Source organism: Haladaptatus sp. W1 (assembly GCF_001723155.1).
In the GTDB taxonomy this organism is placed as follows: Archaea; Halobacteriota; Halobacteria; order Halobacteriales; family Haladaptataceae; genus Haladaptatus; species Haladaptatus paucihalophilus.
On record NZ_MEIH01000311.1, the window covers coordinates 1 to 57,552 of the forward strand.

Consider the following 57,552-nt stretch of genomic DNA (forward strand, 5'->3'; position numbering starts at 1 on the left):
GCTGCAGACCGACAACCCACTCGCCTATTGCACGCGCACAGAGGCACAAGACGATCAGTACGCACCCTGCCAGCTCTGTCAGCGCCTTCGTCAGAAACGGGAGGCCGAGCAATGACCGATCAGCAGACGGTCCTCGCCCTGGAGTGTACGGACCCGATCCAGATCTACACCCAGAAACGCACGCTCACAGGCGTCATCTATCAGTGTGAGCACCACGAACCCACGCTTTCCTGTCGTGGCCCAGAGCCCGGCGAGCACGTCCTGTATGTCGCCACACCCTCCAACGACCTGTACCGGCTGCAGTACCGCTACTACGACGAGATCGAACACACTGAGGCACAGTTAGACCACTACGGTCGCACCCCGAACGGTCGATACGCCTGGCTGCGCACCGGCGCGCACATCGAGTGCATCACCAGCCCCAAGGGAGGTGAGCCGGCATGACTGCCGACCGTCGCTCGGTCATTCCAAAGCCACTGAATCCGCGCGATGCCGACGCACTCGTTCAGCACCTCTCGCCAAATGATTGCGTTCGCATCACCACGACGGAGTTGCCACGGACGATTTGCACGGTCAAAGCAACGAACGCACCGACACGCTGTGGACCGCATCTCGTCCTAGCAGCACCGCCGATCACCACGACTGCACAGGACGAACTGCAGCAAGCCACCTACCACTGCCTCAGTCAGTCCGATTCTGCCATGACGGTTCTCGAGTACACCCACACCCCCAGTGACACGACCGCTCGTTGTATCGGCACGCTCACAACCATTGCCCACCTCCCGCGACTCTCCACACCAGCAGAGGACACCGGAGTTCCAGTGGAGGTGCGGGCGGATGAGTGACACCACTCCTTCCGGAGTAACCGATAATCTCGGTGCCGATATCTCAATTGAGGACCTCGCCGAGCACGTTCAGATGCTCGCTAACTCAATCACTGAACTCAAAGCGGAAGTCGCCAAGAAAGACGAGCGAATCGACGACCTCGAGCAGCGAGTGAATGAACTCGAAGCCGAACAAGCCACACACGAAAAACGGATGGACGCCCTTGGAATGGGGATTGAGAGTGCCAACGACGACATCGCTGATCTCGAAGACAACATCGACGTCACCAGCGACTGCACTGACGAACAGAGTACACCAGCAGACGACTGGACGCCACTCGAACGGCTCTCGGTGATTGGAGAAGATGCACTCGATGATCACGTCTCTGCCAGCGACAGACGCGCTGTAACAGTCTTCGAACACTGGGAGGAGTGGTCAACCAAGACACCGAAAGGGAACCTCCTCAAGACGAGTGACAACCTCAAGTCGCTTCTCTCCACAGCAACCGACGAACATCTCGCTTGGAAGCAGGTGTACCGCGCTTGCCGTCGTATCGAACAGCTATCGCAAGGACGGCTCACGTTCTTCCAGCACGACAAACACGGCTGGATGCTCAAGCAACATAGGCCGTTCCCGTCCATGCAGACCACGAACGCTGGAGTGACAGCGTCGTCAGTGACCACATAAGTATCCCCGTCAGGACACCCATCCCGAGAGGGACACCAATCTAACACGAATCAAAACACCACGACACGAACCACTGTAAGCAACTATCGATTACTGTGAAGTACGTCTTGTTTTGCGGTTGATTTGCGGTTGGAGAGAGGACGGTGGTGCGTAAAGTGGGTCTGACGACGGTGTAAGTACGGATCTCTCCAATCGGATGGAGACGACTTCGAATCATGCTCAGTGAATATCACAGTACTATTGTGTAACATCGATGACCACAAGCACTCCACGAACGGTGAAATCCATCGGACGACAGCGACCCAATAGATTTGGGTGAGTGGATGTCTTCCGTGTCATTCGAACAACGCGACATTAGAAATCGACGTCATATTTCAGTTTTGTAGAGCAGATCATCATGATGATCACTATCGAATTTCGTAATACAGATCAATTCTGATTCAGAGCCGCTTAGCGAAAATGATTCTATTTCTTATCGAATAGTTGAAGTATTCTCAGAACACGCTCTTGTTGATTCAGCGGTATGGACTGTGGTCCCTTGGAAACACCAACGTGCATACTAGGCAGGATTTGAATCGTACAGAACAATCGTACTGCTTGAAACGAATGTGAATCGTCCCCTCAAGACGAGGAATATGCAGCCAGAACAAAATTCACCGAAGAGCAATGACAATTCTACAGAACACCGTCAATCTTCTTCGACTCGGAGACAGTTTCTTGGAGCCGTCAGTGGGGCCGTTTCGTTAGCATCCCTCAGTGGTATGGCGAGCGCTCGCTCGCTCAACCAAAATTCACCACCAACCGCTGCTTCGGCCTGGTATGGGGAATGGGCAGGATCCGCACTAGTCAAAACATACCAGGTTGCCAGTCCACCCGGAGAAAACACGATCAGGAGCTACACCCCCGTCGGAACGTACCAGTTTAACAACGCACTGGGAACATTCCGACTCCCGCTCACATCCCAGCTGGGGAACGAGAGAAATCCGCTCAACTTCTACATCAGTGGAGGTCCACCAGGGGAAAATGGAGATTTCACTCTTACGTCAGCTGTGATTTTGAATCCAACGCAGGCTCATCCACAGACATCCATCGCCCAAACCTGGCAGCTCAATCTGTCGGGCAATACGCTATCCGGGTACATGATTGATGACCCTTCTCTGCACAGTATTGATGGGTACAATAGAATAAATGAAACTGATGCAACGTCAAGATCGGTTGGTGTTGGAGTGCCGCTTCCCTATCCGCTCATCCCACGTTCCCAAATGCAAGCCCGACTGGCAGGGAACGAGATACAGTTCACATTTGTTCCACCGCAAGTCGGTCAACACATAGACTCGACTATTAGTGCGTACACTGGCGTTATACAAATTCGATTCACTCGACGATGATTGCAGATTTTTGATCACCTCCTTGTGCTGAAGTACGAAGGTCCCGCCTATGGTTGAAGGCTGAACCGGCATCTTACAGTTTTATTGAATCTACGGTTCTGGTGAATCGCCATACGGCGCGTGATTTTACTGTGTCACCGTCCGCTTGATGTTATAAACAACACATTTCAGAACAAGCTCACGAAATTCTCGGTACCAGGTTCGAGCACGCACGGCGACGCCGTGCGTGCGTTTGATTGCCGAGAAGACGGTCTCACACATCGATCGCTGGCGGTAGCGAGGCCCATCGACCCGCGCGTTATGCGCGTGGTCGATGGGTCGGAAGATGCGATGCTTAATCAGCGGTCTCACGCCTTCTTCTCTGAGTTTCTCGCGTAATTGCATCCAGTCGTAGCCTTTGTCGGCAGCGAGGCTGTGCAGGTCGCCTGCGTTGCGGCAGGCGACCTGCCAGCCGAGCTGTGTGTCGTGCGGTTTCTCGGTCGTACAGTGAACGTCAAGGATCGCTTGTGTTTCTGTGTCGACGAGAGCGGTCGCTTTCAGTGTTTGAACGCGATCATTCGTCCGGCGGCAGTAGTGCTTGCTGGCGTTCTCGCGGTCAAAAAACGTGGCGTCAATGGCGGCGTGACCCGAGAGGTCATGCAGCTGCGCCGACAGGCGCAGCAGCACTCGCCAGACCTTCATTTCGAACCTATCAAACGCCTTCACTAACGTCGAGTGGTCAGGGAGATTGCCCTCTTCAAGGCCAATCTCCCCGAGAATATGCGGCATCTCGCTCAGCAGGTCGAGTGCGTTGCGGTACGATTCATCGAGGTAAACCCGCAGACAGTGCAGCGACACGAGAGCGTAGTCGGCGAAGCCGCCACCCCCTTCGGGGGCGGCGACTTCGCCTCGACCACCAACAGCGTTTTTAGCTAACGTGACCGCTTTGCTCGTGAAGCGGGAGATTTTCGACATGGATCATCGACGATTTCCCGCTTCATCTTCCAAATTCTAACGGTCGAAACCGATGCCGTCTAGTGATTCACCAGAGCCGCCCGTAGCTTTCGTAGGTTGATTCACCCGCCAGTTGTTGCCACCCCGGACGTCGCCCAAGCTGGAACTCGACGTCGAGCCGATCGGCCTGCTGAAAGAGAACGGGAATGAGGGCACTGGTGTTCAGGAAGAGAACGTCGGGGTCAACCGACTCAACACGAGCTGACAATGCCGTTAACACGTCCGCCGCACTCCCAGTCACCGTCTCATCGTCAATTGTGAGTTCGGTAACCCTCTCACTCGCGAGTTCCGTCTCCGACACAGCAATCTGCATCTGTGAGAGTTCGTAGTTCGGCAAGGGGTCGATTCCTTCTTCGAGACAGTAGCGGAACTCCCGTGAGAAGTCGACGTTGTAGCAGCGATACTCACCAGGCGAGCCCCACTTGCTCACCACTCGCGCCACCGAATTCACCGCGTTGAGGTCGACCACATCTACTTGGAGTACTTGCTCGGGGTCGTGCCGGAAGCTCACGCGTTCTTCGACGACAGCAACCCGAACAACGGCAGGATGGTCACGAAGTGCAGCACGTGCCATCGAAAGCTCGCCGTCATCGTGCGCCGACACGTAGATCGTCGGCGTATACGATTCATCGACCTCGCAACTCACCCCCGTCTCAGTTACCGACCATCTGAGCACGTCGTCATCGACGTAGTCGATTTTGTACACCATCGTCTCATCCCCGATCGTTCAAATCATCCTCGACGTGATCGAGTCGATCTTCTAAATCCTCAATTTGCTTTTGCTGTTCGATGAGCATCGACATCAGCGCTGGAATCTCGACGAACTGGTGGTTCTGGAGCCCACTCGCGTCCGCATGTGCGCGGGCATATTCGAAGAGCCGATCAAAGACAGCCTGGTCAGCGTGTCGGAGTGCACGCCGATATTCCTGCCACCGCGACTCCATTGCCCGCAGTAAATCACGATACGTCGTGTTAGTACGCCCCATTCGCACTCACCTCCGGTGAAACATCAGCATCAACCATCGCTGGATGCCGATTAGCGAGAATACGCTTCCAATACGCGAGCGTCGTTTGCACCAGCCCATTCTCCAACGGGTAGACTAACGTCTCGTACTCCTCACCTGCGAACCGTGGTCCGAACTGGGTCTGTTCACACCGAACCGTCTGATCAGCAATGTCGTGAATCGGTGCTGTCAGCGTATCGTCCGTCTGCAACGTCAGAAGCACTGGAATCTCAAATCGTTCGGCAAGCTCGTCGATCCGCTTAGCCACAGTCGAGAGCATGCGCTCATCATCACCACGCGGAAGGTCCTCCGACCGGTAGAACCAGTCCACTGCGGGAAGGACCGCAATCGTCGTCTCGTCCGAAATCTCTCCGGTAAGGTCCTGTACGAGACTTTGGTGTTGCCATGGGGTGAACGCCCGAGCGATGTGAATCCGGTTGAGGACACGCATCGAGGGCGTAATTCGCGTCAGCGGATGCGTTGTTCCATGTCCGTGAGCATCGATCCAAACGGCAGAGCCCTGCTCGAGAAGTAGTTGATCGAGCACGAGCGACTGGAACGAGCCAGTCATGCGCTCGTCGGTTTCGAGCAGTGTAATGCCGGGGTCAAGCGAGGGAAGTTCGGGTGAGGTCTGGTGCATTATCACGGATGATATTTCACCGGGGTATCAGAAAGGCACGCCAGGGTCGATTCCGAATGTTCCAATACAGGAACGACCGACGTCAACCAGTGTGAGTTCTCGCCGTGCTGGACGCCACAGCAACGCGAGAACATACCCTCTGCAAATGGTGGAGTATTCACTCACTAATACGGGGTTCCAATGGGTTATTGAGCGCTAAAGTCCTCCTGAGCTGATGCAGTTATAGACGAATCAACGACCGTCAATCGCAGCCAAAGATGCATGGCAGCGCCAGTAGAGTTCGGCAGGTTCCATCGGTTTCCAATTCGGATTTCCGAAACCCTACTTCTTGGTAGAGATGATACTGAACAACAAACCGTATTCAGCCCGTCGGGAAGGATGGGTAGGGGGAAAGCCAACTCTCACAACCAGGCACGACGACACTGTCGGGTGATGGCGCCAGACGATGGCGTCGTACTGATCACGTGAGAGCGTATCTCCACCAATGATCCGAAGGATAAAATAAGTTCGTCAGACATAGCTTGATTTTATTATATTACTCAATCAGATAACCGGAATATGTGTATCGAACTCAATTTCTAGACCATCTTTCTTTCAACCCAGTGAATTCTACGGTAAGCGGCCGTTACTCAAGTTTCTGGAGGACCAATAGAAAATATGAACAGTGACACAGAAAGAACCCAAGCGATCGGTTGGTTCGGGTCCACGACAGAGCACTCCGGCCCGAGTTCACCACCGCAATATGCACTGGTCGCCTCTGAGACGATTGATTTCGACTCATCGACTTCAGAGCTTGTTGCTGGTGTCGTTGAAGCACTCATTGATGTGATCGAGCCGACAGGTGGCCAGACCACGCTCTCGCTGTACGAATACGTGGACCCAGATGCGCTCGAAGACATCATCAAAGCAAGTGCATCGAAAAAGAGCGACGTTGAGGTGCGATTCACCGTTGAGGACTATCTCGTGACTGTTCGGAGCGACAATACCGTCCTCATCTATGAACCGATTGGAGCACATAGTGATGCTAGCGAGAAATTCCGACACAAGTAGTCGGCCAGAGAGGAATAGCGAGTCGAACAGCAGTAGGTTAGTATACTATACTAACCTCAGCCATGCCGCCCACGTGGTAAAGAGATATACGTGAACTAAGAAAACGGCCGCTCGCAATCGGTGCTATCCCCCTAGCTTATTACCCATGGAACCCGAATTACCGACTATGAGGACGAAGGGTCAACTACAGCGATTCGAAAACAAAGCGCAGTTATTGCGCCACATCGCTGAAGAGACGGGAAGAGACCTAGATTCGCTGTGGGAAGAGTACGACGAGAAGGTTGAATAACTCCGTTTTATCTGATTTTTACCCGTGTGTAGTGGCGCCGATATCGAAATTTCATTCGCGATTGATGCAGACACAGTTTCACTAAGACCAATCGGTGACTACAGAGTTGAAGACATCGAAGGCCCGACAGTGTTTGTGGGTGGTGCGATGTATCGGTCGCCTCCCTTGAGTGAAATGGACGTCGATGAAGTCAGAGACGCACTCCAGCAACTCACCAACAATTCAGACTTCCAATCGATCATCGACAACTGTCCCACCAATACGCCACTTGTTTACGACGACATCGACTACCTCACCCGGCACCTCCCAACAAGTGCCCTCGAAAAGTGCCAGACACTAAGTGAAGAGACGCCCTTTGAGAACGAATTGCTGTTACTCGTTGCGTACGTCGAGCGCCAGAATGCGCTCATCGGACATTCCGATAATGTGCTCGAGTATTATCTTGAGCAACGAGACGAAGTAAAAGAGCAGCTTCAAGCAGGAAGCGACCTCAACGGACAGCTCGAACGGTCGTTTTTCTCCTATCTGTTGCTTGCGTCTGCGCTCATCGAAGAACTGACGACCGAAACAGTCCTGAACGAATTGTTCCGAGAAGAAGTTCGTCTCAACAGTATTTCCGAGTTCGTCCAAAGCGTTGGGCACGCAAAGCGATTGGAGATTCTTTCTGATATTCAGATCTTGGAGTCGGGCAGATACGGTGAATTAGTCGAGGTGAAAGACCGACGTAACAGTCTCGTCCATGACGCCCAACAACGAGCAGGCCTCGGAGATCTCGGCTCTCGGCGGGAGATAGCACGAATCCTCGAAAAGACAGACCGGTGTGCAGACATCCTCCTCACAGTATCAGGAAAGAATATCGAGTCGATAATCGCCAAGCGAGGATGTGACGAGTACATCAATCATGCACAGGGTGAGGCAATTGCTGATACGAGAGCAACGTGGGAACGAGAAAATCCAGAAAAGTTAGCTACGCTCGAAGACTGCGAACGTGCTGCAATCGAAGACTTCCGATGGGATGTCAAAGAAAGCACGGCCGAATCATTCGATATAACAGAGGGATTCGAATTCTCTGGATTCGACGATGAGGGGCTGTATGCGATTTTAATGGCGTTCATGCGAGATGCGTCCACTGCGTTTATCGATCGTATTGACGCCGATGCAAACGAGAGCAATCTTGATAGGTTCGATTTCGCAGTGCTATTGCTCCTATGTGCTGGCCACGAGTACACTGAAATCGCTCGGTGGGTCAAAACGGACGAGAAGTACATCCAGCGCAAAGAAAATGTGATCGCATGGCGGGCGTCAGCATTCGAAAAAGAGCTGGTTGACGAGATCCCAGAACCGGACAATCCAGTCTGGCCTCACTGACGAGGGCGCCTTCGCTATTCAGATCCGTAATCAGTCAGTCGGAGCTTCCCTTCGACTTCGTACAGATGGCCCCGCATGTAGAGTCGTTCGATGATATCCTCGGCAGCAGGCTGCTGCAAATCTTCTTCCTGTGCCAAGACTTCGTAGGCATGTTCGTAGGTGAGTTCACCATCGTTTGGAACGGCACTCGCCAGTGCATCGAGTGCGTCTTGCGCAAGTGGAGTGAGTGGCGATCTCCGATTCGAGATCATAGATATAATCAGATACACGCACTGGTAACCTAAATCCTCGGGACAGAATACACGCTCGTCGTTGTGTTGAGTATGATGCAAGGGGAGCAAACGACGTGGGTGGATGGGCTGGGAACGAGATCCACGTCGTCTACTGGGTTACGCTAACTGCAATTGTCCGTTGGAAAACCAGGGATAAAATATTCACCGAATTACGACAAAATCGAAGGTCAGTAGGTTAGTATAGCATGCTAACGTAAGACTACCCAACAACGGTCCGCGATCAAGCCGGCTACGCAGACCCGTCGCGAAAGCGCTCAATCGGCACTGAGGAGACCTCATCATAATCGTCATCCCCACCAACAAGGAGCATTGCGTCGAGATGAGTTGCGGTCGCAAGTGCGAACGAATCGCCCAGAGCAGGATTGTACTCGAGAATATAGTCGGAAGCATCCATCCACACCTGATCGACATTGACTGGTTCGATGCCAAGGTCGTCAAGCCACTCTAGATATTCGTCAGCAGTCGCTCGGTCGTACTTCCGGGCGAGTGTATACCGAACTTCGGTGAGATTCACACAACTGGCGTATCCAGCAGTATTCTCGGCAGCAACGGCATTGAGATACTGTTCAACGGTTTTGCTTCCCGGTTCATCGTCTGCATGAGCGATCAACGGCTCGGCATCGAAAACAACGCGGTCAGGTACCATCACTCGTCCTCAGATGAAAACTGGGCTTCGCGCTCGTCTCGGTCTTGTTCGCGTTTCTCACGGAGAATGTCCGTTGCCGGTGTGTCGGTGGTCGCATCCTTTCGAGCGGCGAAGCCACGCATTTCACTGGGTGAGCGAACGTGCTCGACGATAACGGTACCATCGTCAGTTTCACGGAAGAGTACCTTTCCCGGTGCGTCAATTCCAAGCTTGTCGCGGAATCGCTTTGGAATGGTTGCTTGGCCATGTTTCGATACAGCGACAACCTCCTTTTCAGATTCATTTGGTTGTTCAGACTTACTCATCATTCATAGTCTTAGCTCCATTCATAGGTAAGCCTTTCTAGTGTGGTACTCATTCAGAGAGGATAATCGACACGGCAAGCCCGATCATCAAGCAGAACAAAACACGCTCATACCTTCCAAATTCAGCGATATCGGGGAAGTCATCCGGTTTTTCTGACTGATGTCTGACGTAGAACTAAGTCCCATGCAGAACACGGATAATATAGGACACAGGTACTACCCGTATTACCCGTGTCACACGGACAATACACATGACACTTGCAATCTCAATTGCGATGCAAAAAGGCGGCGTCGGGAAGACAACAACTGCACTCAATCTCTCAGGAGCTCTCGCCGATCGAGGGAGAGACGTACTACTAGTGGACGCCGACCCTCAGGGCTACGCGACAAAATCCCTCGGTCTCGGAGATCAATACCTGGTCGATGACATTACCATGTATGATGTCTTCCTCGATGCGAACAATTTCGACGAGGTCAACGAACTGGTTGTCGAGTACGATGAATTCGATGTCCTGCCCTCGCATCTCAGAATGTTCAAACTTGAAAAAGAGCTTCATTTTGAGCGACGAGCCGAGAAGCGGCTGTCGATGATGCTTGATGAACTCGACAAAGAGTATGATTACATCATCATGGACTCACCGCCGAATCTCGGTCCACTCACCGACAATGCAATCATCGCATCGGAACACGTGTTGTTCCCGGCACAAGCCCACGAAGCTAGCAAAGACGCACTTGAAATGCTATTTGACGAGATAGAATCGATCGAGAGCGAGTTTGGGATTGATATTGTGACGATGGGAGCGGTCGTCAACATGACCACCCGTGATAATATTAACAAAGGGATGATCGACTGGTTCAACACCGCGTTTGGTGAAGAACACGTCTTCGAAATCCCAGATCGAGCTGCTCTTCGACGAGCATGGCAGCAAGGGAGATCGATTTTTGGGTATGAAGGTGAGCGACACGAAGAGAAAACGATCGAGGATCTGCAAAGTAGGTATAATGATCTGGCCGATCACGTGGAGGGTTACCAATGACTGAACAAGTAGACAAAAACGAGGAGCTGAGCGACCGATTCAGCACGCGAAGCAAACCGAAGAATAACACGGATAGTACGGAAGATACGAAGGATACAGGTGATGAAGGTGACGCAGGTGAGGTGAAGGACCCGAGTGACACAGATGGCACAGGTGGTATAGATAATACGGGTCACACGGGTGAGACAGATGACCAGGGGAGTACGGATGACCAAAGCACAGTAAAGGAAGTACAAGATACAGGTGATACGGGTCACACGGAGGATGCAGACGATACGGAGAATGCGGGCCACACGGGTGACACGGGCCACACAAAGAACACGGATAGCACACGAAATCGAACGCAATACGTGATGTACCTACCAGATGATCTCCAGGAAGAGCTCAACAATCTCTACGATCAATACAACGGTCAAAGCTTGATCAACGGAAATGGAGGGATTGAGAAGCACAAAGACTTCCTCGAGGGGTTAGTTCGAGCTGGGCTTGAAAACGACGATCTAGACGAGTATATCGGTGTGAAAGGCCAGTCGAAGTGAAATCCCGAGACTCACGACTCAAAGAGATCTGAAACACGGGCGTTACTTTGCTGCAAAGCATTTTCGACGATCTCCTGCCGTATATCCAGGCTATACAGGTAGTAGCTACCGCCGTGAATACCATCATTCCGTTCATCATGTTGGATGAACCCCTTCAGTCGAAGCTGACTGATACGGTCATGAATCGTTCGGTCAGAAACGATATCCGAGTCGATAAGATCTGCAACGAGTTGATACCGTTCGTAAATGTCCGACCGTTTGCATGGTGTTTTGCCTTCGCTCTCAAGTTGGAGCAAACTGAACAACGTCAACTGACTTTGTGTCGGTAAGGATTCGAGCTCATCCTGCACTTTTCCTTTCTCGATCAAATCTCGGGCCTCTCGAACGTCGCTTTCGCCGACCTCCGAATCGTCCCGTGTACGCGCCAGATCCCCCGCTTTATACAACAATTTTAGTGCCTGTCGTGCACTCCCCGATTCTTGAGCTGAAAACGCCGAACACAATGGAATCGTATCACCGTCCAAAACCCCATCACGGAACGCGTTTGTCGCACGCTGTTTGAGGATATTTCGAAGTTGGTTTGCATCATATGGTGGGAAGTGGATCTCCTCGTCACAGAGGCTGTCTTTCACGCGTGCGCTCAGATTATCACGGAATGTGAAGTCATTCGAGATCCCGATAACGCCGACTAGTGTATCATCAACACTCTCGTTGTCGTTCGCTCGTGGCAGTTCATAGAGGATGTCATCGTCATTGCCAATCGAATCGATCTCGTCCAGAACAACGAGCAAGTGAGTTGCATCTAAGTCGTTGATATGATTCCATAGCATCTGGTAAACTTGGCTGGACGCATACCCCGTAGACGGAATTTTCTCAGTCGTATCTCGGAATTGGTTCACGAGATCAACTGATACCTGATAGCTGCTAGACGCAGATTTGCAGTTCAGGTTTACAACTTCGATATTGAGATCGTCGTAGTTCTCTTGGTCGGATAGTAACTGGTTCAATACGAGCCGTGTCGCGAGGGTCTTCCCGACACCAGTCTGACCATATAAAAAGATGTTTTTCGGCGGAGCAGCGTTAATGACGGGGCGGAGTGCTTCCTGGTACTCGGATAATTCAGCGTCACGCTCTACTAGTTCTTCCGGACGGTAGTTATCACGGAGAACGGCTTCATTGACGAAGATTGGGTCATCCCGAGTGAATTCCTTCAACCCCATTGTTTCTGATATGAGACCATGATAGTATAGTATATAAAACCCAGCGTTCACGAGCATCATGAGCTTCACCAGCTTCACGAGCCATGGTTCTATTTAAATACAGTCCCTCTCCGATTTTCACGAGAAGACTTCCACGAACTACTGGGGTGCTGCTACAGGGATCAGTCACCCCCGTCTATTGGTTGGAGACGATTCGATGAGTAGCCATAGTAACCGCCTTGGGAAAGAGAAAGATTTAACTATCTAATTGTTATATTAGTCCGTAGTGGATCTAGACTAGCGGGATGTGGACTAACGAACCAAGCGTTTTCACCGGCGTCGGACATTCTCAAGAGAGAGCTCGTGAAAAGTGGTGTGTGGGTGTCTCAATTCACCATGCGACTTAGTAGCATGGGCTCGTGAAAATCGGAGTGTCAGACGTACCGCCATCTGCCAAATTCGATTACAAGTGTTAGTATCTCTCTGGGTTAGTACTTCATACTAACATCGTTGTATTGCTCAATCTTGTTGCGCTCGTCACGTATACAGAATTCCTCGAAGGACAACCCGGAGTTGATAATCTTCTTTCCTCGTCCCTTGGTGGGTTTTCTGGTTGGTGCTGCTACGGTCAGTCAACTGAGTGTGCCAGTCATCGTGTGTTAGTGTTCGGGCCTGTGGGTCCACGAGGGCGCGGGTCCGTATAACCGCTCCTCAGTATCGTCAGCGTATGGCATTTTCTCGGGTGCTTCGAGAAGTTCGAGATACAATCCCCACTCCACTCGACAAAATATGTAGGTCAAGCCCTCCGTTGGCCCGCTGTCGTTCGTCTGCGGACCATCAAGCATCGTGACGTCGTCTCGTTCTCCCAATCCATCTATTGCTACGTCGATATCCTCTACCTGGAGGCCGAGATGCGTCGCTCCAATATCGGAGTTTTTCGGTGGTATATCGTCTTGGTCGGGAGTGTCCCACTCAAACAACTCTAGATTCATCGTTGGACCGCATCGCAACATTGCAAGCGAGGCTGTCGCATCAGGATGCACATCCAATCGTCGCTCCATCGAATCACCATCGGAATCTCCGAACGGTCCTTTCCGATAGAGCAAGTCACACCCAATCGCATCAACGAAGAAATCAACTGCCTCATCGAGATCAGGAACGGTGATTCCAACGTGATGGACGTTTTGTGCCGTCAACGGATGGTCGTTTGTCATAGTATGTGTCTCAGATGGTGGTGTGCATAGATTACTTTCGAAGGAGAACGATCCCGTCACCGACTGCATTCACTGGCTCTGCGAGGAGGACATCGAAGCCAACGCTTTGGGCATGGTCGACGAGCCATTTCATACTGATTAAGTATTCATCATCACGAGTGAGGACATTATCACCGGCTTCTAACTCATGCTCTCGGGAGAACTCGCCGACCTCCTGGGCGTGTTCGATGGCAGCCGGGTCGATACCGTCGAGTGCGGACCAAAACGTGGACGCAAACGCCTCGACGCCCCGATTTGCCCACCGTATCTGAGTCTCGCGGTTGGCCGCTGTATCACGAGCGTCGTTCTTCAAGAACGTCTCAGCGATGCAAATATGACCGCCCTCAGGTAAGGCCGTATAGCAATCTTCGAGAAAGTCGACTTTCTGGTCGAGTGGATCGGGGATGTGGTGGAAGGAATACAACAGCACCACCATTTCCGGGAGTGAGGTGACTGTTTTCACGTACTCGGTCATATCGGCTGTTTCGAACGATAGGTTTGACACCCCGAGTTTTTTCGCGTTATTCCGTGAAACCTCGGTGACTGTCGCTCGATTATCGATTCCGAGTATCTCTGTTGTTGGCATTTCTTCAGCCAATCGGACAGAGGTTTGCCCTGTTCCAGATCCCATTTCGATTATTCGGTCAGGAGCCGCATGAGAGACAAGTTCTACAACGTTCTTCTGTAATGCCTCGTAGTACGACGTTTGTCCGAGGTATTTCTCAAACGTCTCATCACTGGTGTAAAAGCTCGGCGTCCCATCGAAGTCACCCATTTGTGTGCCCTCCTGCGCGAGAATGGATCCGATTCAGGGGATGTGCATTTCTCATCGATCGCATTGTTGAATGCAATCTATTCCACTGGGGTATAACAGATTCGGTAGGCGGGATAATCGGGTGATGGAATGGTGTAGAGGTAGCCTTGATATCCCTCGCCATGAATCGGCTCCAATGCGGGACGCTCGTCAGCCACAAAGTAGTCTGGTGTGCTGGAGATCGATCCCCAGAGGTTGTCTTCTTCTCCGAGAAATTGCTGGCACTCAACACCAACGTGGTTCGCTTTATCAACAATTCCAAACTGGAGTTCACCAACACCGTGATTGTAGCGTGTGAGCGAGATACTTTGATTGTACGTCGCATAGTGTGCCAACTCGTTCGGCCAGGTAAGTCGATAGTAAAGCGTCAGGCTGTCACCCGGCGGAAGTGGCTGGGGAAAGAGGAACTCTAATTTCTGTTCAAATGCTGGCTGCTGTTCGGTGAGATCGTTGACTTCCAGTCGCTGGCCGTCACGGCCATCGACAAACACGAGTGGATCGATGTCCTCGAATGTGATCTTGTTCTCGCCGCTTTCTTTGTGGGTGATCGAATTCGTTGGCTCTGTTCCGGCGTTCTCGACAGTCATCCAGCGGAAACTGTTCCACTCGTCGGCTGGTCGGTCAAGAAAGTCGATTCGCTTCACATGCCGATAGAAGTGGGAGTTATCAACTAATTGTGGATCGTCATTCTCGAGGCTCCATGCCGTTGCGATACGGTCGCGTCGGAGCTGAAGCACGGCTTCGTCGATGCTGTCAGTCGAGGCATACTCCCCGCTCTGCTCAGTCACAACTTGATTTGCGACGACTTCCGCAACGTGATTTAGGAGATCCGCGTGCTGTTGGCCTTTCTCTGTCAGGATAAGACGATCGTCGTCACATGTGAGGGCATCATGTTCAACAAAGCGGTCGATAATCTGTCTGATTTGGTAGCTTGACGTGGTTTTCTCCATCTTGTAAAGGCGATTTTCGACATCCCGATTGACCGTCTCGACCTTGGCAGACCGCAGATCACGCTGGCGGCCACCTGGTCCACTTCTGGTAGAGACCGAATCCAAGACGAGAAATGGTTCAACGCTCCGCGACCCATAGAGTGGCGCGAGACAGCCCCCGATTTGTTCTTTATCGGATGTGGACCCCCACTCAACGGCATCCAGTTTGATCCCGAGGTTTTGAAGGGTGGTGATAACACGATCCAGGATTTCGTTCCCAGTGTCTGTGAGAACATAGCTACGATTCTCCCTCTTGATCAGTGAAATATCAGCGGTTTCGAGTGCTAGCGATTGGAAATGGCTCGAGACAGTTGATTGATGTCGGTTGATCGTGTTCGCGATTTCTGTCTGGGTCGTTGCAGTATCGCTCTCAATGAGTACGAGCGCAGGGAATGTTGTGGGGGTGATTGTGTGGAGAATTTCGCCAGCAGTCGTGAGTACTGGGGTGGGCCAGTTTTGGTGAAGGGAACGGGAGGCCATGAGTTAGTAGATAGTTATGGATGTAATATGCCCCGAAGTAAGCGTTATGGATGTAATATGACCTGGTATGGACATAGAATGTCCATATGCGAAATACTTAATTGAGTGTTTGGGAGATAGAAGAAATGTGATGGACCACTTCGAAGAGACGGACGAACCTACTCAGAAGCTTTCGGGAGTCCGTAGTGGTCCTGACGGCCCAGTTGGCAATACGAGCGATGAAAGACACCAGTTGCAACGATTCGTATCGAATCACTGGTGGTTGACAAATGAAGAATGGGTTAAAGATGCTCTACCATCGGTAAGAGACAGGCAGCTAAGCTAGGCAAGTATCAGCGCCAAGAAATGACAACTCCGTCGGCGGTCAATGGGTGTCACACCACCCGCTCCCACCGACGAACACACAATTGTTGTTTCTTGCTCAGTCGGCATAATTGTTCGGATTGCATTAGCGACAGCAATCCCTCTTGTCCGCCTGAGTGACTCTGAGACGGGTCAGCATGCGACGTATGCACGATGACACACCACAGGCAATATCTACAATACGACGACATTGAGGCCAAAACTAACCAGCAGTGCATCACGCCGGACGATTTGAAAACGAACGGCGTTATTTTTCTCCGTCGTCATTCACGCGAAGGTGTCGGGAGCCGCGAGAAGGACACGCTGAACCGTAAAACCACACGAGGGCGTCGGTCTACCGACGCCCTAAGCCGGGTCCATGGACCCGGCTATCCTGCTACCACTAGTACTGTACTCACACTAGTGAGTGTGAGTGAGGGGGATTACTCCCACTGGCCAGTGGGAGCAGCCCCCTTCGTGAGGTGGTTTCGATGAGTGGCACGGAGCACATCGATTTGTTCGTATTCGAACGAGCAATCGAAAGAGTTCACGAATACGTCCAAGACAGATACGACGTCGGAACGTCTGAGTCGGGGTATTACGTCCGTATCGTGATCGAGAATGCGATTGAAGAGTGGTGCGACGAAGATCCGAACGCGGAGATTGAAGATCTCATCCACAATGCCATGGACGCACTTGGTGGCGACGACAACGAAGAAAAAGATCCTTTGTTTTCGAATTTGTCGGTGGCGTCCGACGAGAAGACGCGCCTCGCTCGCGACGTGCGAGAATCAATTGAGGCTCTGTTTAACAAGGATTATGCGGAACGTGCGCCTGAGACGGACACAAAAGGCGAGTATCTCTCGCGTATTCTTCTCGAATTCGTTACCGACGGTCGGCGTGACCGTCTGCGCCGGAAGGTGAAGCGGATCGATCTGTTCGCGCGGTGCGAGAGTGGCAACGCGAGTTCGGTCGAGCAGAAAGTGGCTCGTATCCGTTCGGAGCTTTCGGATAAATTCGATAACGGGTATCCGGTAAAACGTGACGACCTCGTTGCGGCCGTGAAAATGCAGCCACAGACGAAGACGCAAAAGACCCGTGAGAAGTTAATCCAAAGAGTCCTCGATCATGACACGGTTGAGTACGTGGAGAGTCCGACGACGAAGGACGTATTCATGCCGCGTGAGCAGGCCATCCAAAGAATGGAAAACCTTGGACTGCCCGGTATTTTGGACGGGCCGAAGTACGACCGTCTTCAGGCGGGGTACGAGTTCGCGGATCTCTCGAAGGATGACAAAATAGAGGGGATCAAAGTCGCACTCGTACGACTCGCGATGCACGCCGATTTGGGAGGAACATACCGGCTGACTGCGGAACAGATACGCCGGCGTGTTTTCGGTATTGCCGAATCTGTGCGTGTCGATACGATTCGTCGATACATGAACGAAATAGCCGACGAAGACGGATTCACAGAAACTCAGACGGAGGAAAATAGCACGAAAGCCGTTCAGGTACACGTTCCGACGATCATCAAAACAGACGTTGATCTCCTCGAGAAGGCCAATCTCGCGAAGGAATACGATTACGAAGACGCACCGGATACGGGATTGGTTGTGAACATTACGTCTCTGTTTGATGCCGAAAGCGAGTCTATCTCTGATGAGCCCTATCCATCGGAGCAATCCGACGACAGACAGAGTACAGTGCGTGAGGTAGATGCACGCTTTGATGAACTCGTGGAGGGGGTCAGCAGACTGGGGTTGAATAGAACCAGCAGAGAGTCGTCGACGGATCTCTCCACATCTTCCACACGTCTCTCAAAGCCGGTATCCTCGCTGACGACAGCCGACGAACTCGAGCGGCATCCGTACCGTGACCCCGAGAAATTGCGCACTGTCTACGAGCAGGAGGGCACAATCACTGGCACAGCTGCTCACTTCGACGTGACAGAAACCACAGCTCGCCTGTGGTTGATTCATCACGGGATCTATGATCCCGAGAGGCAGGGACTATCATCTGTTGCGAATCAGCTGGAAGAGCTCTCACCCGAGGATCTTGGACTTGCACCATTGGGTGAGTACCCATGAGGATCCCGTCTTTCGGAAAAGAGTACAGATCTCGATCGGACTGTCGCCCAACGAAGTTGATGAGAACGTCGTATCAGACGGCTACTGTGGGGGTGTAATTACTCCCACTTTTATCACCGCGATTGAGAGGTGGAAAATGGTGTGAGAACAGGTTTGGCGTGATTACAGTCCACTTTTGGGCGTTAATTACGACAGTGTAATCTTCGTGTCGTTCGTCTTCCGTATGCACAATCGGTGTTTCGTCGTGTCGTCAATGGGGCCCCTCCGTGGCCTCGGTGGTTCGATTCCACCCCCGTTCGTCTCTATTCTATCGTTGTAGAGCTCGTATTCCGTCTTCTGCTGTCGATACTAATCTAGGTACCCAGTACAGAACCTTGTGAATTCTCCACACGAAATGAGTCGCACGTGTGTCTGACTGAATTTCTTGTAGACGCCCTGTAATCGTCCGTGCATGAAACAGATCACACTCCGCGTACAGGAGGAGGTGAAAGAATCACTTGAAGACGAGGCGGCCGAGGACGGGCAAACGCTCTCCGAGTACATGCGAACGCTCATCGAACACAGAGACGAGGACACTGAAGACGCGGTCGAGTATGAGCAATTACAACAAGATCACGAGCGTCTACAGAGCGAACACAACCGTCTACAGCAGGATCACGACCGCTTACAAACCGATCATGATCGCCTCAAACAAGAGCATGAGAGTCTCAAGCAGCAACATAGCAATCTTCAGGACGAACATAAGTCGGTCACTGAGACGCTCACAGACAAGCGTGTGGAGGCCGCGCGATTACAGGAAGCAAACGAGCGAATACAATCTGATTTAGATCGTGTGCGCAGCGAACGTAACAGTGCACAGGCACGCTACCAAGAGGCGAATACCAAGCTCAAGCTCCATAACTCCGAGAAAGACGGGTTCTTCTCGCGACTCGGCCAAGTTTTCTCCCGTGGTTAACCAAAAGGTGTAGCATCATACGGTTTATTGGGTCCAAAACCACCGCGAAGATGTCTTCCGAGTGCTTTACCCGGGGATTTTCACTCGTCAGGTGGTGTGTTTAGTACTTCCGGTTAAATCCATAAGCGGAAGTGGACGGGGACGGTACCCCCTTTTCGATCTATGCGTGTCCGCTAGTGGATAGAGTGAGGCACCCCGTGAGTATCTGGAAACTTCGCTGCTACCGTCTCTATCACTCGATATGGGCGTCTATCTATTCGAGTCTCTCGGTAGTAAATGGCGAGTATTTTGCTTTTGTTGTCTCTCACAGCATTAATTCGAAGCTGAACTCTCTCCTCGCACAAATTCGACATCGACGACAACGTCTTCTCCGGTCGTTTTTGTTAGACGATCATCGATATGCTGTGCGAGGTCAGCTGGCAGCTGCGCGTTTGGACTGTGTGCCACGACGACGGTTACGCTAGCTGGATTCTTGAGGAGCACCTCATCGACATTATAGTTGACACTCACCGATTCGACTGTTAAATCACCGAACTGGCCACTGTCAAACATTGCTTCAGTCTCTGTGTGTGCGCTGTTCGTAACGGCTCCAACTTCGAATGATGCCCAGGTGACAGCACCGAGAACCACCGACAAGAGGACAAGACCGAGAACAATCGTGGCAATTCGAACGCGAACTGCTCTGCGAGCTTGCTTAGATTGTTCACCTTTTTCGGGGCGGTAGCCAGCAAGCCACAATAGGATGAGCGCCGAAAGGTTGATGGCGAGTAGGTTTACCAACACGAGAACACCAGCAGTGATGACGACGCCAGGATGTCCCCACGCGAGACCAAGTCCCGCGGTGGCGGCAGGAGGGATAAGTGCTACTGCGATCGCAACCCCGACGAGTGACGATCCAGCACCCCGGATGATACTCACGGCACCGGCAACACCCGATCCGAGCGCCAGAAAGAGTGAGAGGAAATTCGGCGAGGTTCGTTCGAGGACTTGCGGTATCGTTCGAATATCAACCGGTGGCAGGAAAACTGTCTCCCTCAATAGTAGACCGAGGATAGCCGCCGTCACGACTGCGGCAAGGAGCCCTGTTACTTGAAGTCGCACACCCCGTGATGTCATATCAGAATCGGCGAGAACAGCCCCAACGCTGGCCGAGATCGCCGGTCCCATTAACGGCGCGATGACCATTGCCCCGATAATGGTCGCTGCCGAATCGAGGAGCAGCCCAGTTGTCGCGATGAGCGTACTCACGATCAAGAAAATGAAAAATGTCGAGGACGCGGGGGCGAGATCCTCGGCACGTGCAACGAGTTCGTCACGCGAAATACGATATCCCCGATATCGATCTTTGAGTGCCCCGATACGCTCGGAGACGACCGTCTCCGTCGGCATGACGAGCGTATATGATTTTTCCTTGATTCCGGCTGCGTACAGCTTATCCAGTACGGGTTCAACGCCAGGCTCGGGGACTGGGAACGAAACAAGGGCCTCAAAGTCCCCGCGACCGGTCTCCTCCCAGACGGCATAATCGATCCCTTCCTCGTCGAGTGCCGTAAGGACATCCGCTCGATCACCCTTAGGAATGAGAACTTGGATGAGACGCATGCATATTCATACGTGCTATTCAGTATATAGTATCATCTTCGCAATCATTCAGTACTTCTATCTGTTTCGGATTTCATTTGAGGAAGTGAATATCAGTCAATTGGTGCGAAAATCATCTATTTCGGCTAAAGCTCGTGGTTAACAATTTAACGATTGCCTCACCAAACAATCAGCAGGGGACATTATCAATCTCAGAAAAGTCAAATTTCACTGTTCAGTCATTATTTGTTATCACTGTATTGTAAAAATATGGGAGTAGTCGTACTTGTCAGATGTTGATTTGAAAACAGGGATCAATTGGCAGATACAGTTGGAAGATTCAGTAGTCCTACAGTGAATAAGCCAAGAAGTAGTTACTGGTGAAATCGCGGTGGAAAAACTGGTAATGACTGATCGTTGTTCGTCAGCGAGTGGTTCCAGCAGCTTCGCGGGTCGCGGTACGGCGATCTTTCGCCCAGCCACCGATGGCACCGGCGATAGCCCCGGGAATCGCTTGGATGGCCAGGACGAACACGCCGAGTGCGAATCCCGTGAACGCCGGGAATAGACCGGCGAACAGAGCACCGAACACTGCCCACACAATGAGGAGGACAACTCCTCCAATGATCGTGGCGAGTCCACCGTGCACAGCGCCACGTTCGCCACCACTAACCATGTACCCGGCGACGAATCCGCCGATGAGGCCAGGTATCGCCTGAACGAGTCCCGACATCGCCGTAATTGGGACAAACCAGACGACGAGTAGTCCAAGGATGAACGCGGTCAGGAATCCGTTGATTACAGCTCTCCAGTTAATCTCCATGATCACCTAGAAGTACACGGGTTGATATGATAAACATTCTATAAAGATATCCGTCTTATTCGTGATTCTCGTATTCTTTTTTCCGTCAGTATCTTGTTAACACTGCTAACCTAACACCCCCGAGAGGAAGTAGGATGCGAACACGATAATCGACAACACGACGACTCAGGGAATCATTGAGTCACTACGTTCCAAATACCAAACACCCGGACACCAATTTATTATATACGTAACATCTTTGTCCTCAAACGATGTACTCTGCCCGGGTTCGATATCTGGGGGAAACCAATGGCAAGCAACAGTCTTTCACAACGGATCACACAGGGACTCCAGTCGGATTCCCCGGTGACGAAGTTGCTTCCAGAGTACGACCGATCATGGCTCCGAACCGACATTGTATCGGGACTCGCAGTCTCGACAGCAGTCATCCCCGGCGGTTTGGCATACGCCTCACTCGCTGGACTGCCTCCATAGACGGGGCTATACGCCGACCTCATGTACGTGTTTATTGCCTCGTCTCGTTAGGTGATCATCGGTCCGACCTCATCACTCGCAGTTCTGCTCCTAAGAGAGGTTGGCCTTACCACTGCCGGGAGTGGGATAGAATACGTGTCCCTGTCACCGTCACGACAATCATCGTCGGTATCATTTGCGTCGCCTGGGTATTCCGGTTCGGCTACCTCGTCAATTTTATTTCTGGGCCTGTGTTCACCGGTTTCGCGTCTGGCGCCGGGCTCTCTATCATTCCCACGCAGCTCGGCACACTCTTCAGCATCGTGGACTCTTCGGGCAGGACCAAATCACGCTCAAGAGGGAAGCAATTCTAATAAGATCACCTACACAAACGCGGTTGTGGATGTCCCGAATTGATACTGTTCGGGACGGGGGCGGCTACTCGTGGGTCTGGCCGTTGTGTCGGATACTATCGGTTATTACCTAACGGGAGGGGAAGATCTGGTACCAGCAATCGTGTTTGTGGTCTGAGATGCTTAGTTGAAAAATTAGCATCCCCCTCCGCGGTAAACGACGAGTATTTTGTGTGCGCATCGGGACCGCGCCCTGTTTCCCGAAGGCGACTTGCTGTCCCTGTATGGTGAGTATCGCCGAAGATCGCACATCGGATGATCTACTTTACCCAATTAGTCTGATAGCCTCTCGTACCACCAATGTGGAAATTTCAAGATATCATTGTTCTGTCGCTGTTGGTTCACCCAGAGTGGTAATTCGACTTCATTCGCCAGACTGGTCACCAGTAGTCTCGAGATGACGCGAGACTCTTACTCCCCACTAACTGTCAAAATAGCAGGCAGAATCATCCCTTTTTGCCATTGTAATTCCCATTGCGGGTCCGTATGCGTCCAATACCTGTAGTGAACTTCTAAACCATAGAACGATTTTATGCCCGTTTATGTCGTGTGATGTGTGCGTACGAGGCCGTCAGTGGTTCTGATTGCAGTGTTCTGATTGCTACGAACCGAGGACAGTCTTCGTGACGGAGAAAGACCATGATAGATCAGGAATTCCACGGCCACATCGGCCGTACATATGACGAATCCGAGGCATGGTGGCCAGAACCGACCCGGGCACCAGAAGATGCACCGAACGTCTTGATGATCGTTCTCGACGACGTCGGTTTCGGCCAGATCGGCTGCTACGGCGGTCTCATCGACACACCGAATATCGATCGACTGGCTGAGAACGGACTCCAATACAATAATTTCCATACGACAGCGCTCTGCGCACCGACGCGCAGTTGTCTGCTCACTGGACGAAACCATCATTCGAACGGGATGGGAACCATCACTGAAACATCAACCGGATTCCCTGGTTATAACGGGCACATCCCTCACGAGAACGGTTTCCTCTCGGAGATGCTGGTCGAGGAAGGTTACAACACCTTCGCAACCGGAAAGTGGCATCTCGCCCTGCCGAGGATCTGAGTGCAGCCGGTCCCTACGACGAGTGGCCACTTAATCGTGGCTTCGAGCGCTACTATGGGTTTCTTGGGGAGACACCCACCAATATTATCCGAATCTGGTGCAAGGAAACGAGCAAATCGAGCCGCCAGCAACTCCAGAAGAGGGATATCATCTAACCGACGATATCACCGATCGTACCATCAAATACATCCAGGACACACACTCGGTCGCTCCCGAGAAACCGTTCTTCGCGTACTTTGCCCCTGGGGCGTGTCACGCTCCGCATCATGTTCCAAAAGAGTGGGCCGACAAGTACCAGGGAGAGTTCGACATGGGCTGGGAAGAAGCAAGGGAGACAATCCTATCACGCCAGAAGGACCTTGGTGTCGTTCCCAACGATACTGAACTGACACCGCACGATTCCGTTGTCCCGCACTGGGACGACCTCTCGGACGACGAGCAGACGCTTTACGCCCGGATGATGGAGGTGTTCGCGGGCTTCCTCGAGCACACTGACCATCACATCGGTCGACTCCTTGATTTCCTCGAGGAGATCGACGAACTCGACAACACGCTCGTGATGTTGGTCTCTGATAACGGTGCAAGCGCTGAGGGGGGTCCGAGTGGTTCTGTGAACGAGATGCATTTCTTCAATAACATCGAGGAAAATCTCGAGGATAATTTGGAGGCGATGGACGATCTCGGGGACCAGAGTACTACAATCACTACCCGTGGGGATGGGCTTGGGCCGGTGATACACCGTTCCGCCGGTGGAAGCGCGAAACCTACCGCGGTGGTGTGAGCGACGCGATGATCGTTCACTGGCCGGACGGTCTCGAGGCAAGTGGGGAGATCTGCAACCAATTCGTCCACGCCATCGACTTCGTTCCAACGGTTCTCGACGTCGTCGGTATAGAAGTACCCGACGAAGTCAAAGGCTACTCACAATCACCCATCGAGGGAACGAGCTTCGCGTACACCTTCGATGATCCCGGTGCCGCTGAACGTCACACCACTCAGTACTTTGAAATGTTCGCCTTCCGGGCGATCTACCACGATGGCTGGCGTGCCGTTCATCCATGGCCATTCGGCAAACCGATCACTGCCGATGATCTCACCGCGAGCAGCATCCAAGAATCAGGCCTCGAGCTGTACAACCTTCAGGAGGATTTTTCGGAAGCGCACGACGTCGCCGACGAGCACTCCGAAAAGGCACTCGAACTCGCCCAGTTATGGTGGTCCGAAGCTGGCAAGTACAATGTACTGCCGCTTGACGGGCGCGGCGTTGAACGGGTTGCAGCCACAGGTCGACCACAGGTATCTCCACCTCGTGACCGGTACATCTACTACCCCGGCAGTGAGGACATTCCGGAGAACGCCGCGGTCAGCGTGTTGAATCGCTCACACAGCATCACTGCCGACGTAGATGGAATGGACACTGATACTGAAGGTGTCCTGCTCGCGCACGGTGCTCGCCTCGGCGGGTACACACTGTACGTTCAGGATAATCGCCTCCACTACGTCCACAACTACGTGGGCATTGAGGACTACAAAGTTTCCGCCGACGAGTCAATTCCTGATGACGTGAGTGAACTCCGGATGGAGTTCGAGGCGACAGGCAAGCCGAACCCCCAAGAGGGGAAGGGTGTCCCCGCGACCGTCAGGCTCTATTACGACGACGAACAGGTCGGTGAAGGTGACATCCCAGTCACCATCCCAATTATGATTGGCATCGTCGCCGGATTGAGCTGCGGCCAGGATGTCATCGAGACGGTGACCGACGAATACGAGATGCCATTTGCGTTTACAGGTGATCTGATGCGAGCGATAGTGGATGTCAGTGGCGATCCGTTCGCGCATCACGAAGCCGAGATGGATCGTATCATGGCACGAGAATGAAACGGAAAATCAAATGCAAAAAACCACCTCGAAATCATCAGGAGTCAGGATGGCACGAAACCCAGACGCACGGACGAACCCAGAAGCGGAACCACCAGGGGACCCACCGGAACCCGAAATGGGATGGATACCAGGCGACACATTCCACATGGGCTCCGAGGAATTTTACCCGGAAGAGGAACCAGTTCAAGCAGTCACGGTCGATGGCTTCTGGATGAATCGAGCACCGACAACGAACCAGGAGTTTGCTGCATTCGTCGCAGATACGGGCTACACGACGCTCGCAGAGCGTGATCCGGACCCCGAGGACTACCCGGGCGCGAACCCAGATGAACTCGTGCCGGGGTCTGCCGTCTTCACACAACCTAACGGGCCGGTGACTCCCCGAAATCCGAATCAGTGGTGGGACTATGTCCCTGGCGCAGACTGGCGACATCCGCTCGGCCCGGAGAGTGATATCAGTGACAAGAGGGACCATCCCGTCGTTCACGTCGCCTACGAGGATGCGAAGGCATTCGCCGAATGGGCGGGGAAAACGCTGCCGACCGAGGCGCAGTGGGAACGCGCCGCTCGCGGTGGGTTGAGGCACAAACGATTCGTTTGGGGTGACGAACACGCGCCTGATGGACAGCTGATGGCCAATACTTGGCAAGGAGAATTTCCGCACGAGAACACGGTCCTCGACGGCTACGAGCGTACTTCGCCTGTGGGGTCATTTCCACCAAACGGGTTCGGACTCTCCGATATGGCAGGGAATGTCTGGGAGTGGACCTGCGATTGGTACAGCGACGACCCAACAGTGGGTGAGTCAGAGTCGCCGTCGTGCTGTACGCCGACGAATCCACGCGGTGTTACCGAAGAACAGAGCGTTGACCCAAGAGACCCGTCAGGCATCCCGCGTCGCGTGTTGAAAGGTGGCTCCCATCTCTGTGCACCAAATTACTGCTTCCGGTATCGACCGGCCGCCAGGTACCCCGAGCCGATCGATACCTCAACCAGTCACGTCGGATTCCGGTGCGTCGTGACTGCAGAGTGAGGGGCTTCGCCAGCACTCAAACGGTGAGATTTGACCAACCTGCCTGATTGGTCAAGGGGCAAGGAGCGACTGTCTTCCATCGAAAACCTCAATCGTCCAGGTTAGACGGTCGACCTTGACGACGAACCATCACTGGAAAGAACGACGTTGAGACAGGCACCGAGGAGGATGAGCAGGCCAATCAAGTAGAGCCAGAGAATAAAAACGATGAAGGTCCCGAACACCCCGAACACCGACACAGTCGTGAAAAACTGCGTGTAGATTCCAAACCCGAACTCAAGAACAATCCACCCGCTGGCTGTAAGGACTGTCCCTGGAATGGCGTTCCGAACCCGGTGCGGTATCGGGGAAGAAGATAGTATAGGGGAAACAACATGAAGCAGAGGAAGATGAACTGTTCGAGCAAGCCTATCGGTCCGAACAGTGGTAATTGTGCCTGAAAAAATGCGCCAGGGAGCGAAACGGCGAGCTGAATTACGACCGAGATGCCCAGCGCGACGATGACGATGGCCCCGTTTCGGATCGTATTGATTGGACTGCCTTCGAATGGGACATCGTATATCTGTGAAAACGCGAACACCAGACTCCGAAAGATCTTCAGGCCGCTCCAGAACAGAAGACCAATACTGAGGAGTGAGGCTTCTGAATGTGCCGCCGGGTAGATGAGCGCGTTTCGGACGAGTTCTTGACCGTCTGGAGTGAGAATTCCAGTGAGTGCCACCTGTTGGAGCACAGTCCGAGCCAGTTCTTCGCCTGCAATCGTGGAGACGATCTGAAAGACCAACAGTAACAGCGGGAGTATCGAGACGAAGGTATAGTATGCGAAGCTAGCGGCCAAGAAACCAAGTTCGTTCTCACGGACGAGCGTGATGAACTGCCGAGCAGTACTTTCTACGTCCATGCAACTCACCGGTGAATCTTCCGATAATCACTGAGTGTGTCCAGTGTCATCCTTGGAATCTTTATCACCTGTATGGCGGTCGTTAGCCATCTCTTCAAGTTTCCCTTCAGTTTCCTCGAGAAGACTGTTCCCGACATCGGTACTGACGATCCCACGTTCCATCGCCGTCTTGATACCAAGAATCTCCCGCCGAACGATCTCACTCTCTGCGGTGAGTTCTTCTTTCTCGCGGAGGTTTGGATGCTCGTCGAGCAACTCCGAAATAGCGCGATTCAGCCGACGTTTCTCGCTTGTATATTGTTCTACGATACGCTCGTAAATTTCCGTTGAGACATCGTCCCGTTGGTGCAGTTCTTCAGCGCCCGTGAGTGCGGCGTCAATCCCGTGCAACCGACCCACTAGCAGTTCATACTGCCGTTCCGCTGCACTGGCGGTGACGATTCCAAGCCGGTCGATGAGTCGTCCCATCGTGAGTCCATTGACGACAAGAGTGATGGCTGCGACGCCAAAGACAAGTGCGGCAAGTTTCTCACGGAGACCCGCCGGGAGGCTCTCGGGGAGATCGAGGACAAGGGCGATAGGGACGGAAGCATGGATACCACTCCAAACCATGACGTGCTGATACGACCGAGAGATTCGATCCGGTAGCCTCCTGTTCATCAATTCGACGAGCGGATAAACGACAACGGCCCGCGCCAGAAAGACGAGGACGACAGCGGCGAGAATTTCCCCGGCATACTTTGCGAGCAAATCAAACGGAGTCGCCGCACCGATGGCGACAAAAATGACGGTGTTTGCGATAAATGCTGCACTCGCCCAGACTGTGCCAAGCGTCAATCGTGTTCGGGCGCTCACCGCATCGCTGCTCCCACGAGTGCCAACAACAAGTCCGGCACCGAGTGTCGCAATGACCCCGCTAACCTCGAGATGTTCCGCAAGTAGGTATACCCCGTACGCAAGGACGACGGTAAACACAAGCCCAGTCATCGGATCGTCGACGAGGACGAGGAGCCGGTATGCAAGATACCCAGCGACCACACCGATAAGAGTCCCCCCGACAATCGCGATCACGATGCCAAGCCCAATGTCTCTGACAATAAGGGACGGTGTGAGAAATTCGGTGGCCGGAATCCCCTCGGCCTGTGCCTCGACAAGCACGGACAGGAGAACTGTATAGAGTACGATGGCGACGCCGTCATTCAGAATACTCTCCCCCTCGATGAGTACCGAGAGCCGTTCGGGTGCCCCGAGCTCATCGAACAAGGCAACCACTGAAACCGGGTCGGTCGGCGTCGCAATCGCCCCGAGGAGGAGTGCAACGACCACGGAGAACTCAAACACGGATGCACCAAGGATGCCGATTACCAGCACCGACAGAATGAGACCGACTACGGCCAGCACCAGAATAGGACTGATGTTATCGCGCAGTTGCTCGGCGTCGATATTCATCGCACTTTGGAAGATCAACGTTGGTAGAATGACGAGCAGGATGAATTCGTTCGTGAGTGGCGTGGTCAGTGGGAGGGGGAGGATGGACAGTGTCAACCCGGCGAGGACGAGACCGACGGTATATGGGATACGGATGACTTTCGTCGTGAACGTACCGACTGCTCCCGCAATGATGAACACAGTGAGGAGTGTAAGTAGCTGTGTTTCGATACTAGCCGCTGGTTGAACCCCACCAGTAACCATTGTCAGAGATACGTTTTCATCATGTTAGACAATCACTGCTGGTAGACAAATCATCTCGGGGTACGTCCCGAGACACTCGCCTCGTACTTCTGTCGACAGCGTCGTCCGTCACTGCGAACTGTTTGATGTCGTCGTCCCTCCCTGCCTTCGCTCTCTGACTGCTCCCACTACCTGTCGAAGGTCAAACGGGGTTATTGTTGTCTCTATCAGACTGAGCTCGGAACTAAATGAGGCAAATTCCGGGGAGAATTGATACCCCGAGAAGGCTTGAGTTGGGTTTATATTGAGCTGCGAGTCTTGCGTAAAGAGAAACGTCGGCGTTCGAACATCTAATCCAACCAACCCGATTATATACCCCGTGTAATTGTCGGGTTGCGATATCTCAGGAGCGGGCCCTCCTCTGATCGGTGTAAGCAGACGTACCGTGTTTACCTGCTCAAGCGTTCCGAGAACCCGAAATGGGAGATTCGGCTGGTAACCGTATAAAAAGACCAATACGTCTTTGCTCTGCTGAAGTGCTGCCCGTTCACTGGTTTGTGCCAACCCTGTAGCGGATCCGGCCACCGACAGACCACCGATCGCACTGGCAGTCACAACCCCGCGCTTGAGAAATGAGCGCCGTGAGTGATTCCCAAGTGTTTTCGACTCCTCTTGTGCTAGTTTGGCATCTTCTTTTCCACTGGCGTCTGTGTTTTCTCCCCACATGATCCGTCTCAACCACGAACAAGTGGATAAAGTTGATAGATTGTTTCTGGACACTCCAATGGGAAGGGCACCGTTTTTGGTATATTATTGAAAGTTATCGGTGGTTATTGTGTACGAAGAGACGGCGTCAATAGAATACGGATGAAACTCCGATTTGTACAGAACCGACAAGTCTCTCCTTCTTGGTCTACTCGGTATCGAACAATACTCGCACTTAGGTTGCTATTGAGTTACTCATAGAGATACTAGCGATTTCAGCCACCTAGATATCCTCTCAATTCCAGCGGCAAAGCTAATTCGATCGGAATCGTATAGCATGGCCATGGGTGGGGAGAGTCCAGAAGCGACACGAATTCGCATTGTACGACCGAATCTTAAATGGTGGATCGCCGGTCTGATAGTGTTCGGAATCATCGCCGCTGTCGCGTTCATATTTCTGCCGTGGGTCGTGCTTGGGCTGTTCATCTATTACGTCGCACGTCCGATAAACCGACGTATTGGTACCCGAATCAGGAGCGAAAATCTCTCGGCCGCAATCACACTGCTTCTCATCGTCGTGCCAATTGTGCTTTTCTTAGGGGTGTTCCTCTCGATTGCAGTCGGACAGTTGGTCACGTTTGCGGCCTCTCGGGAAGCAACACAACTTCTTCAGCAATTACCGATCAACGTCGGAACGATACCGAACGATCCGAACCAATTGCTCGACACAGCAACCACGACGCTAAAGAGTCCTTCTGTGCAATCGGCACTCACTGGCGCGCAAGCCTTCGTCGGTGCCGCTGCATCAAGCGTTTTCATGATGTTCCTGTCGCTGTTGTTGGGATTTTTCCTCCTGGTTAACGACGAGCGCCTCGCTCGGTGGAGCAAAGAGCAGATTCTCGGAAACGATACGTTATCTCTCGACTACCTTACGGCAGTCGATGAGGGCCTGAACTCCATCTACTTCGGCTACACGCTCACTATCTTCGTCATCATGATCTTGACTGCAATCATCTACAACATATTTAATTTCTTCGCGCCAGGAAACCTCCTCATTCCCGTGACGATAATGCTGGCAGTCATCACGGGTATCTTCACGCTAGTGCCACTGGTCGGTCGATCCGTCGTTTACCTCGCCATCGCTGCCGTCCTCGCAGTAGAAGCGATTCAACAGGATCCAACCTCCCTCTGGTACCCCATCGTGTTCTTCCTGTTCATGACACTCGCGTTCGATAACGTTGTGCGCACCTATATCCGGCCATACCTGTCCGGGAAAATGTTCCACCTCTCGCTCGTCATGTTCTCCTATCTGCTCGGCCCGATCCTGTTCGGCTGGTACGGCATCTTCCTCGGCCCGCTCCTGATGGTTATCGTCGTCCAATTCCTCCAGGTCGTCGTCCCAGGACTTCGTGGCGAGGAATCGAGGCCCCGAGTCGACATTGAGCCGACGACTGTTCAGGAGACGGATGATGATTTCGACGACACGACGAAGAGTGGCGAAGCCACTGACGGCGGCCAGTGATCGTGAAGAATTTGATTGTCACTCTTTGGATAGAGTATTTGAATTAGCCACTGTGGTATCACTTCGACTTCTTCCTAACCTCAAAAGCGGCGGTGGGATCCTCCGAGCACCTTGATCCGATTTCTGGCCAGTTCGTGGTGCATATTTAGTGTGCCAACCCTTATTGAAATCGACAATCGGATTCGATTGCTCTGAACAATTGGATCAAAAGTAGTCTGACTTCTGGGATTTTGACCCGTTTCGGGATGACTGATTGGTTTGATAACGGAAGTAGAACGTGCGACTGCAGCGAGGTCGATTTCTCGAATTTGGCCGATTTCGGGTGATTGACTTCCTGTGGGCAGTATAAGCGGCAGTGGGTTATTTATGGCAATGATTCCGTTTAGAATCTCTATATGAAATGCACATTCAGATAATCATATCTGCCCACCCGAGTATTTTACGTTCTTCGAGCCGTGAATTTTGTTCTAGCGTACCTAAACAACTTAGTCATTCATTTGGCACTCATAATTGGGATTCTGACCATTCACGATTGAATGAGCCGTCGCACAATGATGTTCAATCGCAAGTTGATCTACTTGTTGGCAGGAATCAGTCGATGAATTCGCACTCCATGAGCAGTCAATACACTGCATCATTTTGGCGTGTCCCATACCTATTCCATAGAGCATGAATATCTATAAATCAGAGACGTTTTTAGAGTTTCTAGACGTTTGAAGAAGTGAGTGACACTAATCTGTTTAGCTGGTCACTCTCACAGTGTTCCCACATGAGTGATAAGGATTCGCCGAATTCTAACGATGAGGCGCCCTCCAACACAATCCACAATCAGTACGAGTGGCCCTCAACAGAACCGAGCACTGCTGTTGTCGAAACAGTAGCCCAAGCAGAACTGCGATCAGCAAGAACTCAGTCCACTGTACGAATCTCTTGATCCCGACGCCTTCGACATTGGTACTCCCTGACTCGTCGACGTCACCACTGAGAGCTCCGAGAGTCCCGTAGACCACCGATACGTTATCTCTATCGGCGATATGATCGGCGGAGCTACTGGCTTGCACGTGCCTGTATTACGTCCACCGTGACGCCGTCGACACGCACATGACCACGAGTGAAAACGTGACCAACAACGGCACGCTGAATGCTATCTCCTCGGAGGCCGACCAGAACGACGAAGATGATGCCGAGTCTACGACTGTGACTGTGACGGCCTTGTGACCATCCAGTCCTGAGCGTGCGCAAAAGCGGGATCAACACCGCTTCGTGGGTATCGCTGGGATCTCGGACAGAGGGCTTAACCACTTTGAAATCATATATATTGTGGCTAACCAATGATACGCCCTTCCCGTCGGAGAGAACGCGATGAGACCGAGCACAATGCAGATGACTACGAGGGCGTCCAGGGCTGTCCTGAGTGCGACTCAGAAACCCTGCTCACAAGCGCAGACGGAAGCGAAACCGTCTGTGAAGCCTGTGGGTTAATTGTTGAGGAAGAGGCGGTTGACCCTGGACCAGAGTGGCGAGCCTTCAATCACCAGGAGCGCCAACAGAAGTCCCGGGTTGGTGCACCGATAACTGAGACAATGCATGATAAGGGCCTCACAACGAATATCGATTGGAAAGATATGGACGCCGCCGGTAACGCGTTGTCCGCTGACAAACGCAGCCAAATGCACCGACTGCGCAAATGGCAAGGACGTATCCGAACGAAAGATGCCAGCGAACGTAACCTCAAATTTGCACTCTCCGAGATAGATCGGATGGCAAGTGCACTCGGTGTGCCACGATCGGTTCGCGAAGTCGCCTGTGTCCTGTACCGTCGCGCACTCGATGAAGATCTGATTCGAGGTCGCTCGATCGAAGGGATCGCAACCTGTTGTTTGTATGCGGCGTGTCGCAATGAGAATATTCCGCGGAGTCTTGAGGAGATTGCAGATGTGTCGCGTGTTGAACGAAGAGAAATAAGCCGCTCATACACGTATATTGGACGGGAACTCGGTCTCGAGATACAACCGGTCGACCCGAAACAGTATATTCCTCGATTCTGTTCAGAACTTGGGAGTAGCGACGCTGTCGAAGCGAAAACGAACGAAATTCTCGACACCGTGTCATCAAAGGGCCTGCTTTCAGGAAAATCACCCACTAGTTGTGCCGCTGCAGCGATTTACGCCGCGTCACTCCTGTGTGGTGAGAAAGAAACACAGCGTGCGGTTGCTACGGTGACACAGGTCACCGAAGTGACCATCCGCAATCATTATCAAGAACAGCTCGATGCACTCGGTCTCTAGGAATACGCAGTTTTCCGTCGAGGGTGCTATCTAAATGAGAAAACCCGAGCGGCAGTATTGACATAAAAAGAAACCAAGAAAGTTTGCACCTTCATTTCAAAGACAAAATATCGTTTACTTTTCATACAGAGCGTCTATATACGACGTTCTCGAATCGCTCTGACGAGACACACTCATGACCTCACCAGAGGATACCCCTGTTACCCACACCGAAGCACCGAGCACACCGGGTATGCAACCACTGGACGACACCGAGTCGATAACAGCGACAATCGTCAACCGTATTCTCGCACGCGAGAATATCTCGTCCGACGATCTTGTACCGTTGTACGAGGTCATCGATCCCGACGCACTCAACACGCTGTTTAGCCCAACACGAGCGGGCTCACACCGACCGACAACTGGCGCAGTCACGTTTCAATACCAGGGCTATCAGGTGACAGTGACCAGCGAAAACGACGTCGACCTCGAACTCCTGCAGGACGACTGAGGGATCGCGAGACGAGCACTCATTCGTCGCCGGGCATGTCAGGATCGTGTCGCGGTGGTAATCCCGTCGCCATCAATCGCCGGGTAATCACCACAATCCCATTGTCGAATCCTCTCCCAAACACTGCCTTTTCTGTTTCAATCCCACCAGTGTCCGTCTCATGCACCGAGCTCACGAGAATCGTGTTCTTGTCAATCAACAGCAGCCGACTGATCGTCGTGTCGTCATCGGCCTCAAGTGGCGAGCTGTGCAACCACTCCAGCCCCGAGACGAACACTTCTGCATCGGGCAATGCCTCTGCAATCTGCTCACGAAGGTCCTCGGTCTGCGTGCCAACCAGGACATCAAGACCGGTGTCCAGTGCTTCTTGGAGCTGTTCAAGCAACCCGTCAGTAATAACCTCGTCCCGCCCGACGATGAGCACGATCTCTCGTCCGGCAGCATCGATGAGTTGCTGGGTGCGATTGGTAATCGCGGCCGTCCCCGAGAGTGCCCAGACTTCGTGCGTGATTTCCTCATCACCGCCGTTTGATTCTGCAGGCTCGATCGCGGCCATCGCCTCAACAAGCGTGTCCGTCCGCGATTCGTATTCTTGGCGCAATGTCTCGGCGGCTTCCTCAATTGGCACGGCGCGGAATTGCTGGGGATTCGAATGTTGGATCTCGACGAGTCCCTTGGTTTCTAACACTCGGATTGCATCATAGACGCGTGTTCGCGGAACTTCGGAGGTTTCGCTGATCTCTTTGGCCGTTCCTTTCGGGAGGCGTGCTAACGCCACGAAACACCCTGCTTCGTACTCTTTCAAGCCGAGTTGTTGGAGCAATTCGATCGATTGTTGTTGATTAGATAAGTCCTTCATGGGTCCCAACCATTTGCCCGGGAATGCCGGGCGTGTTCATACTGTTCTGTCGTTGTTCACAAGACGGCTGTTGTTGTTGAAGCCACCGAACTCGCCCAACAGCACTGTCCATCATGAATTAGACTATGCGCGTCAATACGTATCAAAGGTACTCATCCCCCAACAGTCATATTGCTAATTCACCAGTGATCACCGCATCTAATCGGATAATCACAGCATTCTAATGCTGAATATGCAAATACTCGTGATATAATTGCTGTTTTCACAGCAGTACCTGGGATGAGCTTGATGAGATCAGTAGTAGGAGATGCAAATTTCTGCCCTTACCAATCAGATATATAATCAGTAACCCACATAATCACAGTAGGGTTATACAGGACTAGCGCAAAGGACGACGTGGTACGGAGTTCTGGTGGGTCCCAACCAATCGCCACTCCGTACCTGGACTGCCACATTTGTGGCAGTTTTCGATCGTGATCAATTAGTCGGGGACGCCACGGTCAGGAAGCACATTTTGATTCTCACTCAGAACGGTGAGCAATGGCTCGATCTCGTTGAACTGCGGCCCCTTTGTCACGCGCTGTGCGTCTTGATCCCAATCGATGAACCCGTGATCTGCTAACTTTGGGAGATGGATGTGCTGCAGTGCGATTGTCTGATCTCGGTTTCCACTGTCCGTCGCTAAACCTCGGGATGGAGCGAGACGATCGGGTTGGGGAGTCTGTTGTGCTAAGGCGACAAGGAGCCGTCGTCGGTGGTGATTCGAGAGGACCGAGAGTTGATCATCGAACGTCATGGTTCCTGAACCCCGACGCACTGTACACGGTTAAGCAACCCTCATTTTGCGGATTGCAAGTCGTTTGAGAAAGTGAGTGACTCATTTAAACGAGGTCTGTTGGAGTTCACTCAGTTTCTCACAGACTATTTACGCCCACTCTCCGTATTCTTACAGATGAGTCGAGGACTCGACAACGTTGATCAGGGCATTCTCTTTCATCTCCAGCGAGACGCACGGAATACCACCACGGAAGAGATTGCTGAAACAGTCGGTGTCTCCGCGAGTACTGTGCGGAACCGGATTTCGCAACTTGAAGACGATGGGATCATCAGGGGTTATCATCCCGAGATCGACTATGAAGCGGCGAACCTCCCGCTTCGTGTCCTGTTCGTCTGTACTGCGCCAGCAACTGAACAAGCCGAATTTGTCCAGAAGATACTTGCTGTGCAGGGTGTGGTCGATGTCCGCGAGATGCTTGTCGGAAGACGGAATATCTACGTCGAAGTCGTTGGAACGAGTACAGTGGATATCACGCGCGTTACGGACACGCTGCACGAGTCTGGTGTCACGATCGAGAGTTCCGAGATCATGCGCGAGCGGCATACCCAGCCGTTCGACCATTTCCATTTCAGTGAAGAAACGGCAGAGGAGCGGCGTGAGAGCTGATTGTTCGACTTTTCCGATTGCGTATTTCACACTTTTGAAGGCCTATAGTGCTGGCATCACACAGTGACTCTGTTACAGAACGACAATTCGCATCTCTCCGTGTGAATTTCACAATCTAACAATATAATTATTAAAAATGATTATCTGTGTGGCCAATCGAGGGTCACGTATGGACGAGGATAGACACGCGATTGGCGATCGTAGCACCACAACAGGACAGCTTACCCTCTTATACAAGCTGCTTGCTGATCACCGGCGTCGGGTTCTCCTCCAGTATCTTCGCGATACAGAGGCTCCCATGCCGATCTCTGCGTTAGTGACGGAGCTGACACAGCGTGACGAGCACGTCTCGCCGGATGAGAACAGAGACACAGAGATTGCGATGCATCATATCCACCTCCCGAAACTCGCTGATGCAGGGGTAATTGAGTATGATCAATCCGCTCAGCAAGCCGCCTATACCGCCCCACCGCAGGTTGACGCATTGCTTGAGGACATGCTAGTGACGGTTTCGACTGGGGAACAGAAATCCTCACTACAGGAATAATGCGGCTCGGCTACTAGTTTTATCGTTTTCTCCACTTTGTCACCCTGTTATCAAGTAGACTGCACCGTCTGCGTGAAGAGTATCGGCTTCGAGAATTTGGCACCTCTCGGTCGGCTGTTGGCAGTGACGTCCTATGGATTCAGCACACACTCATGGAATGCTATTCGTTCACGTTTCGGAAACTCCGCACGGCTGAGCTTTCGATGGAAGGCTGCCGATGTGGTGCTATCGGGTGGCGATGATGACACCGACCGACTCAGTGATGATCTCGATATCGATGAGCGTGAAACCTGCATCCACGAGGAGATTTGCGACGGTTCCCATCGGTGGCAGCGTCTCGTACTCGCTTGGGGACTGCACCGGCCCGAAACGCATCTTGTCGGCGACCACTACACACCGCGAATTCAGCGACGCGAGACCATCGATGGCGGCGCGTAATTCGTTCTCTCCCCCTTCGTCGTAGGCCATGTAGAGGGCATAGCTGGCGACGACGACGTCCACCGGTTCGTCAACGTTCGGTTCACGGAACGACCCGTGGCCGAACGAGACGTTCTCGATGCCGCGTTGCTCAGCCTTCTCACGGGCGTATCGGAGCCATTCGTCGTAGATGTCCCGTCCTAATACGTGGTCACACCTCGACGCAAGTTCGAGAGCGACGATGCCGGTACCCGTACCGATGTCGAGTACCACGTCGTCAGGCTCGATGGGCGCGTGCGCGAGAAGAGACGACAGACACATCTGGTACACCTCGTCTGCCTCGCTGTCCGCATCGTAGTCCATCGGGGTGTAACCGTGGTAGTCGCGTTCGGTGTTGGTCATCCGTACGGTGAATTGGATGTGCTGATGGATAAGGGTCTCAAGAATCATCGCTGACACATACTACCGACTCGCTCCCTCTATGCAGCACGCTCACAGAAGCATATCAACGTTTGAGGATTTCAACAAGGCCAAAATGTTCGAGAATTACGGCCAATCGTCGGGTAACTCATCTGCATGGTTACTCATCAAGGTGAGCAGTGGGGCAATCTCATCGAAGTTCGGCCCTCGACGGATCGTCTCCGTGTCTGGGTTCCACTCGATATAGCCTTTGTCGGCCAATTTCGGAAGATGGACGTGGTGGAGCTGCGTTTTCAGTGCTGTGAGCTCGTCGTCCGTAGCGTCTGACGTGAATTCATCTTCATCGCGTGGATTGTCGTCTAACACTGCCAACAGGATGCGGCGGCGGTGTGGAGAACTCAGCATGTCGAGGCTCATATCGAGTGACGTGGAAGTGGTCGGGTTTCTCATGGTGGTGTGACTGGTATTGCGGGACATATCTACTAGAATGCGTTCCGCGTGCCGACCACGCGAAGGGAACGAGGGAGTGACCCTGCACGGCCGGTGAATCCGGCTCAAGCGGCCCCTTTATGAGTGGGGCACAAACACACAGTGGGTACGTATGATTTCGTATTTATATACTCGGTCTCCCTGACGGATACGTCTGTGGGGCAACACCTCCGGATGACACACATAATCCATTCCCCGTAGTGAGCACGAGAAGAGATTCATGTCGATAAGGGCCAACACAGCCGATGATGCGGTCATCGTTCTCGCAGAGAGACTCTCATCGGTCGCTGTCAGTGACAGTCCGTATGCTGATCTACAGAAGCCCGTCTCCTGAACGAGCCCAGCCCACTTCACAATCACTCAGGCTCGTGTGTGTCCACACTTGCTTAATGCAAAATGTAGGAGTATGAATGCCGTCGTACTGTGAGCAACGTCGATTGAATATTTGGTGTATAAGCAGAAGTGGACTACCTTTGGGGATCTTTGATGAAATCTATGCACAGCTCGTGATGTGTATTTAACAAAACTTTACGAGTATGCGCAGCAAGTGGTCGCCGATATTCATAGTAAGTAGGGTGGTTAGTTCTTTATAGTATCTGTCGTATTGAACGGTGTCCATCGCTTCTTACGTCTATTGTAATTGTCTACTTTTCAGAAGTTTTGATGTGTGATCGTCTAGTGCGGTACTCATTCACGAAATATTTACACGGAACTGAGTAAGTTTTTTCTGTGTCCCTCTCCTACCCAGTAGTGATGAAACAGAAAGCAACGCAACACACCTCGCAGCAGCCAGAAATCAAAGTGATCGACAATGATGTGGCAAGACGTTGTCTTCCTTGTTGGAAACGTCTTCTCTCTCATTGCTCTCCTCCCTACCCTCCGCGACTCTATGGCAAACGTCCCCTTTAGCACGAGCTTCCCATCTGCGGTGATCGGCCTTGTCTACGCAACTGCGTTCCTCACTATGGACATGGCACTTTCCGCTCTCGGCGCATTCCTCACCGGCAGTATCTGGCTGGCTATCGTTGCCCTCCGCTCGCCGCGCCCACTCCGGGACTCATCCCCGATGTCGACGCCTCAGACGGAATCCAAGAACGCAACGCACTCCGCCCCCTCACACGCTGACTAATCCGATTTTAGTACTGATACATGGACTAAAACTCTTTACTTAGAAACGTACCAGGTCTATCTCCATAACACCAGGAAGCCAGGTCTCTGCCACCTAAAATCACATGCAGTGAACCACCTCGAGACCCTGTTTTCTAGCGTTGATTCCTATTGACCGATAACAGACGAAATCGATAACCGATGTGTTCTATTGATAACAATCAGTTATCGTGCTCTCGGAGACGGTGCGTGAGCTGACCGGCATTAGTCCAGCCACGCACTTTTTCGCTCTCTCGATCGTACTTGATAACATCGTGCTCGGCGAGCAGTGGCAAATGCTCGCTCCAGACGGCCTCCATGATCTCTTCAAAGAGTCGAGTTGATCTGTCTCCCGAGCATGCCTCCAACTCTTGGTAGGTGAGGTGTTCGATCAGCGATTCGACTTCGACCGGACCGTCCTGTACTTGTAAGAACGAAAGTATCACTCGTCGCCGGCGGTTCGCAAGCAATTCATTGATTTCCGTTTCTGAAAGCCTCTGGTCGGTTTCTTCGTTAGTGATGCTTTCGAAATCGTCGGTCGCTTTTCCAGATATCATGCAATAATTATGTATTTGTTATAAGTAGGTTGCTTGGCCATTCTTCACGTCGGTGCCATTCATACAGTCTAAACAGCCATGCACAGTGTTTTGATTATCACCGAAGACACGTGCGAAATCACGGGTGACAAAACTCCCGCAGTTCTGACATTGTGTGTCTGCGATTCGTGACTTCATTTGCTTCGGCGTGGTCGCTCTTGACATGAGTTATCACCACTCTACATGTTGTTTGCGCGCTGTTTGCTCGTGGTGCCACACTGCTGGCACTCCGTGACGCGATAGGGCTCTCGGGAGAATGCTGCATTTGAATTGTCTTCGTTCTCGGTGACGATTTCGATCGTCACTTGGTGGGGCGTCATCGCATCACAGTTCTCGCACAGTTCGCCGGATTGACTGTCAGTAGTTGTTGTGGTGACCATGATTTTGGTAGGTCCGGTGGACTGCACTGCATCTCGATCAGTTGCACGTTGCTACAGTAGGATAGAACAATGAGGAACCCTCTTTACCTACTGTCTTTGAATGCAAGCCATACTAAACCCGGCAGATACCACTATTTGGCGTCACCGGTACAGTTGCTTAAAAATCAAAGAGTATACACTCGGTCTCTGTTGCTAGATTATAAATTGTAATACTGCTTATTTCTTGTCTCTCTACAGAAAATAGGTATGGAGGGGATGCTTGCTAATGCAGCCTGTGAAGTTATTAAGCCAGCGCATATATTGCACGACAGAACCGCGGGATAGAAAGTGTGCTCGAGCCGTGTCCCAATGATGAAGGGGCCGATGACCCCCCAACGTGCTCAGATCGGGTTCATACGCGTTGCCGGTACGCGGGGCATACTATCCGTGCGTTCTCATAAAATACGTATCCATGAACCCACACGACAGCGATCGACCTGGTAGTTCGGATTCTCAAACGATTACCTCGCAGATCGACTGTGAACCAACGAATACCTCCCAACGTGCCGATAGCTCACCTTCTCCGAATCTTTCCCTTGATACGATCTTCGATACCCTGTCTCACTCGTATCGCCGCCTGATTCTCTCATATCTTTCACAGACCGAGAATGATCTCGCAACAATAGACGATCTTGTCACCGTCATTTCGAAGCACGAATCAGAAACCGAAACGCGCATGCAATGTACGCAGGACGATACGGTGAGAGTTGCGCTGCAACATAACCACCTCCCAAAACTGGACGATGCCGGAGTGATCGAATTTGATACTCGAAGCGAAACCATTCGATATTGGAGTCATCCCAAAATGGAAAAGTATCTGTCCATAATCGAAACGTGAGAACGCGACGAGGTCTAATTTTGCTCAATTGGAAATCGGAGAATTGCTTTATCTATGCGTGTAAAGCCTGAATAGTCAAGTTGCCGTTTCATCTCTTGCCAGAGGATGTTTATAACTACAGGCCAGAGTTTTGTATCGAGTGCTCGTGAGGGATACCCCATCAGTCACGAGGACTCTGGGAGAAATTAAAAATGGGAGAGATAACGATCAACTCACCGAGCGACAAGCAGACGACTGTAACAGCGCCATCAATCGTGGTGTTGATCCAGGCGGCGATCGCTGCCCGTGACGGTCCCGATCCAAGTGAGTGCCCACCATTATACGAGGCTATTGATCCAGATGCACTCGACACGCTGTTTGCTCCACTTCACCGAGAATCCGAACGGAACGGGAAAGTGATGTTCGAGTACTGTGGCTATCTGGTCACTGTCCACGCTGACCGGACGGTTGAACTGGAGCTAATCGACGCTGAGAGTGGCTAAGACACCGGCAGATTTCACTCAGAGGCTACATCTTCGTTGGAATCTGTTTCTGCGACCTCTGGTGTACCGACTCGATTCAGGAACACATGGTCGACAAGATTGCCATGGGCACGTCGCAATCGCTCAGAGAGTGCTTGATGTGAGATATTAAGTTCTTCAGCTAAGTCATCCGCAGTGGCTTCACGGGGCACCGAATAATAACCGTGTATAGCAGCGAGCTGCAGTGCTCGTTGCTGTGATTTTGTGAGCCCGAATCGGGTTTGAGAGTCTCTCGTGAATTCCTGGATATTCTTGATTTCTAACGGAATCCCCTGCCCTTCACAGTATTCGGATGTGCGTCGCACTGCGTCATGATCAGCGAACAATAACCGGAGATGCCAGGAGTCGTCTTGGCCAGTTGCAGCGAGGACTGCCCCGTTTTCTTCGGCAAGAACGCGAATCAGATGGTTGACTTGATCGTTCCACTTGAGTTGATAGAGAGAATCTGTCTCGAAATCTGCGATCAGGTGAAAGTCAGTAACACTATCATCGTCAGTCAACGCGCGCTCAAGTGCATGACTATCGTCTGTGGTGAACCATATGAATGGCATCAAGCCATCTCGATCGGTCGTAATCGTCTGTTCGACTTCGATAGTCACTGTTTCGAGAGTGGCCAACGTGTGCCCGAGTGCAAACTCTTTGGCAGCGATACTGACTTCGACGATCGTTCCTCCCATATACGAGCCTATCTCGTCAGCTAATATCTATCTTATCTACAAACACATTACATATTGCACGTGTATCTCTTCGTGACAGAAGGTGATTTTCCAATGACGTTGTCTTCGCGTCCCTTCGATGAGCTCTATACTATAAATTGACTATATTTAAAAATTATGATAATGGTCGGTTTTATGCTGACCAACACTTAATTACGGGAGCGAACTGTCTGGTTGTGTATTGCCAAGGAGGCTATTCGATTATGACCTTCCACGAAGTGGCGGACGATTTGATAGACAGTTTCAATTGAGAACAGCAGAAGCGGCAGTGAAATGTCCTCAGCATCTTGAACTAAAATCTGTGCGAGAGTTGCTTGGTGGTCCCGCCAAGAGACCTAAGAGATACCAGATAGTTTGTTTGTAAAGTAATGGCAACTCTCGTTGAGTTCTCGCTCCCAGCCACAGACTTCGCGCTTGGCCGCTTACTTACAGCTGACTCGGAGATCGAGATCGAATTCGAGCGAATCGTCCCCGTTGGGTCGAATGCGATCCCCTTGTTTTTCGCTTGGAACGATGATTTAGATGCGTTCGAACAGCGCGTCCGCGCTAACGACCATGTCCGCGAATTCAGCAAGATTGAGGAACTCGGGGATCGACGCTTGTATCTCTTGAATTGGAATATTCCAGACGGGGGCTTTTTCGAAGGTTTCACAACAGCCGAAACGATCATCCGGAGTGCCTATGGCTATGATTCTCACGCCTGGGAGTTCGAAGTCCTCTTTCCCTCTCAGGATGACCTCACCACGTTCCATAATCACTGTCGCGAAAACGAAATTCCGTATACACTCGGGCAGATACACACACTCAGTGAAGCTGGCGATGACCTCGTGGAAAGTATTCTGACGGAGAAACAGCGTGATGCGCTTCTGCTCGCACTCCAGCACGGATACTTTCAGACCCCACGACAAGTTACGCTCTCGGAATTAGCGGACGAGTTCGACATTAGTCAACAGTCACTTTCGGATTTGATTCGGCGTGGCAATGAAGCCCTTCTTGAACACGCGCTTCTTGGGTCATCGCGAGATACTTCGCCCGATTAGCGTGGTTCTATCTTTCAGTGGTTTTAACCACCCCGTTCGAACGGCCCCATGACCTAAGGAGAATGTTGGGATGATAATCACATAGCCGAATGAGCATCGTTACACTCCAAATTATTTTTCGCTCGCTCCCTGCGGGCTTGGAGGACAAAGAGACTGGTGTCACGGACGCCCTCAATATCAGACCAATGACTCACCCACCGACAACCGCTCACCAATCGACGTCAGACCATACGGTTAGTACCGTCTGCAAATTGCTCGCGAATCCCACTCGACGTGCTGCTGTGCAGTTCTTCATAGATGAGGAGACGGACACAGCTGAACTCAACACGTTGGTTGAACACGTTCACGAGGAAGTTGACGCCGTCACAACCCCTGAACAAGCACGGATCGCGCTCGTCCATAACCACCTCCCGAAGCTCGCCGACTACGATATCATTGAGTATGACAGACACGGTGAGACCGTGCACTATCACGAAACACCGCATCTTGAACGATATCTTACCCTCGCCGAAGAAATCGAAGCACGAGACTGATGCGGTATGAAAGACCAGCACTCCGAAAATGCAAACATCGACCTCATCGGCGAGATCCACTTGTGGCAGATCGGTACTCACAATCTCTCTTGAGGAGAATGGCTGTCAGAATTGTCGGGGAGAGTGACGCCGACTAGTCGTCGGAATTTCCGCGTTGTTGGTAGCAATTGGCAGTTCCCACCAGTGGTTCTTCACTCAAAATTAGGTGTGTTCATACCCGCTTAGAAAAAATGAGGTAGTAAACCTGGACTCGTCGCAGTCACCAACGAAAACCACGAGATCCTGCAAACCACCAGAATATGTCTCCATCGACGACGGGACGCTCAAGACCTTCCCGTATGAGGACGACAACGATGCCGAACCCGAAGATTGCGACTGCGACGGCCTGAATGGCTTCCCATGCTGGCCATGCGTGAGGACGGGACGAAAGGAACTGCCGAACGAACCACCACTTCAGCTTTTTTAGCCAAGAGACGCCGATTAACGGTCTGGAATATCACCGACTAGTGAATGCTTTAGGAAAGGAGAATACAGCGATCGACGATACGCCCGAGATATCAGCGGGTGCTTGGTCAACATGCGGCGACCGTCGGGACCACGAATGACAGGGGTGGGTCAGTCGAAGCGACTTGCTGGGATCTGCATAGGTAATAAAACTCTTCTCGTTACCCGTCCCGGATTAATATGGCCGTTTCATCTAGTCCAAATATACTAGCTACATATATACTAAAATATTTTTAACACAATGGGAACAAAGCGTTTCCTCCAAGAGGGTAGCCGAATCCCTAAGCAATATCATCGGTGATTGACTAGGCAGTGGTAGGAATCATGGCGACGCTAGACACAGTCTTTGACCTTTTTAGTAAGAAGCGACGACGATACGCACTGTATTATCTTGATCAACACAGCGGAACTGTATCAGTAGATGAAGTCGTTGACTATGTTGCAAATCTTGAAAGCAACGCTCCTGGCGGAAATGTTCCTGATGAAGAGTATGATCGGATTGAACTCACGCTTCGCCAGGTGCATCTTCCGAAAGCAGCCGAAATTGACTCTATTGAGTACGATCGTGATGAAGGAGAAATCAACATTCAGGGAACACCAACGGAATTTGATGCGATCGTTACCATTGCGAAAGTCCTTGAACAACCTGGATAAGCCGAGAACTTAGTTTCCCAATCATTCATTCCCAATGACCACCCCAATAGATTACTTTAAATATATGGGTGAAAGCAATTGCTTAGGAGGACTCACACTGCGCTTAGCGAGAGTCGGGCATCACAAAATGTGACCTTGTCATGCTTCCCGATTGCACTCATGTAGGCGGCCTACGATCTTTGGACGGGAAGCAGTTTGGCGGGACTATGCGTCATAAGTCATTTCATATGTGGCAGTGCCACGAGTTCGGCGAAGCGGATCACAATGAGCCGTTCAAGCCTTGGACTGACGCCCTCGACACAATCTGGCACTGCGAGCGGTTCACATCGCCGATGGTGGGTGATTTGCGAAGGCTGTGATGGGGAATTCGCGCGTTACCGGCGCTCCAAGGCCATCAAACACTTGAGAGGTACAATTGTGGCGACTGCGGGGTAATAAGGATAGAGTACCGTTGTCCCGTTGTCTGCGGCTTATTAGGACGATCACGATGGCTGGACCATCTCTGGTCCATTTGAGTTCATGCGGGCACCATCTCGCTGTTCCTAATGCAATGCTTACAATGGGACTTGCCCCTACCCGCCCTGAGGTGTGGGCGGCAGACGTCCTTGCGGAACCTCACTAACTCCGCCACCGGTTTCGACTTTCCCGATTCGTTCGTATTTGCTTGGTACCGGTATTCACATAGGTTAGTAGATTATACTAACACTATATGTATTCACTTGCGGTTTGGCTGTCAACTGTTTACGGCGTATCCTAGTGAGGGATCTTCTATGCACCGTGAAAGCCTCTGTTCGATACCCTCCAGGTGAGCTTGCAACCATCTTGGGGGAGATGCGTGACGAGAAGATTGACGCTGAGCGGCTTGCTACGCGACTGCTCGAAATGCAGTGGCGAGCATCCGGAACGAACCCGGACTTCAACATCTGCTATGCGCTGAATCAGTAGTGCAGAAAATGAGGTCGCCGTCTTCATCCCCTATCTATGACCAACTTGATTGCCGCCACCACTCGATTGATGGTTATAATTTCCGGCACTCGACACGGCTATCTGGCGATTTGAGTTCTTCTGAATGGACACCTGCACACCACCATAATTGTGCGATTGATGGTTGACGTTCACTTGCCCGGCGCCCTGGTGTTGACTCACTTACGAACTCGCCGGTTGATGCGAGATTGCCGCCACTGGTACGATATCCACTCCCTAACCATAATGAATGCGAGAAGCACCGCTATTGGTTTGATGTGCCTCATCCGTTTTCCCTCCCGCAAATATAGCCATAACTAAATTCAATATAAGTGACTGAAACTGGATATTCAGGTCAGAAAACAGAACGAAGAATCGGCAGGTTGTGTCGGGTGTTGCCCGACAGATCGGTCGAGACGGACTAGTCGAAATAATTGACCAGAAAACCTCGATTGTCTCATTAAACTCGAGGTGGAAGGCAGTCTTGGCTCCTCGTTTCGAGAGGAGGGTTAGAGCGGATCGTTGTATTGATCGGCCGGATCCTGTTGTTCATCGACAGCATCTGTAAACAGATCTCCATCCAACTCCGCTTCGGATTCATCGCCAGTTTCCTGGGCCGATAACCCCAATGTGAGAAGCTCTTCGATCGCTTGTTCTCGATTCAGAAAATCACCTTGTTCGACAAGGCGATCAATATCACTCTCGATACGGTCAGGCAAGGCTACCTCAAGCGTGGCCATGGACATAATCATGTTCTAGAGACAAATCAACTCTCGGGCTACTTTCTTGATGCGGAGTAGTGATATTCATCGGTGATTGTCATTTTTTACTCCTTCCTAAAACAATCGTAAAATCCCTGAGTACAACCTCATCTGTGGCCTACGAAGCTGCCCGAGATGGTACAGCACCGCACACAGGCCGAACAGTTTTCCTTCGACGCCGATGCCCCCGGACTCATCGAAGGTCGTTCACTACTGGGAAGCCAGCCCAATCCAGAGCCTTCGGCACCGGTGGATTAGCGACGGTTTCGTGTCCCATCTGTCAGAAGTGCTCCGACCTCGGTCCACCTCTTTCTATGCATTCCTTTATTTGGTTAATAACCTGATTACGTAGCTTAATTTTCCCGATGTCTCTCCTTACTCTCATTCTTCTATAACTCACACCGAAGAATGATACTTACCATCCCTGGCCCAGTCTCAGGTATCTTTTTCTCTCCCGAACTATGCAGTCACCTGTTCCGCAAGCATATCCACATCTTCGAGATTATCGGGCGCTAAGACCAACCGAAGGCGCGGCCGACCGACATCAATCGGCACTTTCTCCGTGTCGAGCAGGCCGCGATCCTCAAGTTGTGTTTTTGTCCGCGAGAATGTTGCCTTGCTCGCCACACCAGTATCTTCACCCCATTTACTGATATCATAGAGCAGCATCTCGTTGTTCGCCGCGACCAACAACGCGATTGTAACTTCGTCGAGTTCGTCTTCCTCACCGGGAACGGTCTCAACCGACTCCAGCATTGTCATGAAGTCCTTTTCAACATCGTCCCCGAAATCGTCACGAAGGGTGTCCCGGACCCGTGACAGCGGTGGCGTTCGCAACCCGAACTCTTCGCCGGCGTCCCACTCGTCCATGAACGTCGTCTGCACGGTCTCGACGAAGTCATCGTCCGTCGAGTGAAGCCCTGTCAACGCCGCATTGAGTTTGACGACCGCCACCACTTGCTCGTCACTAATGAGCAGGGAATTCCGTGCGACATCGGTGGTTGTCCGCAGTGAGAGGATTCCTTCCTCGATTAGATTAGCTGCTTGACTCGCGAGAATGAAATCGTCGACCGCTGCTTTGAGCACGTCAGGAGTGGCAAGCACCTGGAATTTGGGTAGATCATCGTCAAATTCGGTTGCTGTCTGGATCACTGTTCGGAAGACTTCTGATGCTGGATTAATGATGTGGACGGTATCTGCATCCTCGAGGAATGAGTGGATCGTTTCCGTGAATTCCTGGTCGGCTATGGTTGCTTCTGTAGACATGGTTTGCAAATCGTGAAGGCATACCTTTGTTTCGAGCCAATTACTACTGGTAAGAGTAGCCTAAAACAAATGGATGAATAGCTTAACTTGGAAAAGAAGACTGTGAGAATTTCAGCTCGGAGCGTGGTGAATTAGTGCGATGCAGCGAGGTAGGGGTGGATCAGAAGTTATAGGGCCAGATCCAAAGTCCATTCAGGGTGTCCGCGGCAACTACGCCGCAACTGTGGCTTGGTAGAGTTCGGCAAAATGCTTTGTATTACAGTTCGAAAATAAGGCAGTCAGTTATGAGACTAGAAACGAGATCACCAGTGATCAGTAGAAGAGTGTCCCAGGAAGTGTTGTTCACCTCACCAAATGAAAGAGCGACAACAGAGAGAAAACAAACCGAGGATGTCTACAGGTGGAACAGAGCGACTGCCTCAGGACTTGACCCCCAGGGCAGTTCACTATGTCTCGTAAAACTGCTTCTCAGCGTCGCTGGGTTCGATTGGCAGGGTACTGATCCAGTGGCTACGTTTCTGTTTGAACTGGCTGAGAACCATGGTCTCTCGAATACTATGTTTCTTGTCGATGATTACGGCTATCGGATTCCCTTCTTTCTTCATGAATTTCTTCGTGGAGAGCGTGCTTGCCGTATCTCATTTCCATCTCGAACTATGTCTTCACAGTATGGACAAACACGAGGTTCCTTGACGTCATCCGGTGTGAACACACGGACATAGTGTCGAGTCACAAACGATCCGCAATTCTCACAGTGGGGCATGTTTGTTCCATTCGATAAAACACTAATATATGATTCGGCTATCAAGATTGTATACAGGCCGTGAAGCTGACGAGACGGCACAGAAACGCCCACTGTGGGAGCAGTTCGGCTTTCGTGTTGATACTCCTGGACTTATCCAAGTCTCTAACGAGAGCCACGAGAACCCCGAAAAGCACCAATATACTGTCTCCATCAACGTAGTGACTGAAAACCTGATGGCCTGCACGTGCCCGCATCACGTCCACCGCAACGCATCTGCAAACACATGGCCGCCATCGAAACCGCAACTAACGACGGGACGCTCAATGCGTTCCCGTCGGAGGATGACAATGATGCCAAAGACTGCGACTGTGAGGGCCTCGGTGACTTCCCGTGCTGGCTATGCGTAAGAACCGGACGGAAGGAACTGCCGAACGAACCACTGCTTCAGTCTTTTTTATCCGTGGTACGCCAACTGACGGTCTCAGATATCACCGGCCAGTGAACGCTCACGGAACACGCGACGCTACGGCCGAGGATACACTTGAGAGATATATAACAGTACGCGACCGATATCGCCGCCAAGTAGTTTCCAGGACGCTTGAGACTGTCTCCTTGGGGGTGAAGAATGATGAACCACAGGAGTGCGACTATGTGGGTTTCAGCGGTATCTCGGAACCGGTAAGCCGACTTCATTGACAATATTCAACACAGTAATAATGGGATTATTATGCCATTTTGGCGATAAAATCTATGTGTATTGAGAAAGTGTCTATGCATTGCTATGGAACTACTACATCGGTTACGCGGTGCCTTTCGTTCAGAAACCCCGTCTCAGCAGACCGAACAGCAGGTGCGGGCGACCGGTGATATTTTTGAATGCGAAGAATGCGGAACCACTTTTATCTCGAAACCATCCTGTTGTTCAAAGTGTAACCAGAGCGACTTCCAGAATCTCGGCAGTTGTTAATCCGACATCTCTCACCGTTCTCTTCTGCTGATACAGTTTCTAACTGCTGACGTCGTATACAAACTCTGTCTTTCACTTTTACACGTGTTGGCAATTCACGGTAGAGTGCTCCTACAACCCATAAAACCACCGTTTAGCAGCGGAGGCTGACCTGACCACATTCCAAAAATCCGAGGAGTGGTCGGCGTGTGAAGACTGTGAGAATATGCTCTGATACGAACGGGGGTGGATTCGAACCACCTGGGCCACGAAGTGGCCGCCATCGACGTGGGGTCGATGGTGCTTCTACCAACAAGCAACCCGTTCTCGTCCCGGAACCCCCTGCGAGTAGAGCGTGGTCGTGCCGGGAAGAGTGGGCACGACTACGCCGGTATGGAACTGGCGTGAGATGATCACATTTGATTCTTTGTGCTTGAACGTCGCAGGCGCATGGTTCCAGGCACGTTCCTACGACGCTCACACCTTTTCCAATGACTGCGTTGACTATTGTTATACGGTGCCTGAAGTGGTTAAAAGAGAGGAGACATCGAGTATGCTCTTTATTGGACTGTCCACCTCGGGTGATTCTAGAGGAGGTAACTTGATCTCTAACTCGATCAAAGTCGTGCATTAGATTATATCTTGATCGAATGTGGGAGTTACCACTCCCAGAGTAGTACGAACAAGATTCCCAGGAAACCGAACATAACGATATACATCGTTGCAAAGACAATACCACGTGAGAACGCCCAGTAACTCCAAAATCCAACGACAGCGGATAGAGCGAGAGTAAAATTTTTATATCGCCTACTTGGAAAGTAGCCATTATACCGCCGTTGCTCATATAGCGACATTGCACTCTGTTTGTCCGTCTATCCTCTTATTTCCAACCGCCACAGATGACGGTCAGTGACAATAAAATCCGCACATGAGAAGGACGACCGTAGTCCTTTGGGGCACTCAACGAGGATATTCGAACTCTACAACCCTCTACCGAAATCCCCACCAGAAGATACGTGAGGTCGCTCTGAGGACAGTTGACACCATCGATTTTCGTTACGACTGGTGTATTGGTCGTGCTGGCAGGTTGAGGCACACTCACACAGATGAACCCCCCGATGAGTGGCTCTAATCCCGATGTGGCGATCTATTTTTTCTTTTATCGATGTTCCTATTGGTGTCATAGAAGACAACTCTTTGGTTCAGGCGATACGGCCAAGTTTCTATGAAATCGAGAAGCAACAGTACACAGATTCGACACGCTTGCCAGACTTTCTTAGTTCTGCTTAGTGCAACATGAGGTAGTAGAGCCGAACTCATCCAAGTCACCACCGAGAGCCACGAGAACCCCGCAGCCCACCAATACGTGGTCTCCATCGTTCATTTGGGCCGATGTACCTGATCGTGCGCCGCTCGAAGCGGCGTTTAGCAAGGATGACAGCGTTGCTGCTTTCCAGCTGATTGGCGAGTTCGAAACAGACTGTTTGTATCAACTCGAATGGGAGGACCACATTGAACATCTCGTTCACATCCTTGTCGAACACGAAGGGTCAGTGTTGCGTGCAATCGCTCGAAACGAGCGCTGGGAGCTTCGCCTCCTATTTGCTGAACGGGAATTGGCCGCTTGTACGAATGAGTACTGTCTGGACCACGACACCAACTTAAGTGGGCCGAAGGAAATAGTTATGTATCCGATGAATTCTGCTAACCGTATCCGGAAACTGTCACAGAGTAGAAGAGCTGTTCTTGCCACGGTCGGGGCGGGTATAGCTGGTTTTTCCGGGTGTACTGAGCAATTAGAGACGGTTGACTCTGGGCAATCCCAGCAGTCCACTCCGGAGGCTACTGGAGAGTTTTCCGATGATACACGAGCTGCTGCTCAAAAGACCGGAAAAGAACTGAGACAATCCGTCGTTAAGATCATCGGGAAAACCTCCAGCAGAGGTAGTCAAGGGGGAACTGGTTGGTGTGTTGATGGGGAGTATATCATTACAAATGGGCACGTTGTTGAGGGGTCTCGGACGTTGGAGTGCTGGACACTTGGTGGGGAGTCGTTTACTGTGGAGATAATCGATGCGTCGCTTCAGCCAGACGTTGCTGTTCTTCGACCGACTGAGATGGATTCTGTGCCGATTCCGAGCGTTACGATGGGTGACGAGGGGTCGCTTGAGAAAAATCAGCCTTTGCTTCAAGTCGGTCATCCCTATGCGATTGGGAATTGGGTGATTAGCCTTGGTAGATACGTGAAGACCGATCGCAGGAGTATGTTGACGACGGTGCCGGCTATGAGTGGATCTAGCGGGAGTCCACTTACAACAACGGATGGTGCTGTTGTCGGGTTGACGACCGGGGCAACCCCGGTGGAACAGAATGGTAGAGTGGTTGGAGAGGCTCCAAAACCGGTTGAACCACAGGTTTACGAAGTATTTCACGATCAAACTTATTCAACGCATGTTCCGGCAACAGAGGTCCGGTCGAAAATTCAGAGCTGGACGTCTTAAGAAGAAAGGGCACTGGTGAATCGCCGTACGGCGGTTGATTTGGTCATGTTGCGGTACGCTTGATGTTATGAACCACACATTTCACGACGAGTTCACGAAAGTCTCGTTGTACCAGGCTCGCGCACGCACGGCGTCCATGTTCAGGAAAGCTGCGTACACCCGCTTAGTACAAAATGGAGCAGCGGGTGGTTCTTTGGGGGGCTCAATCCCCTCTCACCGCATGTTTTAATATTCTGGAAGTCATACTATCTACTCAGTAAAGAACTATGAGCAGTAAGAGTGAAAATGGCGACCACGTCGTCCGTATCAGCCGCAAAGGCCAGGCGACGATCCCCAAGTCGCTCCGTGAGAAGTATGGCATCGAAATCCCAGGCCGTGTGCGCTTCCGCGAAGAAGACGGCGAACTCGTCGTCGAACCAGTCCCGAAACCAAGTGAACGCTTCGGGTCACTGGGCGAAGACTACGAACGTGGCGAGGTCATTACGCACCATCGAGAGGAGCAAGCAGCTGAGCGCCAGGCAGAGGACACCGCCGACCAGCGTGACTACCAGCGCTACGTCGCTACCGACGACACAGACGAGACCACCGACGAATGAGCTATCGCTACGTTCTTGATACAGAACCCCTCCTTGCATACTACTATGGTGAACCCGGTGGGGGGACTGTCCGCGACCTCCTGATGGATGTCTACATGGGTGAGGAGTCTGTAGCGGTCAGTGAAATCACGGCGACCGAACTGATGTACAAAATCGCCCGCTTTGAAACTGGTTCCCCATCAGGAACGCCAACAGAAGAGACACTGACGACCGGCCGACAGGCCGTGCGTGACTTGGTGGACGGCGGTGTCACACTGTGTGCACCCTCCGAGTCGTGGCCACTGGCGGCTGAAGTGAAAGGAGCGGGGGGGATCGCGCTCGGCGACGCCTATGCCGTGGCGCTTGCGGTCGCTGAAGACACAACGCTTCTGGTCGGTGCTGACGGCGATTTCATGGACCTTGTGGTAGACGTATCAGTCGAACGGATCCGGACAGACTCAGCGTGACACGTGGAAGACGAACAGACGGAAAGCGGTTTGCGTATCTCCGTACTATGATGAAGTATGGCGGCTGCGTGGGCACAGTGGGAGCATGTCACGAAAGTCGACCCAGACAAAGCACTCCATGATGGGGATACCTACGCTGGCATTGCCGACACAGGAACGGATGCAATCATTGTTGGGGGCACCACGAACGTAACAGAAGCACGTGTTCAACCGATTCTCGATGTGCTTTCTTCGACGGAGATCCCGATATTCGTCGAGCCGACCTACCGCCCATCGTCGTCTCACACCGAGGCACTCTCAGGTTATTTGCTGCCGATTGTTCTGAATGCTGATGACCCCTTGTGGATCACAGGAGCACACCACGAATGGGTTCGCTCATCTGATCTTCAGTGGGACTACGTCCACCCAGAAGCGTATATCGTCCTCAATCCGACGTCGTCAGTCGCGATGTATACGCAGGCGGACTGTGACCTCGACGTCGATGACGTCGTCGCCTATGCTGAACTCGCAGAACAGGTCCTCGGTCAGCAGATCGTCTATCTCGAGTATTCCGGCATGCTTGGTGATCCAGCTGTCGTCGCTTCCACACGAGATGCACTCTCGTCAGCGCAGCTCTTCTATGGTGGCGGCATTCACGACTATGAATCGGCCTACCAAATGGCAACTGTCGCTGATACGGTTATTGTCGGTGATGTGCTCCATGAGGACGGTGTTGTGACGGTCGAGGAAACTGTTCGAGGAGTAAGGGATGCTAAGCACGACTCGTAATCCTGCATTCTACAATCGAAGTGGTGACTGTGTTGACCAAGAGTGTGCGCTTACAGTCAGTCGCTCGTAGATTAGTATATAATACTAACCTGCACAGCCAGCCGATTTAACGACGTTCGAGCACTACCAGTCGATATGAGCGAGAATGCCGCAATCGTCGCTCGGATTATCGAGCATAATACGGGCGGGCAAAACCGTGCGACAATTGATCGTGATCACATCGGTGTGATTGCAACCCAGCATGGTCGCTTTGACGGCGATATTGATGATTCGATAGCCGAGGCACTTGATGAGGGATACATCGAAGGGCGGGACGGTGAGTACGTCGCGACTGAGAAAGTTTGGGATCTCGTTCCTGGTACTACTCGATAACGAGTCGTTCAGTCTGACTGCGTTTTGAGCTCTTCCCGCCTCTCACTCTTTCTTCACCCTCTCTGTTAGTATACGATGCTAACGCAGGCGTCTGAAATTCTAAAAAACCCACTTCAATCCATTTAGTAACGTACGTAAAACTTATTTAGATTTGTGTAATAACGTATTCTAGAAACAACACCTGCACTGAAACGCCAGTGATTCTCCTATGACACCACCACCAACTGCTGACACAGATGGCCACAAATCGCACAGTCGACGGGCGTTTCTCACGACAACCGGTAGTCTCGGTCTTGCGTCACTGTCCGGGTGTGTGTACGGCAGTGGAATTGGTGCGGTTGATACTGGATCGAACAGCACCAATAGCACGAATTCAACAGAGAACACACCATCGGGACTCGATCCGACAACGTACGTCGACCAGTTCAAGCACCGAGTCAACATTGCGAAGAAAGGTGCGGACAACACGGGGAAGCACGCGATCGATGATGTCCTTGACCGTGTGATCGACCACGACACACTCGTCTACTTCCCACCTGGTCGATATAAGCTGAATACGAACCATCGTCACGTTGGACTCCGCAATCTCGGAATTATCGGGCAGAACGCGGTCCTCACACACGGGCGCGTGGACGCGATCGAGGGATTCGATGTCACCGAGGGCGAGTATCACGGCCCTGCTCAACATTTCAAAATCGGAGTGCCTGACACGCCACACACGGGACGCTTCGTGTTTGGTGGGTTCACAGCTGATTGGCGCGGGAAGAACGAAGGGATGCAGATTCTGAATCATCACACAGCCGGGAAATCGGTGATTCAGAATATTCGGCAAGTCGGAATGCACTCGCTAGGGTGTCAGGGACCATTTCGACTGAATCCAGCGACTGAGAATGCGTTTATTCGGGCCCGGAATATCGACATTCGACATGGTGGTCTCACCTACCAAAAGACGATCAACACGCGAGATACCTACCACGGCGGGCCGTATGCTGGTCGGTCGTGGGCGACGTCGGGGATTACGATGCATCCACGCACGCAGGGGAAGCTCCGCTTAGAACGGGTTATCTGTGGTGGGTGGCCTGACAACGGAATCTACGTAATCGGTGGACATCCCGGCACAGGAGACGGTACCGTTGAAGTGATAAACTGCATTGCGGGCAATTCACAGGCCTCAAACATCCGGATTGGCGGGACGAACTCGAAGATCATTGGGTGCAAGGTCATCATCGATCAGTCGTTCGGAAACAAGTTCTATTACGAGCAGCGTCCCATTCGGATCGATGATGGTTCCTGTACCGTCAAGAATACACAGATCATCCAGAAGAAGCCGACTGGTTGGAGTCTCACTGTCCTTCATGGGGTGCAGAAAGCGTTGATTGAGAACGTCTCGATAACAATCCACGAGTCGCCGACGAAAGCACTCGTGGTTGATGATGCAGCAAGCAACGTCACCGTTCGGAATCTGCAGGTACAGACGCCTGGCTGGCAGGCGACGAAGAACATACTCTTTCGTGGATCGGGTGACGTGATGGAGAATATCACTGTTAATGGAAAGCCGGTTTGATCCTCGAAATCAGATTTTTCTGATATTGCGGAGGACACCCCAGACACAGACAAGCGAAATAAGAAACGCCGCTGGTTTTGCCCAGCCTTCGGGAAGGTACATCGAGAGATAGTACCAGAATCCAATGAAGGAGAGACCGAACGCGATGAATGGGGCTCCAAATGCGAACAGAATTGCAGATACTCCTCTGCCGAGGGTGCCCATCGTTACGCCCTCCAGTTTGCGATGGCGGCGGTACCAAGGATGATGATGAATGATCCGATCCCCTTGATACCAAATGCATAGCAAACGAGGAGCGCCAGGAGAATTGCGCCCCAGAAGCGCACTTTTCGACTGTGCTTGATCGCATCAATGAGTGTCGTTTTGAGTGCGGTCATGAGTTTGTTTCTTCGCCGTCCTCGGTGTTTTCGCGGGGGTCGGTGATGAGGTGGTACAGTGCGGATTTAGCGTGGATGTTTTCGATGTAGCCCGCTGCTTCTAGCACTTCTAATCGTTGATGGATATACTGGCGGGTGTAGCCTGTTTCGTCGACCAGATATGATTGCGTTCGATCGCCTTCGTGAAACAGGTCGAGGATTTGCTTGTCTACATCCTTTAGTCGAACCATCGGCTGCAATTCGTAGCGTATCATACGTAAGTGTTGTCTGTCATTGCCCTTTTGTAGTTTACGGACAGTCAAATACGAAAAGACACTACTGTCCGTAAACTATTTATTTCTCTTTCTAGTTGAGTAGGATGGAATATGGTTCCCTCAAGAAACCACGAACAGAGCGACAAAAACGGGTCAGAAACAGCATCTAGTGACTCCGTTTCACAGACAATTGCAGGGACGGTTGACGCTGGTATAGAGCTGGTAGACACAGTGGCCGTGCGTACTGGTCGAGCAATCGGCGTCACGGATGAGACGGTTGCAACAGCGATTCCGAAGGCATACAGTGTCGCGCTCACATCAGGCCTCGTTATCGGTCGTGTCGCTGCCCAATCGAGTGGAAGCGTGAACGTCTGCAATCAATCCGAATTCATCGGACAGGCACTCCCGTTCTTTCTCACCGCTGGCGGGACGTTCCTCGTTGGCGCGTACGCGCTGAGCCAACTCATTGGCGGTGGTGGACAGGCACTCACAATGTCGAGTGGCAAGCAAGGCACGTTCAAGCAGATGCAGATGAGAGGACACAAGGGCTTCATCAGCGCTCTCGTTGGTCTCTCGCTGCTTGGCATCATGATGGGCTGGATGGCATTCCCGGTCGATACCAGCTGTCTGCCCGGTGTCTAAGGAGGAACGTATGCACGCCAACACCCGACGAGTGTTGGTTGTCAGTCTCGCTATCGCCCTCCTCGTTCCGATGCTGATTACCTCGGCGATCGCCGCCACTCCCCACTCGTCACACTCGATGTTCCAAGCCACTCCGCCCAACGGATCTGCAGCCAATAATTCGACGACAACGACGCCAGCCAACGGCTCG

General features: G+C 52.0%; 58 protein-coding genes and 2 pseudogenes (1 of these 60 only partly in view). 33 read left to right on the forward strand and 27 right to left on the reverse strand.

What is annotated here, in order from left to right; all coding sequences use genetic code 11:
* Window positions 1–111: 111 nt before the first annotated feature.
* The 3 genes from BG842_RS16110 to BG842_RS31815 are packed head-to-tail and all read left to right on the forward strand — an operon-like array spanning window position 112 to window position 1,512.
* The gene (locus BG842_RS16110; protein WP_069451549.1) at window positions 112–444 is read left to right on the forward strand and encodes a hypothetical protein; all 333 of its coding nucleotides are present in this window, start codon (window positions 112–114) and stop codon (window positions 442–444) included.
* Complete coding sequence (locus tag BG842_RS16115; protein ID WP_069451550.1) at window positions 441–845, forward strand: hypothetical protein; 405 nt, start codon at window positions 441–443, stop codon at window positions 843–845. Before BG842_RS16110 ends, BG842_RS16115 begins: the two co-directional genes overlap by 4 nt.
* On the forward strand, window positions 838–1,512 hold the full coding sequence (locus BG842_RS31815) for a hypothetical protein (RefSeq protein WP_254663240.1): 675 nt from the start codon (window positions 838–840) through the stop codon (window positions 1,510–1,512). Before BG842_RS16115 ends, BG842_RS31815 begins: the two co-directional genes overlap by 8 nt.
* Window positions 1,513–3,026: 1,514 nt before the next feature.
* Here BG842_RS31815 and BG842_RS16125 read toward each other — a convergent pair.
* The 4 genes from BG842_RS16125 to BG842_RS16140 form a co-directional block, all read right to left on the reverse strand.
* The gene (locus BG842_RS16125; protein ID WP_069451551.1) at window positions 3,027–3,854 is read right to left on the reverse strand and encodes an IS5 family transposase; all 828 of its coding nucleotides are present in this window, start codon (window positions 3,852–3,854) and stop codon (window positions 3,027–3,029) included.
* A 67-nt stretch (window positions 3,855–3,921) separates the two neighbouring features.
* Window positions 3,922–4,602 (reverse strand): hypothetical protein, encoded by a 681-nt coding sequence (locus BG842_RS16130; protein WP_069451552.1) that lies wholly within the window; start codon window positions 4,600–4,602, stop codon window positions 3,922–3,924.
* Between the two features lie 4 nt (window positions 4,603–4,606).
* Window positions 4,607–4,879, reverse strand: coding sequence for a hypothetical protein (locus tag BG842_RS31820; RefSeq protein ID WP_069451553.1), 273 nt, complete (start codon window positions 4,877–4,879; stop codon window positions 4,607–4,609).
* Complete coding sequence (locus tag BG842_RS16140) at window positions 4,866–5,537, reverse strand: hypothetical protein (RefSeq protein WP_254663241.1); 672 nt, start codon at window positions 5,535–5,537, stop codon at window positions 4,866–4,868. Before BG842_RS16140 ends, BG842_RS31820 begins: the two co-directional genes overlap by 14 nt.
* 657 nt (window positions 5,538–6,194) lie before the next feature.
* Between BG842_RS16140 and BG842_RS16145 the strand changes: the two genes are divergently transcribed.
* Together BG842_RS16145 and BG842_RS16150 are read left to right on the forward strand one after the other, a co-directional pair.
* Window positions 6,195–6,587, forward strand: a complete 393-nt coding sequence (locus BG842_RS16145; protein WP_069451554.1) for a HalOD1 output domain-containing protein — start codon at window positions 6,195–6,197, stop codon at window positions 6,585–6,587.
* Window positions 6,588–6,900: 313 nt separating this feature from the next.
* A complete protein-coding gene (locus tag BG842_RS16150; protein WP_069451555.1) occupies window positions 6,901–8,244 on the forward strand; it encodes a hypothetical protein in 1,344 nt (447 codons plus the stop codon).
* Window positions 8,245–8,766: 522 nt separating this feature from the next.
* Here the strand turns inward: BG842_RS16150 and BG842_RS16160 are convergent.
* Window positions 8,767–9,186: a PIN domain-containing protein gene (locus tag BG842_RS16160; RefSeq protein ID WP_069451556.1), complete on the reverse strand. Its 420-nt coding sequence runs from the start codon at window positions 9,184–9,186 to the stop codon at window positions 8,767–8,769.
* Window positions 9,183–9,488: an AbrB/MazE/SpoVT family DNA-binding domain-containing protein gene (locus BG842_RS16165; RefSeq protein ID WP_069451597.1), complete on the reverse strand. Its 306-nt coding sequence runs from the start codon at window positions 9,486–9,488 to the stop codon at window positions 9,183–9,185. The genes BG842_RS16160 and BG842_RS16165 overlap by 4 nt, the downstream gene beginning before the upstream one ends.
* 251 nt (window positions 9,489–9,739) lie before the next feature.
* Here BG842_RS16165 and BG842_RS16170 point away from each other — a divergent pair, with 251 nt between their 5' ends.
* Complete coding sequence (locus tag BG842_RS16170; RefSeq protein ID WP_069451557.1) at window positions 9,740–10,525, forward strand: ParA family protein; 786 nt, start codon at window positions 9,740–9,742, stop codon at window positions 10,523–10,525.
* Complete coding sequence (locus tag BG842_RS16175) at window positions 10,522–11,064, forward strand: hypothetical protein (protein WP_069451558.1); 543 nt, start codon at window positions 10,522–10,524, stop codon at window positions 11,062–11,064. Before BG842_RS16170 ends, BG842_RS16175 begins: the two co-directional genes overlap by 4 nt.
* A gap of 11 nt (window positions 11,065–11,075) precedes the next feature.
* Here BG842_RS16175 and BG842_RS16180 read toward each other — a convergent pair whose 3' ends face one another.
* The 4 genes from BG842_RS16180 to BG842_RS16195 all read right to left on the reverse strand — a co-directional run bounded on the left by BG842_RS16180 (window position 11,076) and on the right by BG842_RS16195 (window position 15,799).
* Window positions 11,076–12,284 (reverse strand): Cdc6/Cdc18 family protein, encoded by a 1,209-nt coding sequence (locus BG842_RS16180; protein ID WP_069451598.1) that lies wholly within the window; start codon window positions 12,282–12,284, stop codon window positions 11,076–11,078.
* A 638-nt stretch (window positions 12,285–12,922) separates the two neighbouring features.
* Window positions 12,923–13,477: a VOC family protein gene (locus tag BG842_RS16185; RefSeq protein ID WP_069451181.1), complete on the reverse strand. Its 555-nt coding sequence runs from the start codon at window positions 13,475–13,477 to the stop codon at window positions 12,923–12,925.
* A gap of 31 nt (window positions 13,478–13,508) precedes the next feature.
* Window positions 13,509–14,291, reverse strand: a complete 783-nt coding sequence (locus BG842_RS16190) for a trans-aconitate 2-methyltransferase (RefSeq protein ID WP_069451559.1) — start codon at window positions 14,289–14,291, stop codon at window positions 13,509–13,511.
* A 77-nt stretch (window positions 14,292–14,368) separates the two neighbouring features.
* Window positions 14,369–15,799: a MarR family winged helix-turn-helix transcriptional regulator gene (locus BG842_RS16195; RefSeq protein WP_069451560.1), complete on the reverse strand. Its 1,431-nt coding sequence runs from the start codon at window positions 15,797–15,799 to the stop codon at window positions 14,369–14,371.
* Between the two features lie 833 nt (window positions 15,800–16,632).
* Between BG842_RS16195 and BG842_RS16200 the strand changes: the two genes are divergently transcribed.
* Window positions 16,633–18,228 carry a hypothetical protein gene (locus BG842_RS16200; RefSeq protein ID WP_069451561.1) on the forward strand — a complete coding sequence of 532 codons (1,596 nt, stop codon included), beginning with the start codon at window positions 16,633–16,635 and terminating at the stop codon, window positions 18,226–18,228.
* Window positions 18,229–18,679: 451 nt separating this feature from the next.
* The gene (locus BG842_RS16205) at window positions 18,680–19,183 is read left to right on the forward strand and encodes a hypothetical protein (RefSeq protein ID WP_069451562.1); all 504 of its coding nucleotides are present in this window, start codon (window positions 18,680–18,682) and stop codon (window positions 19,181–19,183) included.
* 312 nt (window positions 19,184–19,495) lie between these two features.
* Here the strand turns inward: BG842_RS16205 and BG842_RS16210 are convergent, their stop codons facing one another.
* Window positions 19,496–20,785, reverse strand: a complete 1,290-nt coding sequence (locus tag BG842_RS16210; RefSeq protein ID WP_069451563.1) for a TIGR00341 family protein — start codon at window positions 20,783–20,785, stop codon at window positions 19,496–19,498.
* Between the two features lie 403 nt (window positions 20,786–21,188).
* Window positions 21,189–21,587, reverse strand: coding sequence for a DUF5518 domain-containing protein (locus tag BG842_RS16215; protein ID WP_069451564.1), 399 nt, complete (start codon window positions 21,585–21,587; stop codon window positions 21,189–21,191).
* Between the two features lie 377 nt (window positions 21,588–21,964).
* On the opposite strand from BG842_RS16215, the gene BG842_RS27810 reads away from it, so the two are divergent.
* The 5 genes from BG842_RS27810 (at window position 21,965) to BG842_RS16225 (ending at window position 26,441) form a co-directional block, all read left to right on the forward strand.
* Window positions 21,965–22,414 (forward strand): SulP family inorganic anion transporter, encoded by a 450-nt coding sequence (locus BG842_RS27810; RefSeq protein WP_175424181.1) that lies wholly within the window; start codon window positions 21,965–21,967, stop codon window positions 22,412–22,414.
* 678 nt (window positions 22,415–23,092) lie between these two features.
* The gene (locus BG842_RS31825; RefSeq protein WP_254663243.1) at window positions 23,093–23,527 is read left to right on the forward strand and encodes a sulfatase-like hydrolase/transferase; all 435 of its coding nucleotides are present in this window, start codon (window positions 23,093–23,095) and stop codon (window positions 23,525–23,527) included.
* Between the two features lie 97 nt (window positions 23,528–23,624).
* Complete coding sequence (locus BG842_RS31830) at window positions 23,625–24,308, forward strand: sulfatase-like hydrolase/transferase (protein WP_254663244.1); 684 nt, start codon at window positions 23,625–23,627, stop codon at window positions 24,306–24,308.
* The gene (locus BG842_RS31835) at window positions 24,305–25,405 is read left to right on the forward strand and encodes a sulfatase/phosphatase domain-containing protein (protein WP_254663245.1); all 1,101 of its coding nucleotides are present in this window, start codon (window positions 24,305–24,307) and stop codon (window positions 25,403–25,405) included. Before BG842_RS31830 ends, BG842_RS31835 begins: the two co-directional genes overlap by 4 nt.
* Window positions 25,406–25,523: 118 nt before the next feature.
* A complete protein-coding gene (locus BG842_RS16225) occupies window positions 25,524–26,441 on the forward strand; it encodes a formylglycine-generating enzyme family protein (RefSeq protein ID WP_069451565.1) in 918 nt (305 codons plus the stop codon).
* Between the two features lie 101 nt (window positions 26,442–26,542).
* On the opposite strand, the pseudogene BG842_RS16230 reads toward BG842_RS16225, so the two are convergent.
* From BG842_RS16230 to BG842_RS29995, 3 genes and pseudogenes are all read right to left on the reverse strand, one after another.
* Window positions 26,543–27,342, reverse strand: a pseudogene (locus tag BG842_RS16230) (YihY/virulence factor BrkB family protein).
* A gap of 27 nt (window positions 27,343–27,369) precedes the next feature.
* Window positions 27,370–29,034, reverse strand: a complete 1,665-nt coding sequence (locus BG842_RS16235) for a sodium:proton antiporter (RefSeq protein ID WP_069451567.1) — start codon at window positions 29,032–29,034, stop codon at window positions 27,370–27,372.
* Between the two features lie 108 nt (window positions 29,035–29,142).
* Window positions 29,143–29,739, reverse strand: coding sequence for a hypothetical protein (locus BG842_RS29995; protein WP_175424182.1), 597 nt, complete (start codon window positions 29,737–29,739; stop codon window positions 29,143–29,145).
* Window positions 29,740–30,061: 322 nt separating this feature from the next.
* Between BG842_RS29995 and BG842_RS16240 the strand changes: the two genes are divergently transcribed.
* The 3 genes from BG842_RS16240 (at window position 30,062) to BG842_RS16250 (ending at window position 34,018) form a co-directional block, all read left to right on the forward strand.
* Window positions 30,062–31,240: an AI-2E family transporter gene (locus BG842_RS16240; RefSeq protein ID WP_175424183.1), complete on the forward strand. Its 1,179-nt coding sequence runs from the start codon at window positions 30,062–30,064 to the stop codon at window positions 31,238–31,240.
* A 1,331-nt stretch (window positions 31,241–32,571) separates the two neighbouring features.
* Window positions 32,572–33,528 (forward strand): transcription initiation factor IIB family protein, encoded by a 957-nt coding sequence (locus BG842_RS16245; protein WP_069451568.1) that lies wholly within the window; start codon window positions 32,572–32,574, stop codon window positions 33,526–33,528.
* A gap of 232 nt (window positions 33,529–33,760) precedes the next feature.
* The gene (locus BG842_RS16250; RefSeq protein ID WP_069451569.1) at window positions 33,761–34,018 is read left to right on the forward strand and encodes a HalOD1 output domain-containing protein; all 258 of its coding nucleotides are present in this window, start codon (window positions 33,761–33,763) and stop codon (window positions 34,016–34,018) included.
* 19 nt (window positions 34,019–34,037) lie between these two features.
* Here the strand turns inward: BG842_RS16250 and BG842_RS16255 are convergent, their stop codons facing one another.
* Window positions 34,038–34,877, reverse strand: a complete 840-nt coding sequence (locus BG842_RS16255; protein ID WP_175424184.1) for a TrmB family transcriptional regulator — start codon at window positions 34,875–34,877, stop codon at window positions 34,038–34,040.
* Window positions 34,878–35,829: 952 nt separating this feature from the next.
* Between BG842_RS16255 and BG842_RS16265 the strand changes: the two genes are divergently transcribed.
* Complete coding sequence (locus BG842_RS16265) at window positions 35,830–36,321, forward strand: Lrp/AsnC family transcriptional regulator (protein WP_069451601.1); 492 nt, start codon at window positions 35,830–35,832, stop codon at window positions 36,319–36,321.
* Between the two features lie 169 nt (window positions 36,322–36,490).
* Window positions 36,491–36,868: a hypothetical protein gene (locus tag BG842_RS16270; RefSeq protein ID WP_083252586.1), complete on the forward strand. Its 378-nt coding sequence runs from the start codon at window positions 36,491–36,493 to the stop codon at window positions 36,866–36,868.
* 225 nt (window positions 36,869–37,093) lie between these two features.
* On the opposite strand, the gene BG842_RS16275 is transcribed toward BG842_RS16270, so the two are convergent.
* The 4 genes from BG842_RS16275 to BG842_RS16295 form a co-directional block, all read right to left on the reverse strand.
* Entirely contained in the window at window positions 37,094–37,735 is a 642-nt protein-coding gene (locus BG842_RS16275) for a class I SAM-dependent methyltransferase (protein ID WP_069451571.1), read from the reverse strand.
* Window positions 37,736–37,831: 96 nt separating this feature from the next.
* Entirely contained in the window at window positions 37,832–38,122 is a 291-nt protein-coding gene (locus tag BG842_RS16280) for a transcriptional regulator (protein ID WP_217493337.1), read from the reverse strand.
* Window positions 38,123–39,522: 1,400 nt separating this feature from the next.
* Window positions 39,523–39,897: a hypothetical protein gene (locus BG842_RS16290; RefSeq protein ID WP_069451572.1), complete on the reverse strand. Its 375-nt coding sequence runs from the start codon at window positions 39,895–39,897 to the stop codon at window positions 39,523–39,525.
* A gap of 218 nt (window positions 39,898–40,115) precedes the next feature.
* Window positions 40,116–40,316: a hypothetical protein gene (locus BG842_RS16295; protein WP_069451573.1), complete on the reverse strand. Its 201-nt coding sequence runs from the start codon at window positions 40,314–40,316 to the stop codon at window positions 40,116–40,118.
* 451 nt (window positions 40,317–40,767) lie between these two features.
* Here BG842_RS16295 and BG842_RS29015 point away from each other — a divergent pair, with 451 nt between their 5' ends.
* Together BG842_RS29015 and BG842_RS16300 are read left to right on the forward strand one after the other, a co-directional pair.
* Window positions 40,768–41,193 carry a hypothetical protein gene (locus BG842_RS29015; protein ID WP_139136157.1) on the forward strand — a complete coding sequence of 142 codons (426 nt, stop codon included), beginning with the start codon at window positions 40,768–40,770 and terminating at the stop codon, window positions 41,191–41,193.
* Between the two features lie 191 nt (window positions 41,194–41,384).
* Entirely contained in the window at window positions 41,385–41,675 is a 291-nt protein-coding gene (locus BG842_RS16300) for a HalOD1 output domain-containing protein (protein ID WP_069451574.1), read from the forward strand.
* Between the two features lie 14 nt (window positions 41,676–41,689).
* Here BG842_RS16300 and BG842_RS16305 read toward each other — a convergent pair whose 3' ends face one another.
* A complete protein-coding gene (locus BG842_RS16305; protein WP_069451575.1) occupies window positions 41,690–42,391 on the reverse strand; it encodes a bacterio-opsin activator domain-containing protein in 702 nt (233 codons plus the stop codon).
* A 407-nt stretch (window positions 42,392–42,798) separates the two neighbouring features.
* On the opposite strand from BG842_RS16305, the gene BG842_RS16310 reads away from it, so the two are divergent.
* From BG842_RS16310 to BG842_RS27820, 3 genes are all read left to right on the forward strand, one after another.
* Window positions 42,799–43,470: a helix-turn-helix domain-containing protein gene (locus tag BG842_RS16310; protein WP_069451576.1), complete on the forward strand. Its 672-nt coding sequence runs from the start codon at window positions 42,799–42,801 to the stop codon at window positions 43,468–43,470.
* A 281-nt stretch (window positions 43,471–43,751) separates the two neighbouring features.
* Window positions 43,752–44,003, forward strand: a complete 252-nt coding sequence (locus BG842_RS29020) for a hypothetical protein (RefSeq protein WP_139136158.1) — start codon at window positions 43,752–43,754, stop codon at window positions 44,001–44,003.
* A gap of 828 nt (window positions 44,004–44,831) precedes the next feature.
* Window positions 44,832–45,161, forward strand: coding sequence for a hypothetical protein (locus tag BG842_RS27820; protein ID WP_083252592.1), 330 nt, complete (start codon window positions 44,832–44,834; stop codon window positions 45,159–45,161).
* Window positions 45,162–46,633: 1,472 nt separating this feature from the next.
* Here BG842_RS27820 and BG842_RS16330 read toward each other — a convergent pair.
* Both BG842_RS16330 and tbsP read right to left on the reverse strand, forming a co-directional pair.
* The gene (locus BG842_RS16330; RefSeq protein WP_069451605.1) at window positions 46,634–46,864 is read right to left on the reverse strand and encodes a ribbon-helix-helix domain-containing protein; all 231 of its coding nucleotides are present in this window, start codon (window positions 46,862–46,864) and stop codon (window positions 46,634–46,636) included.
* A 480-nt stretch (window positions 46,865–47,344) separates the two neighbouring features.
* Entirely contained in the window at window positions 47,345–48,151 is an 807-nt protein-coding gene (gene tbsP, locus BG842_RS16335; RefSeq protein WP_069451580.1) for a transcriptional regulator TbsP, read from the reverse strand.
* 1,937 nt (window positions 48,152–50,088) lie between these two features.
* Here tbsP and BG842_RS30000 point away from each other — a divergent pair.
* Window positions 50,089–50,250: a hypothetical protein gene (locus tag BG842_RS30000; RefSeq protein ID WP_175424185.1), complete on the forward strand. Its 162-nt coding sequence runs from the start codon at window positions 50,089–50,091 to the stop codon at window positions 50,248–50,250.
* A gap of 1,076 nt (window positions 50,251–51,326) precedes the next feature.
* Window positions 51,327–52,343, forward strand: coding sequence for a serine protease (locus tag BG842_RS16345; protein ID WP_342764810.1), 1,017 nt, complete (start codon window positions 51,327–51,329; stop codon window positions 52,341–52,343).
* A 43-nt stretch (window positions 52,344–52,386) separates the two neighbouring features.
* Here BG842_RS16345 and BG842_RS29025 read toward each other — a convergent pair.
* Window positions 52,387–52,478 (reverse strand): annotated as a pseudogene (locus BG842_RS29025) (IS5/IS1182 family transposase); the annotation flags it as partial.
* Window positions 52,479–52,609: 131 nt separating this feature from the next.
* Here BG842_RS29025 and BG842_RS16350 point away from each other — a divergent pair.
* The 5 genes from BG842_RS16350 to BG842_RS16370 all read left to right on the forward strand — a co-directional run bounded on the left by BG842_RS16350 (window position 52,610) and on the right by BG842_RS16370 (window position 56,089).
* Window positions 52,610–52,939 carry an AbrB/MazE/SpoVT family DNA-binding domain-containing protein gene (locus BG842_RS16350; protein WP_069451581.1) on the forward strand — a complete coding sequence of 110 codons (330 nt, stop codon included), beginning with the start codon at window positions 52,610–52,612 and terminating at the stop codon, window positions 52,937–52,939.
* Window positions 52,936–53,385 carry a PIN domain-containing protein gene (locus BG842_RS16355; RefSeq protein WP_069451582.1) on the forward strand — a complete coding sequence of 150 codons (450 nt, stop codon included), beginning with the start codon at window positions 52,936–52,938 and terminating at the stop codon, window positions 53,383–53,385. Before BG842_RS16350 ends, BG842_RS16355 begins: the two co-directional genes overlap by 4 nt.
* Before the next feature lie 57 nt (window positions 53,386–53,442).
* Entirely contained in the window at window positions 53,443–54,153 is a 711-nt protein-coding gene (locus BG842_RS16360) for a phosphoglycerol geranylgeranyltransferase (protein ID WP_069451583.1), read from the forward strand.
* A gap of 135 nt (window positions 54,154–54,288) precedes the next feature.
* A complete protein-coding gene (locus BG842_RS16365; protein WP_069451584.1) occupies window positions 54,289–54,525 on the forward strand; it encodes a hypothetical protein in 237 nt (78 codons plus the stop codon).
* Between the two features lie 313 nt (window positions 54,526–54,838).
* A complete protein-coding gene (locus BG842_RS16370) occupies window positions 54,839–56,089 on the forward strand; it encodes a hypothetical protein (protein WP_254663248.1) in 1,251 nt (416 codons plus the stop codon).
* A 9-nt stretch (window positions 56,090–56,098) separates the two neighbouring features.
* On the opposite strand, the gene BG842_RS16375 is transcribed toward BG842_RS16370, so the two are convergent.
* The 3 genes from BG842_RS16375 to BG842_RS16380 are packed head-to-tail and all read right to left on the reverse strand — an operon-like array spanning window position 56,099 to window position 56,720.
* Window positions 56,099–56,293, reverse strand: coding sequence for a hypothetical protein (locus BG842_RS16375; protein ID WP_069451585.1), 195 nt, complete (start codon window positions 56,291–56,293; stop codon window positions 56,099–56,101).
* 2 nt (window positions 56,294–56,295) lie between these two features.
* Window positions 56,296–56,466, reverse strand: a complete 171-nt coding sequence (locus BG842_RS30005; protein ID WP_175424186.1) for a hypothetical protein — start codon at window positions 56,464–56,466, stop codon at window positions 56,296–56,298.
* The gene (locus BG842_RS16380; RefSeq protein ID WP_217493338.1) at window positions 56,463–56,720 is read right to left on the reverse strand and encodes a winged helix-turn-helix domain-containing protein; all 258 of its coding nucleotides are present in this window, start codon (window positions 56,718–56,720) and stop codon (window positions 56,463–56,465) included. The genes BG842_RS30005 and BG842_RS16380 overlap by 4 nt, the downstream gene beginning before the upstream one ends.
* Window positions 56,721–56,951: 231 nt before the next feature.
* On the opposite strand from BG842_RS16380, the gene BG842_RS16385 reads away from it, so the two are divergent.
* Together BG842_RS16385 and BG842_RS16390 are read left to right on the forward strand one after the other, a co-directional pair.
* Window positions 56,952–57,362 carry a hypothetical protein gene (locus BG842_RS16385; RefSeq protein ID WP_139136159.1) on the forward strand — a complete coding sequence of 137 codons (411 nt, stop codon included), beginning with the start codon at window positions 56,952–56,954 and terminating at the stop codon, window positions 57,360–57,362.
* Between the two features lie 10 nt (window positions 57,363–57,372).
* On the forward strand, window positions 57,373–57,552 hold the beginning of the coding sequence (locus tag BG842_RS16390) for a hypothetical protein (protein ID WP_069451588.1). 1,224 nt of this gene lie beyond the right edge of the window; 180 of the gene's 1,404 nt are visible here — the first part of the coding sequence; its start codon is at window positions 57,373–57,375; its stop codon lies off the right edge, out of view.

Excerpts from the sequence above, each read along its gene's own strand:
- BG842_RS16110 (WP_069451549.1), top strand. The coding sequence starts at position 112 with ATGACCGATCAGCAGACGGTCCTCGCCCTGGAGTGTACGGACCCGATC.
- BG842_RS16115 (WP_069451550.1), top strand. The coding sequence starts at position 441 with ATGACTGCCGACCGTCGCTCGGTCATTCCAAAGCCACTGAATCCGCGC.
- BG842_RS31815 (WP_254663240.1), top strand. The coding sequence starts at position 838 with ATGAGTGACACCACTCCTTCCGGAGTAACCGATAATCTCGGTGCCGAT.
- BG842_RS16125 (WP_069451551.1), bottom strand. The coding sequence starts at position 3,854 with ATGTCGAAAATCTCCCGCTTCACGAGCAAAGCGGTCACGTTAGCTAAA.
- BG842_RS16130 (WP_069451552.1), bottom strand. The coding sequence starts at position 4,602 with ATGGTGTACAAAATCGACTACGTCGATGACGACGTGCTCAGATGGTCG.
- BG842_RS31820 (WP_069451553.1), bottom strand. The coding sequence starts at position 4,879 with ATGGGGCGTACTAACACGACGTATCGTGATTTACTGCGGGCAATGGAG.
- BG842_RS16140 (WP_254663241.1), bottom strand. The coding sequence starts at position 5,537 with ATGCACCAGACCTCACCCGAACTTCCCTCGCTTGACCCCGGCATTACA.
- BG842_RS16145 (WP_069451554.1), top strand. The coding sequence starts at position 6,195 with ATGAACAGTGACACAGAAAGAACCCAAGCGATCGGTTGGTTCGGGTCC.
- BG842_RS16165 (WP_069451597.1), bottom strand. The coding sequence starts at position 9,488 with ATGAGTAAGTCTGAACAACCAAATGAATCTGAAAAGGAGGTTGTCGCT.
- BG842_RS16170 (WP_069451557.1), top strand. The coding sequence starts at position 9,740 with ATGACACTTGCAATCTCAATTGCGATGCAAAAAGGCGGCGTCGGGAAG.
- BG842_RS16175 (WP_069451558.1), top strand. The coding sequence starts at position 10,522 with ATGACTGAACAAGTAGACAAAAACGAGGAGCTGAGCGACCGATTCAGC.
- BG842_RS16180 (WP_069451598.1), bottom strand. The coding sequence starts at position 12,284 with ATGGGGTTGAAGGAATTCACTCGGGATGACCCAATCTTCGTCAATGAA.
- BG842_RS16185 (WP_069451181.1), bottom strand. The coding sequence starts at position 13,477 with ATGACAAACGACCATCCGTTGACGGCACAAAACGTCCATCACGTTGGA.
- BG842_RS16190 (WP_069451559.1), bottom strand. The coding sequence starts at position 14,291 with ATGGGTGACTTCGATGGGACGCCGAGCTTTTACACCAGTGATGAGACG.
- BG842_RS16195 (WP_069451560.1), bottom strand. The coding sequence starts at position 15,799 with ATGGCCTCCCGTTCCCTTCACCAAAACTGGCCCACCCCAGTACTCACG.
- BG842_RS16200 (WP_069451561.1), top strand. The coding sequence starts at position 16,633 with ATGAGTGGCACGGAGCACATCGATTTGTTCGTATTCGAACGAGCAATC.
- BG842_RS16205 (WP_069451562.1), top strand. The coding sequence starts at position 18,680 with ATGAAACAGATCACACTCCGCGTACAGGAGGAGGTGAAAGAATCACTT.
- BG842_RS16210 (WP_069451563.1), bottom strand. The coding sequence starts at position 20,785 with ATGCGTCTCATCCAAGTTCTCATTCCTAAGGGTGATCGAGCGGATGTC.
- BG842_RS16215 (WP_069451564.1), bottom strand. The coding sequence starts at position 21,587 with ATGGAGATTAACTGGAGAGCTGTAATCAACGGATTCCTGACCGCGTTC.
- BG842_RS27810 (WP_175424181.1), top strand. The coding sequence starts at position 21,965 with ATGGCTCCGAACCGACATTGTATCGGGACTCGCAGTCTCGACAGCAGT.
- BG842_RS31825 (WP_254663243.1), top strand. The coding sequence starts at position 23,093 with ATGATAGATCAGGAATTCCACGGCCACATCGGCCGTACATATGACGAA.
- BG842_RS16225 (WP_069451565.1), top strand. The coding sequence starts at position 25,524 with ATGGGATGGATACCAGGCGACACATTCCACATGGGCTCCGAGGAATTT.
- BG842_RS16235 (WP_069451567.1), bottom strand. The coding sequence starts at position 29,034 with ATGGTTACTGGTGGGGTTCAACCAGCGGCTAGTATCGAAACACAGCTA.
- BG842_RS29995 (WP_175424182.1), bottom strand. The coding sequence starts at position 29,739 with ATGTGGGGAGAAAACACAGACGCCAGTGGAAAAGAAGATGCCAAACTA.
- BG842_RS16240 (WP_175424183.1), top strand. The coding sequence starts at position 30,062 with ATGGGTGGGGAGAGTCCAGAAGCGACACGAATTCGCATTGTACGACCG.
- BG842_RS16245 (WP_069451568.1), top strand. The coding sequence starts at position 32,572 with ATGATACGCCCTTCCCGTCGGAGAGAACGCGATGAGACCGAGCACAAT.
- BG842_RS16250 (WP_069451569.1), top strand. The coding sequence starts at position 33,761 with ATGCAACCACTGGACGACACCGAGTCGATAACAGCGACAATCGTCAAC.
- BG842_RS16255 (WP_175424184.1), bottom strand. The coding sequence starts at position 34,877 with ATGAAGGACTTATCTAATCAACAACAATCGATCGAATTGCTCCAACAA.
- BG842_RS16265 (WP_069451601.1), top strand. The coding sequence starts at position 35,830 with ATGAGTCGAGGACTCGACAACGTTGATCAGGGCATTCTCTTTCATCTC.
- BG842_RS16270 (WP_083252586.1), top strand. The coding sequence starts at position 36,491 with ATGGACGAGGATAGACACGCGATTGGCGATCGTAGCACCACAACAGGA.
- BG842_RS16275 (WP_069451571.1), bottom strand. The coding sequence starts at position 37,735 with ATGATTCTTGAGACCCTTATCCATCAGCACATCCAATTCACCGTACGG.
- BG842_RS16280 (WP_217493337.1), bottom strand. The coding sequence starts at position 38,122 with ATGAGCCTCGACATGCTGAGTTCTCCACACCGCCGCCGCATCCTGTTG.
- BG842_RS16290 (WP_069451572.1), bottom strand. The coding sequence starts at position 39,897 with ATGATATCTGGAAAAGCGACCGACGATTTCGAAAGCATCACTAACGAA.
- BG842_RS16295 (WP_069451573.1), bottom strand. The coding sequence starts at position 40,316 with ATGGTCACCACAACAACTACTGACAGTCAATCCGGCGAACTGTGCGAG.
- BG842_RS29015 (WP_139136157.1), top strand. The coding sequence starts at position 40,768 with ATGAACCCACACGACAGCGATCGACCTGGTAGTTCGGATTCTCAAACG.
- BG842_RS16300 (WP_069451574.1), top strand. The coding sequence starts at position 41,385 with ATGGGAGAGATAACGATCAACTCACCGAGCGACAAGCAGACGACTGTA.
- BG842_RS16305 (WP_069451575.1), bottom strand. The coding sequence starts at position 42,391 with ATGGGAGGAACGATCGTCGAAGTCAGTATCGCTGCCAAAGAGTTTGCA.
- BG842_RS16310 (WP_069451576.1), top strand. The coding sequence starts at position 42,799 with ATGGCAACTCTCGTTGAGTTCTCGCTCCCAGCCACAGACTTCGCGCTT.
- BG842_RS27820 (WP_083252592.1), top strand. The coding sequence starts at position 44,832 with ATGGCGACGCTAGACACAGTCTTTGACCTTTTTAGTAAGAAGCGACGA.
- BG842_RS16330 (WP_069451605.1), bottom strand. The coding sequence starts at position 46,864 with ATGGCCACGCTTGAGGTAGCCTTGCCTGACCGTATCGAGAGTGATATT.
- tbsP (WP_069451580.1), bottom strand. The coding sequence starts at position 48,151 with ATGTCTACAGAAGCAACCATAGCCGACCAGGAATTCACGGAAACGATC.
- BG842_RS16350 (WP_069451581.1), top strand. The coding sequence starts at position 52,610 with ATGAGCAGTAAGAGTGAAAATGGCGACCACGTCGTCCGTATCAGCCGC.
- BG842_RS16355 (WP_069451582.1), top strand. The coding sequence starts at position 52,936 with ATGAGCTATCGCTACGTTCTTGATACAGAACCCCTCCTTGCATACTAC.
- BG842_RS16360 (WP_069451583.1), top strand. The coding sequence starts at position 53,443 with ATGGCGGCTGCGTGGGCACAGTGGGAGCATGTCACGAAAGTCGACCCA.
- BG842_RS16365 (WP_069451584.1), top strand. The coding sequence starts at position 54,289 with ATGAGCGAGAATGCCGCAATCGTCGCTCGGATTATCGAGCATAATACG.
- BG842_RS16375 (WP_069451585.1), bottom strand. The coding sequence starts at position 56,293 with ATGGGCACCCTCGGCAGAGGAGTATCTGCAATTCTGTTCGCATTTGGA.
- BG842_RS30005 (WP_175424186.1), bottom strand. The coding sequence starts at position 56,466 with ATGACCGCACTCAAAACGACACTCATTGATGCGATCAAGCACAGTCGA.
- BG842_RS16380 (WP_217493338.1), bottom strand. The coding sequence starts at position 56,720 with ATGATACGCTACGAATTGCAGCCGATGGTTCGACTAAAGGATGTAGAC.